Genomic DNA, 54,530 nt, shown 5'->3' with positions numbered 1-54,530 from the left:
GCCCGTCGACACCGCCCAGGCGCACGCCAACGACCAGCGCCGTGGCGAGGTCCGCGACTGGACGCTGTCGGGCCGCATCGCCGTCTCCAACGGCAAGCAGGGCGGCAGCGGTCGCATCGACTGGCAGGAGCAGCAGGGTCGGTACGACATTTCCCTGAGCGCCCCGGTCACGCGCCAGAGCTGGCGCCTCAGCGGCGATGGCGGCGGTGCGCGCCTGGAAGGCGTCGAAGGCGGAACCCGCGAGAGCGCGGACGTCGAGTCCATGCTGCAGGCAACCACCGGCTGGGACGTGCCCGTGCGCGCGCTTTCGGACTGGGTGCGCGGAATCGGCGCGACCTCGGCTGGATACGGTCCGGCGAGCATCGAATACGGCGCCGGCAACCTGCCGTCGCGCCTGCAGCAGGGCGGCTGGACGATCGAATACCAGCAGTGGCAGCCGGCTGCCGACGGCCCAGTCCTGCCGACCCGCCTGGTCGCCACGCGCGGCCAGGCGAAGGTCCGGCTGATCGTTGACCAGTGGTCGCTCGGCGCCGGCAAATGAGTTCCGGCGCGTCCGACGCGGGCCCTGTCCCGGGCCCCGGATCGAACTGGTCGCTGTGGCCGGCCCCGGCCAAGCTGAATCTCTTCCTGCGTATCACCGGCCGCCGCGACGACGGCTACCACCTGCTCCAGACCGTGTTCCGGCTGCTGGATTGGGGCGACTCGATCCGGCTGCGGACCCGCGAAGACGGCCAGATCCGTCGCCACGGCTCCAGCGCGCCCGGCGTCGCCGAGGCCGACGACCTCACCGTTCGCGCGGCTAAACTGCTGCAAAGTGAGTCTAACGTCGCGCTTGGTGTCGACATCATCGTCGAAAAGCGCATTCCGTCCGGCGGCGGTTTTGGCGGCGGTTCGTCGGATGCGGCGACCGTGCTCGTGGCGCTGGACGCGCTCTGGGGCGCCGGCCTGGGTGAAGAACGGCTCGCGGCACTGGCCCTGCGGCTGGGCGCCGACGTGCCGGTTTTCGTTCGCGGCCACAATGCCTGGGCCGAAGGGGTGGGGGAGCAGCTCGCCCCGATCGATTTGCCACCCGCCTGGTACGTCCTGGCCGACCCCGGCGTGCACGCGCCGACTGCCGCGTTATTCCGTGCCCCTGAATTGACGCGTGATGCCGCGCCCGCGACAATAGCGGACTTCGTTTCGGGTGTGCCGCTCGGGAATGCGTTCGAGCCGGTATTGCGCGTGCGCGAACCCGCCGTAGAGGCGGTGTTTGCAGCACTTTCGCAGATCGGTTCGCCGCGCCTGACCGGGTCTGGCAGCGGCTGTTTCGTCGAATTCGCATCACGCGATGACGCCGAGGCTGCCCTGGTGGCACTACCGCCGGGTCTTCGGGCCTGGCTGGCGACGGGAGCCTCGCGCTCGCCGCTGCTGGAAGCCCGAAGCAGGTGGGAAGGAGCGGGGAGCGAGTAACAGCCACACCAGGCTCCGGCTCATTCCTGCTTCTGTCCGCTGGTACCTCATGCAGGGGCGTCGCCAAGAGGCCCAAGGCACCAGGTTTTGATCCTGGCATTCGTAGGTTCGAATCCTACCGCCCCTGCCAATCATCGCGGCTCCGTTTCGGCGGATCGCAGCCCCATTACCGCCCACGGTCAGAGCGAAGCGGAGAGCACTGTGCAAAACGATCGGAACCTGCTGATTTTCAGCGGCAATGCCAACCGCCCGCTCGCCGACGCGGTGTGCAAGGAGCTCGGCATCCGTCTGGGCAAGGCCCTCGTCAGCCGTTTCTCGGACGGCGAGGTGCAGGTCGAGATCGAAGAGAACGTGCGCCGGCAGGAAGTGTTCGTGATCCAGCCGACGAACGCGCCGACGGCCGAGAACTTCATGGAACTGCTGGTGCTGGTGGACGCGCTCAAGCGCGCCTCGGTGACCAGCGTGACCGCAGTGGTGCCGTACTTCGGCTACGCCCGCCAGGATCGCCGCCCGCGTTCGTCGCGCGTGCCGATCACGGCCAAGGTGGCAGCCAAGATGTTCAGCGCGGTCGGTACCGATCGCGTGTTGACGGTCGACCTGCATGCCGACCAGATCCAGGGCTTTTTCGACATCCCGGTCGACAACGTCTACGCCTCGCCGCTGCTGCTCGCCGACATCTGGCGCGCGCACGGCACCGACAACATGGTGGTGGTATCGCCTGACGTCGGCGGCGTGGTCCGCGCCCGCGCGATCGCCAAGCGCCTCGACGACGCCGACCTGGCGATCATCGACAAGCGCCGCCCGCGCGCCAACGTGTCGACGGTGATGAACATCATCGGTGACGTCGAAGGCAAGACCTGCGTTCTCGTCGACGACATCGTCGATACCGCGGGCACGTTGTGCGCTGCCGCCGCTGCGTTGAAGCAGCGCGGCGCGGTCAAGGTCGCCGCCTACTGCACCCACCCGGTGCTGTCGGGCGCGGCGATCGACAACGTGACCAAGTCGCAGCTCGACGAGCTGGTGGTGACCGACACCATCCGTCTGTCGGAAGCGGCCAGGGCCTGCAACAAGATCCGCCAGCTCAGCGTTGCCGAGCTGCTGGCTGAAACGATCCGCCGCGTTGCATTCGGCGAATCGGTCAGCTCGTTGTACGTCGACTGAGCCGTCGACGAAGAATTCGCGGTGACGGCTCCGGTCGTTGCCGCAAACGCCGCTCACCTGGTCGCGGGTGAGCGTTCATCCCCGTCGCGAGACGGGTTCATTGCAGTAATAGTGAGTAATCCAAATGTCCGAACATATCCTCAAGGCCACTGGCCGCAGCGTCGAAGGGAAGGGTGCGAGCCGCCGTCTTCGTCATGCCGCCAGCATCCCGGCCATCGTCTACGGTGGCACTGCCGCGCCGCAGCCCATCCAGCTCGACCACGAGAAGACCTGGCTCGCCCAGCAGAACGAGTGGTTCTACTCCTCGATCCTGACCCTCGAGATCGACGGCAAGGCCGAGCCGGTCCTGCTGCGTGACATGCAGCGCCATCCGTTCAAGCAGATCATCATGCACCTGGACTTCCAGCGCGTTGACCTGAACCAGGCGCTGAAGGCTGCCGTGCCGCTGCACTTCCTCAACCAGGACAGCTCGCCGGCCGGCAAGGCCGCCGACGTGGTCATCACCCACGAGCTCAACGAAGTCACCGTCAGCTGCCTGCCCAAGGACCTGCCGGAGTTCATCGAAGTCGACCTGGCCAAGCTGGCCGTCGGCGACGTCGTGCACCTGTCGGACATCAAGCTGCCCAAGGGCGTCGAGCTGCCGGAACTGAAGCTGGGCAAGGAACACGACGTTGCCGTCGTGATGGCCAAGCACGGTCGCGTCGAAACCGAGGAAACCTCGGAAGAGGCACCGGCCGAAGTGCCGGCGACCAAGGCCGCCAAGAAGGACGAGAAGTAATCACGTCCCGTGCGCCTGCCCGCATCCGCGGGCAGGCCACTGCGTGAGACTCTCTGATGGCTGCCGGTTTGCGCCTCATTGTCGGCCTGGGAAATCCCGGCGCCGAACACCTCCGGACCCGGCACAACGCCGGGTTCTGGTTTGTGGACGCCCTCGCGATGCGCCTGGGCGCCCGCTTTGGTCTGGAATCCAAGCTGTTCGGCGAGACCTGCAAGGTCGACATCGCCGGCCAGCCGGTCTGGCTGCTGAAGCCAGCCACGTTCATGAACCTGTCCGGCAAGTCGGTCACCGCAGCCCTGCGCTACTGGAAGATCGAGCCGGAGCAGATGCTGGTCGCTCACGATGAGCTCGACCTGGACGCCGGCGTCGCCCGCATCAAGTTCGACGGCGGCCATGGCGGCCAGAACGGCCTGCGCGACATCAGCCAGCTGCTCGGCCACGGCAAGTACCATCGCCTGCGTGTCGGCATTGGCCACCCCGGCCATAAGGATCGCGTCACTTCCTGGGTGCTCGGCCGTCCCGGCAGCGCCGACGAGGCGATGATCCTGCGCGCCATCGAAGACGCCCAGGATGTGTTGCCGCTGGCGGTCAGCGGCGATTTCAACGAGGCCATGAAGCGGCTGCACACGCCGCGGGCCTGAGTTCCACCCCCATTCTTGATGCCGGCCGCGCCGGCATCGCAACAGAGCGAGTACAGCGTCATGGGCATCAAATGCGGCATCGTCGGCCTGCCTAACGTCGGCAAGTCGACCCTCTTCAATGCCCTGACCAAGGCCGGCATTGCGGCGGCAAACTTCCCGTTCTGCACCATCGAACCCAACGTCGGCGTGGTGCCGGTGCCCGATCCGCGCCTGATCGCGCTGTCGGACATCGTCAAGCCGCAGAAGTGCATCCCGACCGCGGTCGAGTTCGTCGACATTGCCGGCCTCGTTGCCGGCGCCGCCAGCGGCGAAGGCCTGGGCAACAAGTTCCTGGCCCACATCCGCGAGGTCGACGCGATCACCCACGTGGTGCGCTGCTTCGAGAACCCCGACGTCATCCACGTCAACAACAAGGTCGACCCGATCGCCGATATCGAAACGATCGATACCGAGCTGGCCCTGGCCGACCTGGAATCGGTGGAAAAGGCCCTGCAGCGCGCCGAGCGCACGGCCAAGACCGGGGACAAGGACGCCAAGATCCGCGTCGAAGTGCTCGGCCGCGTCCGCGCCGGTCTGGATTCGGGCAAGCCGGCGCGCGCGCTGGGCCTGTCGGAAGACGACCGCCTGCAGGTGCGCGACCTGTTCCTGCTGACGCTCAAGCCGGTCATGTACGTCGCCAACGTCCTCGAGGACGGTTTCCACGACAACCCGCACCTGGACGCGGTGCGCGAGCGCGCAGTGGGCGAGGGCGCCGAGGTGGTGCCGGTGTGCGCGGCCATCGAGGAAGAGCTCAGCCAGCTCGAGGACGCCGACCGCGACGCCTTCCTGACCGACCTCGGCCTCGACGAGCCGGGCCTGAACCGCGTCATCCGCGCCGCCTACAAGCTGCTGGGCCTGCAGACCTACTTCACCGCCGGTGTGAAGGAAGTCCGCGCGTGGACGGTCAAGGGCGGCTCGACCGCGCCGCAGGCCGCCGCGGTGATCCATACCGACTTCGAGAAGGGCTTCATCCGCGCCGAAACCATCGCCTATGACGACTACATCAAGTACAAGGGCGAATCCGGCGCCCGCGATGCCGGCCGCCTGCGCCTGGAAGGCAAGGAATACCGCGTCCAGGAAGGCGACGTGCTGCATTTCCGCTTCAACGTCTGAATCGACGCAGTACTCCGCCAGCGCGGGGTGACGCGCAAAAGAAAATGCCCCGCCGAAGCGGGGCATTTTTTTTCCGGTTTTTTCCGGCGCGGTACGGTCAGCCGCCGCCGAACTTGTACGTCATCTGCAGATAATAACTGCGACCCAGCGAATCGAACCACGACACGTCGTAGTAGGGATACGCGGTATAGGTCGGATCGACCGGCGGATTATCGTCGAGCAGATTGTCGATGGTCAGCGTGACGCTGAAACGATCGGTGGCGCGATAACCGACCGTGGCGTTGTACCACCAGGTCGAATCGACCCAGGCCGGGCCGGTCGAGTCCCCGCTCCACACGCCGTCGTAGTTGTCAGAGCTGGGCAGGCTGCCGATGTAGTTGCCGAACAGCGACGCCGACCACCGGCTCTTCTCCCACGCCAGGCCGACGTTGGCCTTGTTGCGCGGCACGTCGTAACCGGCGTTGAGCACGAACTCGTCGATGACCGGATCGCCCGGGAACTGCTGGATCGTGTGGTCGTTGACCCAGGTGTAGTTGGCCGAGGCCGTCCACGTGCCGATCGAGGTCTGCCAGCGGTAGTGGGCACTGGCGTCGACGCCGTCGGTGTCCTCGCGGGCGATGTTGATCGGGTTGACGTAGATGCCGTACAGATCGTCGTTGGACAGGCGGGTGACGCGCGAGATCGCATCCACGCAGGTCGGCGAGTTCTGGTCCACGGCGGCACCCGTGATCGTCGTGCCGATGCGGCAATCGGCTTCATCCGACAGGATCGCCTGCACCGACATGTCCTGGACCTGGTCGCGCATCTGGATGTTCCAGTAATCCAGTGTGAAATCCAGGCCCGCCAGCGGCGACCACACCATGCCCGCGGTCCAGGCCGTGCTGGTCTCGGGGTCGAGGTCGCGGTTGCCCTCGCGGGTGCGGATCAGGCCTTCGCTGTCGAAGCGGCAGTCGTCGATCCCGCCTTCCTCGGTGCGGCAGCGGTAGAAGTCGGTGCCGCTGGTCTCGTCGTTGCCGATCTGCGCGTAGACGTAGTGCAGGTCGGCGGCGCGGAACGCGGTGCCGTAGGAGCCGCGCACCAGCAGGCTGTCGACCGGTCGCCACTCCAGGCCGGCGCTATAGGTGAACTTGCCCGGGTCCTTGTCCGAATAGCGGTACTGGTCGTAACGGCCTGCCAGGCTGACGTTGAGGCTGTCGAGCACGGGCATGCGCAGTTCCGACGCCAGCGCCCAGCGGTTGCGCGTGCCTTCGCCACCGGAGTCCTTCCAGCTGAAGTAGTAGAACTCCTGCGCCAGCGGATCGGGATTGAGGTTGTAGCCCTGGTTGCCGAATTCCAGCACGCTGGCGAAGCCGGCCGCGCCGCCCTTCATGTCGAACAGGTCGGCATTGGTGACGGTGAATGCGAGCGTGTCGGTGCGCGATTCGGGGTGGTAGACCGAGCGCGCCGAGATGGCTTCGTACTGCTCGCGTGTCAGCGGCTTGTAGAAGTTGGCCGGGTCGGCATTGAAGATCGCGTAGCCGTAATCGTCATAGCCCTGCTGCGGCCCAAGGATCATCTCGTTGGCCTTGGCCGCGACGATCTGCTCCCAGCTGATCCGGGCCTTGTACTGCGAATGGCTCAGCGAGGCTTCCCAGTCCCAGTTCTGGGCGAAGGTGCCCTTGATGCCGGTCGTCACGCCGAGCGTCTTCTGCGTGGTCTCGACCATGCCGCTGCGCAGGCCGCCCATTTCTTCCGGCGTGAACTGGCGATACCAGTTCTCGTACTCGCCGGTGAAGGCGTTGTAGAAGCCGCCGGTTTCATTGCCGTCGACGTCCTGGAAGTTCCACTGGGTCACGTCGCGGAACAGCTTGACCTCGTGGTAGCCGGCCTGCACGTCGGCGAACCACTCCAGGCCGTCGCCGAACTGGTAGCTCATCGAGCCCCACAGGTTGACGCCCTTGCGCTCGCTGATGATCGTGCCGTAGCCGATCGACTCGGCGCTGCCGCAGTAGTAGCCGAAGCCGTAATCGTCGATGGCATCGTCGAAGGGGCCGTACTTGGGCCGCGCGCCGTACACGGTGGTGCCGCCATTGAGATGCGACAGGCTGTCGCAGGTGGCCTGGCCCGGATCGATGTACGGGTAACCGTTGAAGCCCGAGCGCAGGAAGGTTCGGCGCGGGATGCGCAGGTCCGGATCGGGGTTGTCCAGCGATGAGTCCTGGATCTTGCGGTCGTAGGCCCACAGCGGATCCTGGTCGGTCAGTTCGATGCTGCCGATCGCCGAGAAGCCGCCGCTTTCGAAACCGCTGGTGATGCTGAGCCGGTTCGAACGCGCGCCGCCGTCCTCGGTATCGCCGTAGCGATAATCGATGGTGGTCCCGTCGGCATGCTTCTTGAGGATGAAGTTGACCACGCCGGCGATGGCGTCGGAGCCGTACACCGCCGACGCACTGCCGGTCAGCACTTCGATGCGATCGATCATGCCCAGCGGAATGCCGGAGATGTCGGTGAAGTTGCTGCGGCCCTTGTAGGGCATCGGGAAGTCGGCGATGCGGCGGCCGTTGACCAGCACCAGCGTGTGATTGGGACCGAGGCCACGCAGGTCCACCTGCTGTGCGCCCGGGGAGAAATCGGCGCCGCTCGAAGACTGCTGGCTCTGCGTTTCGCCACCATTTTGCGTCAGCGACTTGAGCACGTCGGGCACGCTGGTGAATCCGGCGGCCTTGATCTCTTCGGCGGTGATCACCGAAATCGGCGCCGGTCCTTCAATCTGCGAACGCGCGATGCGCGAACCGGTGACGACGACGGTTTCGATATTCTGCGCATCATCCGTTGGCGATTGGCTCGCCTGGCTGGTGCTCGTCTGCGCCACTGCGCCCGTCGATGCAAGCGCCAGAATCAGCGCATTGATCGAACTGGCCAACATCTTCTTCTGCATCTGCCTCTCCCCATTGCGTGGTGGATATTCAGGTGCGACGCCCCCTGGCGGACCACGCGTGCAAGCGCAGCCAATGCCGAATCTGCTTGGTACTGGTATTTCGCCCCTGCCTGCATCCTATTATGTCGGGGGGGTATTTGCGCAGTGACTTTCGGGATAGCCTGAAACTGTCCGCATGCGCATTGCGCACAAACGGTCGCCTGCCACTTTTATAGCCATTTGATAATCAATGGAGCCTGGGATGCGCTTGAGCCTGCGTCTGATGTTTCTGTTTTGCGGCGTGCTGCTGATGGCGGCGCAGCCTTCCATCGCATGGAGTCCTAGCGCTCCCGCCAAACTCGGCAAAGGTTATGTCGTCTATGAAATCGGCGATGCCACGGCGGCCACGCCCGGCAAGGTGCAGCCCGGCCTGATGCTGGTCGGCGGTGGCGACTGGCCGGTCGATGCGTTCCGCTGGATGGCGCAGCGCGCAGGCAACGGCCATCTGGTGATCCTGCGTGCATCCGGCGATACCGAGGCGCAGGACGAGTGGTTCCACGACGTAGGCGGTATTGCTTCGGCGCGCACCTTCGTCTTCAGGGACCGCGCTGCAGCGAGCGACCCGGAAGTGCTGGCAGCGGTACGCAGCGCCGACGGTATATTCCTCGCCGGCGGCGACCAGTCCAATTACGTGCGCTACTGGAAGGGCACGCCTCTGAATGAAGCCATCGACGCCCACGTGCGCCAGGGCAAGCCGATCGGCGGCACCAGCGCCGGCCTGGCCATCCTGGGCGCCTACGCCTACGGGGCCATGGATGGCGGCAGCATCGACTCGGCCACGGCGATGGGCCAGCCGCTGGGGCCGGAAGTCACCCTGGTCGAGGGGTTCCTGCACATGCCCTACCTGGAGCGGGTGATCACCGACAGTCACTTCGGCAAGCGCGAGCGCCTGGGTCGCCTGATTGCCTTCGTCGCCAACCTGCGCCAGGGCGGACACGCCGATGTCGTCGGCCTGGGCGTGGACGAGCAGACCGCCGTCTGCATCGATGGCGAGGGCAGGGCGCGGGTGTTCAGCGCCAATGGCGGCAGCGCCTGGCTGGTCCAGCCCGAGGGGCCGCCAAAGCGCGCCCGGACCGGGAAATCGCTGGACTACCGCGCGGTCAAGGTCACCGGCGTGGGCGTCGACAGCACCCTGACGTTCCCCGCGCTGGCGGTCGAACGGCCCTCGTTCGAGCGGCTGGCGCAGGTCGTCGACGGCAAGCTCGACGTCCGCGATGTCGCCGGATCGGGCGTTGCCGGCAACCCGGGCGACCGCGCACGCTAGACCACCCACCCGGCGGCCTTTCGCTGTCGCCGGGACTTATCCGCAACGCAGCCGTCGCCCTGGCGGCGGCGCCTTCCACACTTCGAGGCTCGTCCATGTCCCTTCTGCGCCCTCTGTCCGCCGCCCTGGCAATTGCCCTTGGTTTTTGCGCGTTTTCTGCCGCGGCGGCCGGGACAACCGGCACCGTCCTGGTCATTCACGGTGGCGCCGGGGTCGAGCGCAGCGGCATGACCCCGGAGAGCGAGGCCAGGGCCCGCGCAGCCCTTGAGCGCGCCCTGCGCAAGGGTCACGAGGCGTTGAAGGCGGGCAAGCCGGCGCTCGACGCGGTCACCGCCGCGATCACCGTGCTGGAGGACGATCCCGAATTCAACGCAGGCAAGGGGGCGGTGTTCAACCATGACGGCAAGAACGAGCTCGATGCATCCCTGATGGACGGCAAGACCCTGGCCGCCGGCGCGGTGGCCGGCGTCCACCGCGTCCGCAACCCGATCCTGCTGGCCCGGGCCGTGATGGAGCATTCCGAGCACGTGATGATGGTTGGCGACGGGGCCGAAGCCTTTGCCGCCGAGCAGGGCATCGAACTGGTCGATCCGGCCTATTTCCGCACCGAAAAGCGCTGGCAACAGCTGCAGAAGGCCCTCCGCGAGGAGGCCGCCAAGCAGGCTTCAACCGACCTGGAGACGGCCAGGCACTTCGGCACGGTCGGCGCCCTGGCCCGCGATTCCCAGGGGTACCTGGCCGCGGGCACCTCCACCGGCGGCATGACCAACAAGCGCTACGGGCGGGTAGGCGACTCGCCGATCATCGGTGCCGGCACCTACGCCAACGCGCATTGCGCGGTATCAGGCACTGGCTGGGGCGAGTACTACATCCGCGTGTCCGCCGCCCGCGAGATCTGCGCGCGCATGGAATACCTGCACGAATCGGCGCAGCAGGCCGGCGCGGCCGTCATCAACAAGGAAATCCCGGCCATGGGCGGCGACGGCGGTGCGATCGTGCTGGGCGCCGACGGCGCGGTGGCCATGCCGTTCAACACCGAGGGCATGTTCCGGGGCTGGATCGGCGACGACGGTGTTGCGCACGTGGCGATCTATTCAGGCGACGCCCTGGAGATGCCCAAGGCCGCTCCGGCACGCTGAGCGATGGATTGCGCGCCAGATGGCACGGCGATTGCCGTCTTCTCACTTTGACGATCAATCCCCGTTGACATGCCGCGCAACCGTCGTCAAAATTGCTGGCTCTTCACCCCTCGCAGCGTACCTGCGGTGGGTGGCCGAACGGAGGGATACCCAAGCGGCCAACGGGGGCAGACTGTAAATCTGCTGGCTTACGCCTTCGGTGGTTCGAATCCACCTCCCTCCACCAGCTTCATCCGGTCGCAAGGTCGGCAGTAAACCCAGTTCCAACCGGTGGCGTTACCAACCGCCGGCGCAGTACCCAAGCAGGTAGGTTCCGGCGCGGGAGTAGTTCAACGGTAGAACCTCAGCCTTCCAAGCTGATGGTGCGGGTTCGATTCCCGTCTTTGAGCGCACCAAGCCGCACGTGAACGTGGGCACGATCGGTCACGTCGACCACGGCAAGACCACGCTGACGGCGGCACTGACGAAGGTGGGCGCGGAGCGTTTCGGTGGCGAGTTCAAGGCGTACGACGCGATCGACGCAGCGCCGGAAGAGAAGGCTCGCGGCATCACGATCTCGACCGCACACGTCGAGTACGAGAGCCCGAACCGTCACTACGCCCACGTCGACTGCCCGGGCCACGCCGACTACGTGAAGAACATGATCACGGGTGCGGCGCAGATGGACGGCGCGATCCTGGTGTGCTCGGCCGCTGACGGCCCGATGCCGCAGACGCGCGAGCACATCCTGCTGTCGCGYCAGGTCGGCGTGCCGTACATCGTCGTGTTCCTGAACAAGGCCGACATGGTCGACGACGCCGAGCTGCTCGAGCTGGTGGAGATGGAAGTCCGCGAGCTGCTGAGCAAGTACGACTTCCCGGGCGACGACACCCCGATCATCCACGGTTCGGCCCGTCTGGCGCTGGAAGGCGACCAGTCGGAGATCGGCGTGCCGTCGATCCTGAAGCTGGTCGAGGCGCTGGAYACGTTCATTCCGCAGCCGGAGCGTGACGTCGACAAGGCGTTCCTGATGCCGGTGGAAGACGTGTTCTCGATCTCGGGCCGCGGCACCGTGGTGACCGGTCGTATCGAGCGCGGCATCATCAAGGTGGGCGACGAAATCGAAATCGTCGGTATCCGTCCGACCCAGAAGACGACCGTCACCGGCGTCGAGATGTTCCGCAAGCTGCTCGACCAGGGCCAGGCAGGCGACAACGCCGGTCTGCTGCTGCGCGGCACCAAGGAAGGCGTCGAGATGGTCATGCCGGGCGACAACATCAAGATGGTCGTCTCGCTGATCAACCCGGTGGCAATGGACGAAGGCCTGCGTTTCGCAATCCGCGAAGGCGGCCGTACCGTCGGCGCCGGCGTGGTGGCGAAGATCATCAAGTAATACCGGCGTTCGTCGCCAGGGAGAGGGGGCAGTCGCCCCCTTGTCCCGATATCCCGGCCTGTGCTTGCACAAGCTGTGGATATCCGGTTAGAATGCACGACCACTGCGGTCCTTTCCTTCAAGAAGGGTCCCGCAACCAGCGAAATGAGGTGCAGGACGCGCCTCGTATTCGCCAGACATGGACATGTCGCACGGCAACGCTCCGTACGTTCTGGGCCTTCGGGCTTCCAAGGAACGCTAAACGGGGCGCTTCGTGCGTTCCACTCCACCGTCTGGGCGGATCGGGAAACCGGTCTGCCTTAGTTTTTTCAGGCAGGGAAGCTCCGGAGCGAGGGTGCAGCTTCGGGGTGTTTGCGTATTCCAGGGGTTCGGCACACCCAGAAGCCGGCCCGTCGCTCTTTTAACGTAAGGAATTCCGTCATGGCGGACCAAAAGATCCGAATCCGGCTCAAAGCGTACGATCATCGCCTGATCGACCGCTCGGCCAGCGAGATCGTCGAGACGGCCAAGCGGACCGGCGCGCAAGTGCGCGGCCCGATCCCGCTGCCGACCAAGATCGAGCGCTACACCATCCTCGTTTCGCCGCATGCCGACAAGGATGCGCGTGACCAGTACGAGACCCGCACGCACAAGCGCGTGCTGGACATCGTTGACCCCAACGACAAGACCGTGGACGCGCTGATGAAGCTCGAGCTCGCGGCTGGCGTTGACGTACAGATCAAGCTGACCTGAGGCCACCCACCATGACCGCGAAGAAATATTCGTTGGGCATCGTCGGTCGCAAGGCCGGCATGAGCCGCTTCTTCACCGAAGACGGCAAGTCGGTTCCCGTGACCCTCATCGAGGCCACGCCGAACCGGATCACCCAGATCAAGACCCAGGAAACCGACGGCTACAGCGCCGTGCAGGTGACTGTCGGTGTGCGCCGCGCTGCGCTCATCAACAAGCCCGAAGCCGGTCACCTCGCCAAGGCGAAGGTTGAAGCCGGTCGTGGCCTGTGGGAACTGCGTGTTGAAGACGGCCAGATCAACGGTTTCGAAATCGGCGGCGAGATCAAGGCCGACATCTTCGAAGCCGGCCAGCTGGTCGACGTCCAGGGCGTCACCAAGGGCAAGGGCTTCCAGGGCACGATCAAGCGCTGGAACTTCACCATGGGCGACGCGACGCACGGTAACTCGCTGTCGCACCGCTCGCCGGGCTCCATCGGCCAGCGCCAGACGCCGGGTCGTGTGTTCCCGGGCAAGAAGATGGCCGGCCACATGGGCGCGGTTACCCAGAGCACTCAGCGCCTGGAAGTGGTCAAGGTCGACGCAGAGCGTGGCCTGATCGCGATCAAGGGTGCGGTGCCGGGCGCGCCGGGCGGCGACGTCATCGTGCGTCCCTCGAGCAAGGCATAAGGAGAGATGACGATGGAACTCGCCATCAATAACAGCACCAAGACGCTGTCGGTCTCCGACGCGATCTTCGGCCGCGAATTCAGCGAAGACCTGGTCCACCAGGTGGTCGTTGCCTACCGCAATGCCGGTCGTGCCGGTACCAAGGCGCAGAAGACCCGTTCGGAAGTCAACGGCACCACCAAGAAGTCGAAGAAGCAGAAGGGCGGCGGTGCGCGTCATGGCGCGCTGACGGCTCCGATCTTCGTCGGCGGCGGCGTGACCTTCGCGGCCAAGCCGCGCAGCTTCGCGCAGAAGGTCAACCGCAAGATGTACCGCGCCGCGATGGCCGCGATCCTGTCCGAGCTCAACCGCCAGGGCCGCATCATGGTCGTGGAGTCGTTCGACCTCGACGCGCCGAAGACGCAGGGCCTGATTGCCAAGCTCAAGGGCCTGGAAGTCGGTCGTCGTCCGCTGATCGTCACCGAGGATGCTTCCGAGAACCTGTACCTCTCGGCTCGCAACCTGCCGTACGTCGAAGTGCGTGACGTCCAGGGCCTGGATCCGGTCAGCCTCGTCGGCGCCGATTCGGTCGTGGTCACCGCCGACGCCGTCAAGAAGATCGAGGAGTGGCTGGCATGAACGAGGCCAAGCTCTACAACATCATCCGTGCGCCGCGCGTGTCCGAAAAGACCGCACGTCTGCAGGAAGTTTCCAACCAATACGTCTTCGAAGTCGCGACGGACGCTACCAAGGCCGACATCAAGGTCGCCGTGGAAAAGCTGTTCGAAGTCAAGGTCGAGGCAGTCAACGTGGTCAACGTGAAGGGCAAGAACAAGTCCTTCAAGTTCCGCAGTGGCAGCCGCGGCGACTGGCGCAAGGCGTACGTGACGCTGGCCGCTGGCCAGTCGATCGACGTGATGGCCAAGGCCTGAGGAAAGACCCATGGCATTGATGACTTTCAAGCCCACCTCCCCCGGCCGCCGCAGCGCGGTTCGCGTGGTGACCCCGGGCCTGCACAAGGGCGCGCCGCACGCGGCGCTCGTCGAGAAGCAGGGCAAGACCGGCGGTCGTAACCACCACGGCCGGATCACCACCCGCCACGTCGGCGGTGGTCACAAGCAGCATTACCGCATCATCGACTTCAAGCGCGACAAGGAAGGCATTCCGGCGCGCGTCGAGCGCATCGAATACGACCCGAACCGCACCGCTCACATCGCGCTGCTGTGCTACGTCGACGGTGAGCGCCGTTACATCATCGCCCCCAAGGGCCTGAAGGACGGCGACCAGGTGATCGCGGGCCGTGACGCCCCGATCAAGGTCGGCAACACGCTGCCGCTGACCAACATCCCGGTCGGTTCCACCGTGCATTGCATCGAGATGAAGCCGGGCAAGGGCGCCCAGATCGCCCGCGCCGCAGGCGCTGGCGTGCAGCTGATCGCCCGCGAGCAGGGCTACGCCACGCTGCGTCTTCGCTCCGGCGAAATGCGCAAGGTGCCGGCCGAGTGCCGCGCCACCATCGGCGAAGTCGGCAACGACGAGCACAACCTCGAGAAGCTGGGCAAGGCTGGCGCCAAGCGTTGGCGCGGCGTTCGCCCGACCGTTCGCGGTGCGGCCATGAACCCGGTCGATCACCCGCACGGCGGTGGTGAGGCCAAGGCTGGTCAGGGCAACCCGCATCCGGTCACCCCGTGGGGTGTTCCGACCAAGGGTTACAAGACCCGCAAGAACAAGCGCACCCAGCAGTTCATCGTGCGCGATCGCAGGAGCTAATCGGCCATGGCACGTTCACTGAAGAAAGGCCCGTTCGTCGACCACCATCTGATCAAGAAGGTCGAGACCGCGGGTAACAACAAGAAGCCGATCAAGACCTGGTCGCGTCGTTCGATGATTCTGCCGGACATGGTGGGTTTCACCATTGCCGTGCACAACGGCAAGAACCATATTCCGGTGCTCGTCAACGAGAACATGGTTGGCCACAAGCTTGGCGAGTTCGCCCTGACCCGTACCTTCAAGGGTCACGGCGGCGACAAGAAGTCGGGCAAGTAAGGAGATGACCATGGAAGCGAAAGCCATCCTGCGCACCGCGCGCATCTCCCCGCAGAAGGCCCGTCTGGTCGCTGACCAGGTTCGTGGTCTCTCGGCCGAGCGCGCCGTCAACCTGCTGAAGTTCTCGGACAAGAAGGCTGCCCAGATGATCCGCAAGGTCGTCGAGTCCGCCATCGCCAATGCCGAGAACAACCAGGGCGCCGACATCGACGAGCTCAAGGTCAAGACCATCATGGTTGACGAAGGTCCCGCACTGAAGCGCTTCATGGCGCGTGCAAAGGGCCGCGGCACCCGCATCCTCAAGCGCACCAGCCACATCACTGTGGTTGTTGGCGCGGGCAAGTAAGGCGGAGTCAGACAATGGGTCATAAAGTACATCCGACTGGCATCCGCCTTGGCATCTCCAAGGACTGGAATTCCAAGTGGTTTGCCAACAAGAAGCAGTACGCCGAGTTCCTGGCGGCGGACCTGAAGGTCCGTGACCTGCTGCGCAAGAAGCTGGCCCAGGCCGGCATCTCCAAGATCTTCATCGAGCGTCCGGCGAACAACGCCCGCGTGACGATCCACACCGCCCGTCCGGGCGTGGTGATCGGCAAGCGTGGTGAGGACATCGAGAAGCTGCGCAAGGAAGTGAGCGCGGTGATGGGCGTCCCGGCGCATATCAACGTGACCGAGGTCCGCAAGCCGGAACTCGACGCGCAGCTGGTCGCCGAGTCGATCGCCCAGCAGCTGGAGCGCCGCATCATGTTCCGCCGCGCGATGAAGCGCGCTGTCGGCAACGCGATGCGCCTGGGTGCCCTGGGCATCAAGGTCAACGTCGCCGGCCGTCTGAATGGCGCCGAGATCGCGCGTTCGGAGTGGTACCGCGAAGGTCGCGTTCCGCTTCACACGCTGCGTGCCGACATCGACTATGGCTTCGCTGAAGCCAAGACGACCTACGGCATCATCGGCATCAAAGTATGGGTCTACAAGGGCGAGATCTTCGATTTCTCCCAGGTCGGCCAGGAAAAGCAGGACGATTCGCCGCGCAGCGATCGCGGTGACCGTGGTGACCGCGGTGATCGCAGCGACCGTCCGGGCCGTTCGGCCCGCGAACAGAGGTAATCCGCCATGTTGCAACCCAAGCGAACCAAGTACCGCAAGGTACACAAGGGCCGCAATGAGGGCCTGAGCTGGAACGGCAATGCCGTCAGCTTCGGCGAGTACGGCCTGAAGGCAACGGCGCATGGTCAGCTGACCGCGCGCCAGATCGAGGCTGCACGTCGTTCCATCAGCCGTTACGTCAAGCGTGGCGGCAAGATGTGGATCCGCGTGTTCCCCGACAAGCCGATCACCAAGAAGCCGATCGAAGTCCGAATGGGCTCCGGTAAGGGCAACGTCGAGTACTGGGTCGCACAGATCCAGCCTGGTCGCATGATTTACGAGATCGAAGGCGTGGCAGAGGACGTGGCGCGTGAAGCGTTCCGTCTGGCCGCCGCCAAGCTCTCGGTGACCACCACTTTCGTTACCCGGACGGTGCGCTAATGGAACTCAAGCAACTTCGCGAGAAGTCGGCCGACGAACTGAAGGCCCACCTGGTCGAGCTGCACAAGGAGGGCTTCGCCCTTCGCATGCAGAAGGCCACCGGCCAGCTCGCCAAAACCCACGATGCACGCCGTGTTCGCCGCGAGATCGCTCGCGTCAACATGCTGCTCGGCGAGAAGAAGTAAGGACCCTGCAATGACCGACAACAATACAGACAAGGCGCTGCGCACGGTTGAAGGCCGGGTCGTCAGCAACAAGATGGACAAGACCGTCACCGTGCTCGTCGAGCGCCAGGTCAAGCACGCGCTGTACGGCAAGTACATCCGTCGCTCGACCAAGCTCCACGCCCATGACGCCGATAACGCCTGCAAGGAAGGCGATATCGTGCGAGTGAAGGAGATTGCTCCGATGTCCAAGACCAAGAACTGGAGCGTGGTTGAAATCGTCAGCCGCGCGGCCGAATAAGAGGAGGCTGAACCATGATCCAGATGCAAAGCTACCTCGACGTCGCCGACAATTCCGGTGCCAAGGAAGTGATGTGCATTAAGGTGCTCGGCGGCTCCAAGCGCCGTTACGCCGGCATCGGCGACATCATCAAGGTCACCGTGAAGGACGCGATCCCGCGTGGCAAGGTCAAGAAGGGCGACGTCTATGACGCCGTCGTGGTCCGCACCCGCAAGGGCGTTCGTCGCCCGGACGGTTCGCTGATCCGCTTCGACGGCAATGCCGCCGTGCTCCTGAACAACAAGCAGGAACCGATCGGTACCCGCATCTTCGGGCCTGTGACCCGCGAGCTGCGTACCGAGAAGTTCATGAAGATCGTCTCGCTCGCTCCTGAAGTGCTCTGAGCGGAGGAATTTATATGAACCGTATCCGCAAGGGCGATCAGGTGATCGTCACCGCCGGCAAGGACAAGGGCAAGAAGGGCGACGTTGTGCGCGTACTCGGCGAGAAGGTCGTCGTGTCGAACATCAACATCGTCAAGCGCCACACCAAGCCGAACCCGCAGGCTGGCCAGCCTGGCGGCGTGGTCGAGCGCGAAGCGCCGATCCACATTTCCAACGTGATGCTTTTCAACCCTGCCACCGGCAAGGGCGAGCGCATCGGTTTCAAGGTGCTGGAGGATGGACGCAAACTGCGTGTGTTCCGCTCCAGCGGTGAGGCGGTTGACGCCTAAGGAATGCTGATATGACCACCCGGCTTGAAAAGTTCTACAAGGACGAAGTCGTCCCGTCGCTGACCCAGAAGTTCGGTTACAAGAACCCGATGGAAGTGCCGCGCCTTTCCAAGATCACGATCAACATGGGCGTCGGCGAAGCCGCGACCAACAAGAAGATCCTGGAAAACGCCGTTGCCGACCTGACCAAGATCGCTGGCCAGAAGCCGATCGTGACCAAGTCCCGCGTGTCGGTGGCTTCGTTCAAGATCCGCGACGGTTGGCCGATCGGTTGCAAGGTGACGCTGCGTCGCGCCCAGATGTTCGAGTTCCTGGACCGCCTGATCAACATCTCGCTGCCCCGCGTGCGTGACTTCCGCGGCGTGTCGGGTCGTTCGTTCGACGGCCGTGGCAACTACAACATGGGCGTGAAGGAACAGATCATCTTCCCGGAAATCGACTTCGACCAGGTCGACGCCCTGCGCGGCATGGACATCGCGATCACCACGACCGCGAAGACCGACGCTGAAGCCAAGGCACTGCTGGAAGCCTTCCGCTTCCCGTTCCGCAACTGATCCAATAGGACTGACACAATGGCTAAGACCTCCATGGTCAACCGCGAGATCAAGCGGGCCAAGCTTGCCAAGCAGCACGGCGGCAAGCGCGACGCACTGAAGAAGATCATCTCCAGCCAGACGGCCTCGTACGAGGACAAGATGGATGCAGTGGTCAAGCTGCAGAAGCTGCCGCGCGACTCCTCGCCGAGCCGCCAGCGCACCCGTTGCGTGCTCTCGGGCCGCCCGCGTGGTGTCTACCGCAAGTTCGGCCTCGGCCGCAACATGCTGCGCAAGGCCACCATGAACGGCGACGTTCCGGGCCTGCGCAAGGCCAGCTGGTAACAAAACGCGCCGGCAAGTCTGCTAGACTTGCCGGCTCGCTCGTTCCAAGGCACTCCGGCCGGAAGGGCGGGGTGCCGGTCGTTTGGGGGTTTGCCCCTTCCGGCCCGTTTTGCCGCCCTCACGGGCATACAACTGAATTCGCAATCCCGCGGATATCGGTGCTACTCATAGGTAATTAATCATGAGCATGACTGATCCCATCGCCGACATGCTGGTTCGCATCAAGAATGCGGCCGCTGTTCGCAAGCAGACGGTGAAGATGCCGTCGTCCAACATCAAGATCGCCATCGCCAAGGTCCTGAAGGACGAAGGCTACATTCTTGATTCGCGCGTGACCCCGGTCAGCGCCGGCAAGTCCGAGCTCGAAATCTCGCTGAAGTACTACGAAGGCAAGCCGGTGATCGAGCGCCTCGAGCGCTTCTCCCGTTCGGGCCTGCGCCAGTACCGCGGCAAGTCGGAGCTGCCCAAGGTCCTGGGCGGCCTCGGCATCGCCATCATCTCCACCTCGAAGGGCATCATGACCGATGCGCAGGCGCGCCAGCAGGGCGTCGGCGGTGAAGTCCTGTGCTTCGTGGCTTAAGGGAGGAATAGACCATGTCCCGAGTTGCCAAGAAGCCGGTTGCCCTCCCGAAGGGCGTCGAGCTGAACATCCAGGCTGATTCGATCAGCGCCACCGGCCCGAAGGGCACGCTGTCGGTCGCCAAGCCGGCCGCCATCGCGGTCAAGATCGAAGACGGCCACGCCGTGTTCTCGACCGAAGACGCCGCGCTGATCCCGCTGACCGGCACCCTGCGCGCCATCCTCGCCAATCTGGTGAAGGGCGTGTCGGAAGGCTTCGAGCGCAAGCTCGAGCTGGTCGGCGTCGGTTACCGCGCCGCCATGCAGGGCAAGGACCTGAGCCTGGCGCTCGGTTTCTCGCACCCGGTCCTGTTCAAGGCGCCGGAAGGCATCACCATCGCCACCCCGACCCAGACCGAGATCCTGGTCCAGGGCGCGGACAAGCAGCGCGTTGGTGAAGTGGCGGCCAAGATCCGCGGCTTCCGTCCGCCGGAGCCGTACAAGGGCAAGGGCGTCAAGTACGCCGGCGAAGTCATCATCCGCAAGGAAGCCAAGAAGGCCTGATCCTAGACAGGATCCCCGGCACTTCAGCTTTCGGAGACACAGAAATCATGAACAAGAACATCGCTCGCCTGCGTCGCGCCAAGTCCACCCGTTCGCACATCCGTGAGCTCGGCGTGCCGCGCCTGACGGTCCTGCGCACGGGCCAGCACCTGTACGCCCAGGTCTTCACCGCCGACGGTTCCAAGGTCCTGGCTGCCGCCTCGACCGTGCAGGCCGACGTCAAGGAAGGCCTGAAGAACGGCAAGAACTCCGACGCCGCCGTGAAGGTTGGCCGCGCCATCGCCGAGAAGGCCAAGGCAGCTGGCATCGAGAAGGTCGCATTCGACCGCTCGGGCTACCGCTACCACGGTCGCATCAAGGCCCTGGCCGATGCCGCTCGCGAGGGCGGCCTGCAGTTCTAAGGCTTGAATGGCTTGAATGCGTGGGGCTTCGGCCCCACGCAGAAGTTTCCTCCCGCCGACACGGGTCTGTGTCGGGCGCGTCCACGGGTTCCCGGGTTCGCGAAACACCCGCGGTAAATCACAACCATAAGCGGCCACGCCGCAAATCCTTCAACTAACGAGTATTCGAAATGGCAGAAGAACAACGTGCACCGCGGGGTCGTGATCGCGACCGCAACCGCGAAGAGATCGACGATGGCATGATCGAGAAGCTGATCGCGGTCAACCGCGTCAGCAAGACCGTCAAGGGCGGTCGCCAGTTCACCTTCACCGCACTGACGGTGGTGGGCGACGGCAACGGCAAGGTCGGCTTCGGTTACGGCAAGGCACGCGAAGTGCCGGTCGCCATCCAGAAGTCGATGGAATATGCCCGCAAGAGCATGAACAACGTCGACCTGAACAACGGCACCCTGTGGCACTCGGTCAAGGCCGGTCACGGCGCAGCCCGCGTGTTCATGCAGCCGGCTTCCGAAGGTACCGGCGTGATCGCCGGCGGCGCAATGCGCGCTGTCCTGGAAGCGGTTGGCGTGAAGAACGTGCTGGCCAAGGCCGTCGGTTCGCGTAACCCCATCAACCTCGTTCGCGCCACCCTCAAGGGCCTGGGCGACATGCACTCGCCGGCGAAGATTGCCGCCAAGCGTGGCAAGAAGGTGGAGGATCTGAACCATGGCTAAGACTGAAGCCACCACGAGCGGCACCGTCAAGGTGCGCCTGGTCAAGGGTCTGCGTGGCACCCAGTCGCGTCACCGCCTGTCGGTGCGTGCGCTGGGCCTGAACAAGCTCAACGATGTGCGTGTACTGAAGGACAGCCCGCAGGTTCGCGGTCTGATCAATCAGCTGCACTACCTCGTCAAAGTCGAGGAGTAATCGACATGCGTCTCAACACTCTGCAACCCGCTGACGGCGCCCGCCAGGAGCGCACCCGTGTCGGCCGTGGTATCGGTTCGGGCCTGGGCAAGACCTGCGGCCGCGGCCACAAGGGCTCGTTCGCACGCTCCGGCAAGGGCAAGATCAAGGCTGGCTTCGAAGGCGGCCAGATGCCCATGCAGCGTCGCCTGCCCAAGATCGGCTTCCGTTCGAAGCTGCTCAAGGACACCGCCGAAGTGATGCTGTACCAGCTGGAGAAGCTGGAAGCCGGCGAGATCGACTTCGCAGCGCTCAAGGCCGCCAAGCTGGTGCCCAGCACCGCCAAGCAGGCCCGGATCGTCAAGAAGGGCGAGATCAGCAAGAAGTTCGTACTCAAGGGCGTGGCCGCTACGGCCGGCGCCAAGGCCGCTATCGAAGCGGTCGGCGGCAAGGTCGGGGAGTAAGGACTAGATGGCGCGCAGCGGTAGCAATGCGGTTGCCGGTATCGGTGGCGGGCTCGGGAAGTTCACCGAGCTCCGTCAGCGCCTGCTGTTCGTCGTCGGTGCTCTGATTGTCTACCGCATCGGTTGCTACATCCCGGTGCCGGGCGTCAATCCGGAGGCGATGCTCCAGTTGATGGAGACCCAGAAGGGCACCATCGTGGACATGTTCAACATGTTCTCCGGTGGCGCCCTGCATCGCTTCAGCCTGTTCGCGCTGAACGTCATGCCGTACATCTCGGCGTCGATCATCGTGCAGCTGCTGGTGCAGATCGTGCCGAGCCTGAAGGCCATCCAGAAGGAAGGCGAGTCGGGCCGTCGCAAGATCAACCAGTGGTCGCGCATGGGTGCGATCCCGCTGGCCGTGTTCCAGGCCTGGGGTATCGCCACGGCCTTGCAGGCCGGCGGCGCGAGCCAGGGCATCGCGGTGGTCTACAACCCGGGTCCGGGCTTCATCCTGACCGCGGTGATCGCGTTGACCGCGGGCACCATGTTCCTGATGTGGCTGGGCGAGCAGGTGACCGAGCGCGGCATCGGCAACGGCGTCTCGCTGATCATCTTCTCGGGCATCGTCGCGGGCCTGCCCGCCGCCGTCATCGGCATGTTCGAGCAGATCCGCAACGGCGACATGAGCGCCCTGGTCGCGATCGCGGTCGTGGCCATCGTCATCGGCTTCACCTTCTTCGTGGTGTTCGTCGAGCGCGGCCAGCGCCGGATCACGGTCAACTACGCCCGTCGTAGTGGCGGTCGCAGCGCCTACCAGAACCAGTCCTCGTTCCTGCCTCTTAAGCTGAACATGTCGGGCGTGATCCCGGCCATCTTTGCCTCGAGCATCGTGATGTTCCCGGCGACGGCGGCGAACTGGTTCAGCCAGGGCAACACCGGTTCGACGCTCCACCGCGTCAGCCAGTGGCTGAACCCGGGCGAGCCGCTGCACATGATCCTGTACGCGGGTCTGATCGTCGGTTTTGCGTTCTTCTACACCGCGCTGGTGTTCAACTCGCAGGAAACGGCCGATAATCTCAAGAAGTCGGGTGCGTTGATCCCGGGCATCCGTCCCGGCAAGTCGACCGCTGACTATATCGACGGTGTGCTGACCCGCCTGACGGCGGCCGGCGCGATCTACCTGGTCCTCGTGTGCCTCCTCCCGGAGGTCATGCGTACCGAACTGGGCACCTCGTTCTACTTCGGCGGCACCTCGCTGCTGATCGTGGTCGTGGTTGTCATGGATTTCATCGCCCAGATCCAGGCTCATCTGATGTCGCATCAGTACGAGAGCCTGCTGAAGAAGGCGAACTTGAAGGGCGGCTCGCGCGGCGGTCTCGCGCGCGGGTGAATCCGGACCATTCCGCGCGCCAGAGTAGCGCGCGGGGAGGGGCAGGGCGGTTCGCCGCCTTGCCCGTCCAGTCCAGATTCGTCGCCGGAGCATGGGCACACTCCCCATGCCGGGCTTTGCTGCGCCCCCGGGCGCGGTAGGGCTTCCTATTAACCCGAGACCTTAGTATACTTTCCAGTTCACTCCGCCGGGATTAATCCGTCCTGGCCGCCAATCAGTTGGAGATCGCGTTATGGCGCGTATTGCGGGCGTCAATCTGCCTGCCCAGAAGCATGTCTGGGTTGGGCTCCAGAGCATTTACGGCATCGGCCGTACCCGTTCCAAGAAGGTCTGTGTCTCGGCTGGCGTCACCGCCACCACCAAGATCCGTGACCTTTCCGAGCCGGAAGTCGAGCGCTTGCGCGCCGAAGTCGGCAAGTTCGTTGTCGAAGGCGACCTCCGTCGCGAGATCGGCATCGCCATCAAGCGTCTGATGGACCTGGGCTGCTTCCGCGGCCTGCGTCACCGTCGCGGTTTGCCGCTTCGCGGCCAGCGCACCCGGACCAATGCACGTACCCGCAAGGGCCCGCGCAAGGCCATCAGGAAGTAAGGGACACAGACCATGGCTAAGCCGGCTGCTGCCAAAACCAAGAAGAAGATCAAGCGTGTCGTCACCGACGGCATCGCCCACGTCCACGCTTCTTTCAACAACACCATCATCACGATCACCGACCGCCAGGGCAACGCGCTCTCGTGGGCGACCTCGGGCGGCGCGGGTTTCCGCGGTTCCCGCAAGTCGACCCCGTTTGCCGCCCAGGTGGCTGCCGAAAAGGCAGGCCGTGCTGCGCTCGACTACGGCGTGAAGTCGCTGGAAGTGCGCATCAAGGGTCCGGGTCCGGGCCGTGAGTCCGCCGTTCGTTCGCTGAACAACGTCGGTTACAAGATCATGAACATCATCGACGTGACGCCTATCCCGCATAACGGGTGCCGTCCGCCGAAGAAGCGTCGCGTCTGAGGAGCTGAAGAAAAATGGCTCGTTATATTGGTCCCACCTGTAAGCTCGCTCGTCGCGAAGGCGCCGACCTCGGCTTGAAGTCGTCCGCTCGCGCACTTGATTCCAAGTGCAAGCTCGAGCAGAAGCCCGGCCAGCATGGCCCGACAGCCCGCAAGGGCAAGCTGTCCGATTACGCCACCCAGCTTCGCGAGAAGCAGAAGGTCAAGCGTATCTACGGTCTGCTGGAGCGTCAGTTCCGCAACTACTACAAGAAGGCCTCGACCAAGAAGGGCAACACGGGTGAAAACCTGCTGCAGCTCCTCGAGACCCGCCTGGACAACGTCGTCTACCGCATGGGTTTCGCGGTGACGCGTCCGGCCGCCCGCCAGCTGGTTTCGCACCGCGGCGTCACGGTCAATGGCAAGTCGGTCAACCTGCCTTCGTACCAGGTCAAGGCTGGCGACGCGATCGCGCTGGCCGAACGCGCCCAGAAGCAGCTCCGCGTGCAGGAATCCCTGACCGTGGCGCAGCAGATGGACCTCTCGCCGTCGTGGGTTGAAGTCGACAGCAAGAAGTTCGCGGGTGTGTTCAAGGCTGTTCCGGATCGTGCTGACCTGCCGCAAGACATCAATGAAGCGCTGATCGTCGAGCTGTACTCGAAGTAATCCAGGAGACGCCACAACATGACGGTTACCGCAAACCAGGTGCTGCGCCCGCGCGGCCCCCAGATCGAACGCCTTACGGGCAACCGTGCCAAGGTCGTGATCGAGCCGCTGGAGCGTGGCTATGGCCACACCCTCGGCAATGCGCTGCGCCGCGTGCTGCTGTCGTCGATCCCGGGCTTCGCAATCACGGAAGTCGAGATCGATGGCGTGCTGCACGAGTACACCACGGTCGAAGGCCTGCAGGAGGATGTCCTGGAGGTTCTGCTGAACCTCAAGGACGTCGCCATCCGCATGCACACCGGCGAGTCGGCGACCCTGTCGCTCGCCAAGCAGGGCCCCGGCATCGTCACCGCCGGTGACATCAAGACCGACCATAACGTCGAGATCCTCAACACCGAGCATGTGATCGCGCACCTGACCAAGGACACCGCGCTCAACATGCGTCTGAAGATCGAGCGTGGTTTCGGCTACCAGCCGGCCGCCGCTCGTCGTCGCCCGGACGAGGAAACCCGCGCCATTGGTCGCCTGATGCTGGACGCCAGCTTCTCGCCGGTCCGCCGCGTCGCGTATGCCGTTGAAGCGGCCCGCGTGGAGCAGCGCACCGACCTGGACAAGCTGGTTCTCGACATCGAGACCAACGGCACGATCGACGCCGAGGAAGCCGTCCGCACTGCGGCCGACATCCTCACCGACCAGCTGTCGGTGTTCGGCGACTTCACCCACCGCGATCGCGGTGCGGCGAAGCCGGCCACCAGCGGCATCGACCCGATCCTGCTGCGTCCGATCGACGACCTCGAGCTGACCGTGCGTTCGGCCAACTGCCTCAAGGCCGAGAGCATCTACTACGTCGGCGATCTGATCCAGAAGACCGAAGTCGAGCTGCTCAAGACCCCTAACCTCGGCAAGAAGTCGCTCACCGAGATCAAGGAAGTCCTCGCCCAGCGCGGTCTTTCGCTCGGCATGAAGCTGGAAAACTGGCCGCCCGCTGGCATCGCCCAGCACGGCATGATGGGCTGAGCCTAACCGCTCAGGTCAGCACAGGCCGCACCAACTGGTGCGGCCTGTGTGCTTGAAAGAAGCGCGCTCTAAAGAAGCAAGAAACCGACGAGCCTGAAGGCTCGCGGCAAGCCGGCCACGGAGGGTCGGTTCGGGCCACCCGCAGTCCACTGTGTCAGCGCCTGGATGGCGACAGCGAAGTTCAACGACTCAACATTCATCAGGAATCACGACCATGCGCCACCAGAAAGCCGGCCGTAAGTTCAGCCGCACCAGTGCTCACCGCGATGCCATGTTCACCAACATGGCGGCCTCGCTGATCAAGCACGGCCTCATCCGTACCACCCTGCCCAAGGCCAAGGAGCTGCGTCGCGTCGCCGAGCCGCTCATCACCCTGGGCAAGGTCGATGGCGTTGCCAACCGCCGCCTTGCCTTCTCGCGCCTGCGCGACAAGGAAGCCGTCGGCACGCTGTTCACCACCCTCGGCCCGCGTTACCAGTCCCGTCCGGGCGGCTACCTGCGCATCCTCAAGTGCGGTTTCCGCGCTGGCGACAATGCGCCGATGGCCTACGTCGAGCTGGTCGACCGTCCGGAAGCTGCCGCGGAGTAATTCCCGCGCGCAATGTGTTTCGCAGAACCCCGGCCCCGTGCCGGGGTTTTGTTTTTTCGGGCGTCGAGTGCGATGAACGGTTGCCGCGATGCGCCAGGGCGGGTGGATGCGCTTCGACATCGCCGTTAAGCTTGGCGGCATGACCAACGCCATCCTGCGCGGCTCGTTCCGCATCCAGTTCCTGCTCGGATTCCTCGCCTGCGCCGGCCTGTTGGGGTACGCGTTCTACCTCCAGCTCCACGATGGCCTCGAGCCGTGCCCGCTGTGCATCTTCCAGCGCGTGGCCTTCTTCGCGATGGGGCTGGTGTTCCTGGTTGGCGCGCTGCATGCGCCCAAGGGTGCCGGCGGTCGGCGTGGTTATGGCATCGCGGCGCTGATCGCCTCGCTGGCAGGCATTGCCGTGGCCGGCAACCACGTGCGCCTGCAACACCTGCCGCCCGACCAGGTGCCGTCCTGCGGCCCGGGCCTGGACTACATGCTCGAAGCGATGCCGATCACCGGCGTGATCCGCAAGGTCATGACCGGCTCGGGCGAATGTGCCAGCGTCGACTGGACCTTCCTCGGCCTGTCGATGCCGACCTGGAGCCTGGTCTGTTTCGTGCTGCTGGCGATCTGGGCCGCCCAGGCAGCGTTCCGTCGCCGCTAGGCCACTGTTGCCGCTGTAACGGTTGCAGGGCGCCTGACTAGCGCCCATAGTGATTCGCCGCATTGCAGCATTTCGTGTCATGCCCACGTCCGATCGCAACCTCCGTGCCGTCAACCTGCCCACCGACTGGAATCCGCAGTCGTGGCGCAACCGTACTGCGATGCAGTTGCCGCAGTATCCGGACGCGGATGCGCTGGAGTCGGCACTGGCCGAGCTGCGCGACCTGCCGCCACTGGTGACGTCGTGGGAGATCCTCTCGCTCAAGCAGCAGCTGGCCGAAGCCCAGGAAGGCAAGCGCTTCCTGCTGCAGGGCGGCGATTGCGCCGAGAGCTTTGCGGCCTGCAATTCGGGCGTGATCTCCAATCGCCTCAAGGTGCTGCTGCAGATGAGCCTGGTGCTCGTCCACGGCATGCGCAAGCCGGTGGTGCGCGTGGGCCGCTTCGCCGGTCAGTACGCCAAGCCGCGCTCGACTGACACCGAAACGATCGGTGACGTGACGCTGCCGAGCTTCCGCGGCGACATGGTCAACGCGCCGGAGTTCACTGCCGCCGCGCGAGCGCCCGATCCACGCCGCATGATCAAGGCGCATGCGCGCTCGGCGATGACGATGAACTTCGTCCGCGCCCTGATCGACGGCGGTTTCGCCGACCTGCACCACCCCGAATACTGGAACCTGAGCTGGGTCGGGCACTCCGAGCTGGCCGACGAATACCGGCGCATGGTCAATGCGATCGGCGATGCCGTGCGCTTCATGGAGACGCTGTCGGGTTCGGAGGTGCACAACCTCAACCGCGTCGACTTCTACACCTCGCACGAAGCGCTGCTGCTGCCCTACGAAGAATCGCTGACGCGCCAGGTGCCGCGCCATTGGGGCTGGTTCAACCTCAGCACGCATTACCCGTGGATCGGCATGCGCACCGCTGCGGTCGATGGCGCGCACGCCGAATACTTCCGCGGCATCCGCAATCCGATTGCGCTCAAGGTCGGGCCGTCGGTGACGCCGGAGCAACTGCTGCGCACGATCGACCTGCTCAATCCCGAGGACGAACCGGGCCGCCTGACCTTCATCCACCGCATGGGCGCGACCGGCATTGCCGAGAAGCTGCCGCCGCTGCTGGATGCGGTGCGTCGCGATGGCCGGCGCGTGCTGTGGGTGTGCGACCCGATGCACGGCAACACCGAGAGCACCAGCAACGGCTACAAGACCCGTCGCTTCCGCAACATCCGCAGCGAGCTGGAGCAGGCGTTCGAGCTGCACGCCGCGGCGGGTACGCGCCTGGGTGGCGTGCACCTGGAGCTCACCGGCGAAGATGTCACCGAATGCCTGGGTGGCGCGCGCGAGCTGACCGAGAGCGATCTGGAGCGGGCATACCTGTCGACGGTGGATCCGCGCCTGAACTACGAGCAGGCGCTGGAGATCGCGATGCTGATCGTGCGCAAGCAGGCGCAGATCGTGGCGCCGGCGTAAGGGCTGCAAGGGCCGGTGCGGCGCAATGCCCTTGTATGCGAAAGCGGCGTCCATGGATCCCCGCTTTCGCGGGGATGACGATCAAGATGGATCCCCGCTTTCACCGGGATGACGAGCCAGGCGAGGTTCGTCAGCCCTTATTGGTTGCGATGGCCACGGTCGCCAGGAACTGCGGCGCCTTGCGAACCTTGGTTTTCTGCTCGAAGGCATACGCCAGTTCGATCAGTCTGGGTTCGCTCCATGCCGCGCCCATGAAGACGATGCCGATCGGCAGACCGAAACTGTCGCCCATCGGCACGGTGATGCTGGGCGTGCCAGCGACCGCGGCCGCGCCGTAGCCCTCACCGAGGAAGTGGTCGCCGTTGACCGGGTCGATCAGCCATGCCGGTGCGGTGGCCGGCGCCACCACGGCGTCGAGGCGGTTGGCGGCCAGCGTCGCTTCCAGGCCTTCGGCGCCTGCCAGGCGCCGGGCCTTGCTGCGGGCTTCGATATAGCCGATCTCGTCGAGCGCGCCCTTGGCCTGTGCGCGTTCGAAAAGCTCCTGGCCGAAGTACGGCATTTCCTTGCCGGCGTTCTTCCGGTTGTATTCGATCAAGCCCGCCAGCGAGGTCACCTGCGCGCCGCTGCGCGACAGGTAACCGTCGATGCCGTGCTTGAACTCGTACAGCATCAGGTCCATTTCCGGCTCGCTCCACGATCCGTCGCCGGCGATCTCGACGTCGACGACTTCGGCCCCGGCCTTGCGCATCGCTTCGAGGCTGCGCTCGAGCGCGGCGTCGGCATCCGGGTGGAAACCCATCGCCTTGCGCAGTACACCGATGCGCGCGCCGCGCAGGCCGTCGGCGTTGAGTCGCGCGTGGTAGTCGAACATGGCCCGGCCGGTGCTTTCCGCAGTCGCTGGATCGGCGTCGTCGCGACCGACGATCGCCGACAGCAGCACCGCGGCGTCGGCGACGCTGCGCGCCATCGGGCCCGCCGTATCCTGACTGTGCGAGATCGTGATGATGCCGTTGCGGCTCACCAGGCCAACGGTCGGCTTGATGCCGACCAGGCCGGCGACCGACGACGGGCAGATGATGCTGCCGTCAGTCTCGGTGCCGATCGCGGCGGCGGCCAGGCTGGCGGCAATGGCGCTGCCACTGCCCGAGCTGGAGCCGCACGGCGAACGGTCGAGTGCGTACGGGTTGCGGGTCTGCCCGCCGCGCGCGCTCCAGCCGGAGCTCGAGCGCGAGGAGCGGAAGTTCGCCCATTCGCTGAGGTTGGTCTTGCCCAGGATCACCGCGCCGGCATCGCGCAGGCGCGCGACCAGGAAGGCATCGGTGCGCGGATGGTTGGAGGCCAGGGCAAGCGAGCCGGCCGAGTTCACCATCGGCGTGGCGTCGATGTTGTCTTTGAGCAGGATCGGCACGCCGTGCAGCGGGCCGCGCACGCGTCCGGCCTTGCGCTCGGCATCGCGCGCATCGGCTTCCTTGAGGGCGTCCGGGTTGGTCTCGATGACCGCGTTGAGGCGCGGGCCGGCATCGTCGATGGCGGCGATCTGGTCGAGGTAGGCCTGGGTCAGCGCATGGCTGCTGAGCTCGCCGCGCTCCATGCGCGCCTGCAGTTCGGCGATGCCGACCTCGGCGAACGCGAATCCCCCCTTGGCGGTTCGGGCGCCGGGCGCCGGGCTTGCGTTGGCAGAAGCGACAGCCGCCACCGGCTTCGGAGCAGGCTCCGTGGCGCGCTGGCAGGCAGGCAGCAAGGCGATCATCGTCGCCAGTGACAACGTCATCGGTACAGGCAAAGAGCGCATTGCGATTCCCCGGTCGCGGATGGCCGCCACCGAGCATACGCGAATCTGAATCGCCGCCAGCCCTTATTGGCGGCGCTTGACCAGGTCGCGTGCCAGCACTGCGACGACGATCAAATTGATGGCCAGGACGGCCACCGAGGTCCACCCGGGGTGGTGGTACACGGCGTAGACGTCCAGGGGCAGGTAGATCGCCGCGCTGATGCAGCCCAGCCAGGAGGCCCAGGCCTTTGCCCGCCACAGGCCCCAGGCCTCGAGCAGGCGTAGCAGGCCGTAGGCGAACACCACCGCCGCGGCCAGGTGCACGCCGTCCGGGTTGATGACCCGGTTCAACCAGGCCAGCGCACCTTCGTTGGGGTCAAGCTGGAATCGGGCGATCAGCTCGTGCAACCAGCGCAGCAGAGGTGCTGGTCCGAGAAGTTCGAGGCCGCTGGCTGCCAGCAATGCCAGCAGGCCCTTGGCGGCCTCGAAGATCGCGATCACATGCAATCCCGGATGCGCGTGCGGATCCGGGTTGTAGTGGTGCTGGGCGTCGGTCATGGTGGCGAGGCGAGGCCCGGCACTGGGTGCGACGTGGTGTGAGCGACGTGGATCAGGCAGCGCGCGATGCGCGCTTGCGATCCGACTCGCTCAGGTGCTTCTTGCGCAGGCGGATTTCCTTCGGGGTGACTTCAACCAGCTCGTCGTCCTCGATGAAGTCCAGGGCCTGCTCCAGCGAGTACTTGATCGCCGGGGTCAGCTTGATCGCATCGTCCTTGCCCGAGGCGCGCATGTTGGTCAGCGGCTTGGGCTTGATGGCATTGACCGTGAGGTCGTTGTCCTTGGAGTGGATGCCGATCAGCTGGCCCTCGTACACCTGGTCGCCTTCGGCGGCGAACAGGCGGCCGCGCTCTTCCAGCGGTCCGAGCGAGTAGGCCGGAGTGACGCCGGCGGCATTGGCGATCATCACGCCGTTCTGGCGCTTGGCGATCGCGCCGGTTTCCTTCGGACCGTAATGGTCGAACACGTGGAACAGCAGGCCCGAACCCTGGGTCAGGGTGCGGAACTCGTTCTGGAAACCGATCAGGCCACGGGCCGGGATCATGTAATCAAGGCGCACGCGACCCTTGCCGTCGGACTCCATGTTCTTCAGCTGGCCCTTGCGGACGCCCAGCTTCTCCATGACGCCGCCCTGGTGCTGCTCTTCGATGTCGACCACCAGCTGCTCGACCGGCTCCATCATCTGGCCGTCGATCTGCTTGATGATGACTTCCGGGCGCGACACGGCCAGCTCGAAGCCTTCGCGGCGCATGTTCTCGATCAGCACCGACAGGTGCAGCTCGCCACGGCCGGAGACCAGGAACTTGTCCGGGTCGGAACCTTCTTCAACCTTGAGGGCCACGTTGTGCAGCGTCTCGCGCTCGAGGCGCTCGCGCAGCTGGCGGCTGGTCAGGAACTTGCCACCGCTCAGGTCCTTGTTGCCGGCGAACGGCGAGTTGTTGACCTGGAACGTCATCGAGATGGTCGGCTCGTCGACGGTCAGCGCCGGCAGCGCTTCCGGGAAGTCGAGGGCGCAGACGGTGTCGGAGATCGACAGGTCGGCGACGCCGGAGATGGCGACGATGTCACCGGCCTCGGCTTCCTCGGTCTCCAGGCGCTCCAGGCCCATGAAGCCCAGCACCTGCAGGACCTTGCCCTGGCGCTTCTTGCCTTCGCGGTCGATCACGCTGACCGGCATGTTGCGGCGGACCTTGCCGCGCTGGATGCGGCCGATGCCGATCAGGCCGACGAAGTTGCTGTAGTCCAGCTGGCTGATGCGCATCTGGAACGGGCCGTCCATGTCGACCTGCGGCGGCGCGACGTGCTTCATGATCGCTTCGTACAGCGGGGTCATGTCGCCATCGCGGGCGCTGTCGTCGAGGCTGGCGTAGCCGTGCAGCGCCGAGGCGTAGACGATCGGGAAGTCGAGCTGCTCGTTGGTGGCGCCGAGCTTGTCGAACAGGTCGAAGACCTGGTCGATGACCCAGTCAGGGCGGGCGCCCGGACGGTCGATCTTGTTGACGACCACGATCGGCTTGAAGCCCATCGCGAACGCCTTCTGGGTGACGAAGCGGGTCTGCGGCATCGGGCCGTCCATCGCGTCGACGAGGATCAGCACCGAGTCGACCATCGACAGCACGCGCTCGACCTCACCGCCGAAGTCGGCGTGGCCTGGGGTGTCGACGATGTTGATGCGGTTGCCCTGCCAGGTGATGGCAGTGTTCTTGGCAAGGATCGTGATGCCACGTTCCTTTTCCTGGTCGTTGCTGTCCATCGCGCGCTCGGCCAGCACCGTGCGTTCAGACAGGGTGCCCGACTGCTTGAGCAGGCAGTCGACGAGGGTGGTCTTGCCATGGTCGACGTGGGCGACGATGGCGATATTGCGGAGGCGTTCGATGGACATGCGAAAAGGCCGGCAGACCGGCGCTCGGGCGAGGAGGTAGCCGGGCATTATACCTGTCAATGATGACGTCTGCCTGTTCAGCTGGAGACGCCGGCAGTACCCTTGTCAACGGCTCCGGGCGTCGCCATCTGAACGGCGAGCCTGAACGCTTTTGCCCCTGATTTCCCCGCAAACACCCCCCGACACGTCCCAGGAGACGGATTCATGAGCCTGATCGCCACCTTCGACACCGACCGCGGCCCGATCCGCATCGAACTCGCCGCCGACAAGGCGCCGCTGACGGTCGCCAACTTCGTCAACCTGGCCCAGCGCGGCTTCTATGACGGCCTGAGCTTCCACCGCGTCATCAATGACTTCATGGTCCAGGGCGGCTGCCCGCTGGGCACTGGCACCGGCGGCCCGGGCTACCGCTTCGAGGACGAGGCCCGCAACGGCCTGAGCCACGAGCGCGGCGTGCTGTCGATGGCCAATGCCGGCCCGGGCACCAACGGCAGCCAGTTCTTCATCACCCACGTTCCGTGCCCGTGGCTCGACGGCAAGCACACGGTCTTCGGCAAGGTCCTCGAGGGCCAGCAGATCGTCGACAGCGTCAAGCAGGGCGACACGATCAAGTCGGTCAAGATCGAGGGCGATACGGCAGCGGTGCTGGCGGCCAAGGCTGACCGCGTTGCGGAGTGGAACAAGACGCTCGATGCGAAGTAATCCGGCATGCCGGATTACTCCCCAAGGTTCGCTTAGCGAACCTTGGGCCCCACGCCACTTAGCGCCAATTCCCCGCGCTGCCGCGCAGCCCCTTTACTAAAGGGGCTTGTGGCCCGGAGGGCGGTTCAGTGCAGTCCAAGGCGCCCGCTCCGGCGTTGCCGGGCGGGCGGGGCAAGGGCCGGAACGAGTGTCCAGGGACGCTCCGACTCATTCGTGCAACGAGCCGGCAGGTGCCCCCGTGCTAACATTTCGCGGCTCGATGGCGGCTGGTTCCCGTGCCGCCCACAGCGACCCCACATCGACTCCAGAGGTTCCCGCGATGCCCCAGCTTGCCCGGCGCATCGGTCGCGCCAAGCCCAGCGCGATCATGCAGGTTGCCGACAAGGCCAAGCGGCTCAAAGCCGAAGGCCGCGACATCATCAGTTTCTCGATTGGTGTTCCCAACTTCCTCCCCGGTGACCATGTCTATGCCGCGGCGCGTGATGCGCTGAGCAAGGACAGCGGCCAGTACGGCAGCAATCGCGGTGCCGACGCGATGCTCGATGCGTTCATCGAGCACATGGCGAAGATCGGCCTGACCGGTTACGGCCGGGTCAACATCGCCACCGGCATCGGCGCCAAGCACGTCATCTACAACCTCGCCGAAGCGCTGCTCGACGAAGGCGACACGATCGTCTTCCCGACGCCGTACTGGACCAGCTACCTCGACATCGCCGACATCGTCAACGCGAAGATCGACCTGCTGCCGTGCCCGGCCTCGCAGGACTACAAGCTCACCCCGGCGCAGCTCGATGTCGCGCTGGCGAAGAAGCCCAAGGTGTTCCTGTTCAACAATCCCTCGAACCCGACCGGCATGGTCTATTCGAAGGAAGAGATCGACGCGCTGGCCGACGTCGTCGCCAAGTACCCGGACACCTGGGTCATCACCGACGACATCTACAACCGCATGGTCTTCGACGGCCTGGGCTACCACAACTTCGTGCACTCCCGTCCGGAGCTGCGTGAGCGCGTGATCTTCATCGACTCGCTGTCCAAGACCTACGGCATGCCCGGTTGGCGCGTGGGCTTCATGGCCGGTCCCGAAGCGGTCGCGCAGTCGATCGTGACGATGAACTCCAACCACATCACCAACATCCCGGAGATCGTCAGCGCCGCTGCGGTTGCCGCGCTGTCGGGTCCGCAGGACGTGCCGGTGGCCAAGTGCGCCGAGTTCCAGGCCAAGCGCGACCAGGTGATGGCGGTGATGGACTCGATCCCGGGCGTGATCTGCCCGCGTCCGCAGGGTGCGTTCTACGTGTTCCCGGACATCAGCGTCGCCTTCGGCAAGACCCACGGCCCGACGGGCACGAAGATCGGCAACGACGTCGACTTCTGCAACGCGCTGCTGGAAGCCAAGGGCGTGGCCTGCGTGCCGGGTTCGGCGTTCGGCGAGCCGCGCGCGCTGCGCATCAGCTACACCTGCCCGACGCCGCAGCTCGCTCCGGGCCTGCAGCGTTTCCAGGAATTCTTCGCAGAGCTTTCGTAATCCATGGCGGGGTGCGTGTCACCCCGCTTTTCATTTCAGGAGTTACCCATGAAGACCCCCGTCCGCGTTGCCGTTACCGGTGCTGCCGGCCAGATCGGCTATTCGCTGCTGTTCCGCATCGCTTCCGGCGAAATGCTCGGCAAGGACCAGCCCGTCATCCTGCAGATGCTCGAGCTGCCGATGGAGAAGGCCCAGGCCGCGCTCAAGGGCGTGATGATGGAGCTGGAAGATTGCGCGTTCCCGCTGCTGGCCGGCATGGTCGGCACCGATGACGCCGAAGTTGCGTTCAAGGACGCCGACATCGCCCTGCTGGTCGGCGCGCGTCCGCGCGGCCCGGGCATGGAGCGCAAGGACCTGCTGCTGGAGAACGCGAAGATCTTCACCGCGCAGGGCGCTGCTCTGAACAAGGTCGCGTCGCGCAACGTCAAGGTGCTCGTCGTCGGCAATCCGGCCAACACCAATGCCTACATCGCCATGAAGTCGGCGCCGGACCTGCCGGCGAAGAACTTCACCGCGATGCTGCGCCTGGACCACAACCGTGCGCTGTCGCAGCTTGCGTCCAAGGCCGGCGTGGCCGTGGCCGACATCGAGAAGCTGGTCGTGTGGGGCAACCACAGCCCGACGATGTATCCGGATTACCGCTTCGCGACCGTCAACGGTGCATCGCTGAAGGACAAGATCAACGACGCCGACTGGAACGCCAACACGTTCATCCCGCAGGTCGCCAAGCGCGGTGCGGCGATCATCGAGGCGCGTGGTCTGTCGTCGGCCGCTTCGGCCGCCAATGCCGCCATCGACCACATCCGTGACTGGGTGCTGGGCAGCAACGGCAAGTGGGTGACGATGGGCGTTCCGTCCGATGGCAGCTACGGCATTCCGGAAGGCGTGCTGTACGGTGTGCCGGTGACCACGGCCAATGGCGAGTACACGCGCATCGAAGGCCTGGCAGTCGACGAGTTCAGCCGTGCGGCGATGGACAAGACGCTGGCCGAGCTGGAAGAAGAGCGCGCTGGCGTGGCCCATCTGCTGGGTTGATCGACTGTTGCCGGCTTCGCGCCGGCGTCGAAGAAAGAGCGGCCTTCGGGCCGCTTTTTTTTGGTTTCGCAACAGAGGAGCCCACGCAAAGAATTGCCGGAGCGTTGTCCGCAGGGGCGGGGATTGCGGAGCAGCGGGACATGGATGTCCCGCGTCCCGCATAAAGACAGGATGTCGTCTGCGGGACGTAGCAATCCCCGCCCCTGCGGACAACGCAGCTCCGAAGCGGCCGGCGTTCGCCTGCCCTTAGCGACCAAGGTCGTAACGCTTCCTTCCGCCCGTGGGACTAGCCTCAACGGATAGCCGTTGGAGGGTGTCGCAATGGGTTACGAGGAGTTCTACCGCCGCTCGATCGAAGAGCCCGAAGGGTTCTGGGCGGAGCAGGCGAAGGCGATCCACTGGCACAAGCCGCCGCAGCAGATTCTCGATTATTCCAACCCGCCTTTCCGCAAGTGGTTTGCCGGGGGCGAGACCAACCTTTGCTACAACGCGATCGATCGACACCTCGACGAGCGCGGCGATCAGCTGGCGCTGGTCGCGATTTCGTCGGAAACCAATCTCACCCGCGAGATCAGTTATCGCGAACTGCACGCGGAAGTGAACACCTTCGCCGCGGTGCTCAAGTCGCTCGGCGTTGGCCGCGGCGACCGCGTCGTGATCTACATGCCGAACATGGCCGAGGCGGTGTTCGCGATGCTGGCCTGCGCGCGCATCGGGGCGGTGCATTCGGTGGTGTTCGGCGGGTTCGCGGCGCACAACCTGGCGCTGCGCATCGATGATGCAAAACCCAAGCTGCTGATCTGCGCCGATGCCGGCATGCGCGGTGGCAAGGTCATCGCCTACAAGCCGCTGGTCGATGCAGCCTGCGAGGAATGTGCTTCGCCGCCGCCGCACGTGCTGGTCGTGAGCCGCGACCTCGATCCGGGGCGCAGTAATGTTGAGGGTCGCGATGTCGATTACGCCACGCTGCGCGCCAGGCACGCGGGCGAGCTGGTCGAAGTCGAGTGGCTGGAGTCGAACGAACCCAGTTACCTGCTCTATACGTCCGGTACCACCGGGAAACCAAAGGGCGTGCAGCGCGATGTCGGCGGTTATGCGGTGGCGATGGCGCTGTCGATGTGGTCGATCTACGACGTGCGCGCCGGCCAGGTGATGTTCTCCACGTCCGATGTCGGCTGGGCAGTGGGGCATTCGTACAACGTCTATGGGCCGTTGATCGCCGGTGCGACGTCGGTGCTGTACGAGGGGCTTCCGACCCATCCGGATCCGGGCGTCTGGTGGCGCATATGCGAGCAGTACGGCGTGCGCACGATGTTCTCTTCGCCGACCGGCATCCGCGTCCTGAAGAAGCAGGACCCGTCGTGGCTGACGAAACATGATCTGTCGAAGCTGCACTGGTTGTTCCTCGCCGGTGAGCCGCTCGACGAGCCGACCGCGCACTGGATCACCGACGGCATCGGCAAGACCATCATCGACAACTACTGGCAGACCGAAACCGGCTGGCCGGTGCTGTCGCTGATGCCGGGGTTGGACATGAAGCCGGTGAAGTTCGGGTCGCCCGGGTTGCCCACTCCCGGTTACAAGCTGCGGGTGATCGACGACAACACCGGCCAGGACGTGGCGCCAGGGCAGAAGGGCGTGCTGGTGATCGAGCCGCCGTTGCCGCCGGGGTGCCTGACCACGGTATGGAACGACGATGCGCGGTTCCTGTCGAGCTACTTCAGTCATTTCAGGCAGCTGGTGTACAGCTCGCTCGACTGGGCGATTCGCGACGAGGACGGCTATACCTTCATCCTTGGCCGCACCGACGACGTCATCAACGTCGCCGGCCATCGACTGGGCACGCGCGAGATCGAGGAGTCGTGCTCGACCCATCCCAGCGTCGCCGAGGCGGCGGTGATCGGCGTGCACGACGAGCTCAAGGGGCAGGTGCCGGTGGTGTTCGCCACGCTCAAGCAGGCGCTGGCCGGCGAGTCGGCGGCGCAGGCGGCGGCGAGCATGCAGCAGCGGGTGGTCGAGCAGCTCGGTGGCGTCGCCAGGCCGGCGCGGGTGTATGTGGTCAATGCGCTGCCCAAGACGCGATCGGGAAAGCTGCTGCGGCGCTCGATCCAGGCGCTGGCGGAGAACCGGGACCCGGGCGACCTGTCGACGCTGGATGACCCGGGTGCGCTGGAAGAGGTGCGCCTGGCGCTGGAGCGGGGTGCAGATTCTGGCGGCTGATCCAGGCGGGTGAGCTGGCCGAGACCGTCATCCCCGCGAAGGCGGGGACCCGGTGATTCTGTTCCGGCTGCCGATGCAGAAAGCAACGTCCCTGGGTTCCCGCCTTCGCGGGAATGACGGGCAGGGGCACAGACGCTGGCGAACGGGGGGCCACCCGTCGCCACCATCGGCAAAGCCGACGCCGCTGCCCGAGGTGGCCTAAAATGCCCCTTCAACCAGGAGATGCCATGACTTCGCAAACCTCCGCCGGCGCACGTTTCCGCGCCGCCGTCTCGGAAGAATCCCCGCTGCAGGTGATGGGCGCCATCACCGCCTACGCCGGCCTGATGGCCAAGCGCGTGGGCTACAAGGCCCTGTACCTGTCCGGTGGCGGCGTGGCCGCCAACTCGCTCGGCGTGCCCGACCTGGGCATCAGCACGATGGAAGACGTCCTCACCGACGCGCGCCGCATTGTCGACGCGACCCAGATGCCGCTGCTGGTCGACATCGACACCGGCTGGGGCGGCGCCTTCAACATCGGCCGCACCATCAAGTCCTTCATCAACGTCGGCGTCGCCGCCGTGCACATGGAAGACCAGGTCGGCCAGAAGCGTTGCGGCCATCGTCCGGGCAAGGAAGTGGTGCCGTTGTCGGAGATGGTCGATCGCGTCAAGTCGGCCGTGGATGCGCGCACCGACCGCAGCTTCGTGATCATGGCCCGCACCGATGCGGCCGCGGTCGAGGGCATCGATTCGGCGATCGAGCGCGCCTGCGCGTACGTCGAAGCCGGCGCAGACATGATCTTCCCCGAGGCGATGAACACGCTCGAGGATTACCGCCGCTTCAAGGCCGCGGTGAAGGTGCCGATCCTGGCCAACCTGACCGAGTTCGGCTCGACACCGTTCTTCACCACCGACGAACTGCGCGAGGCCGGTGTCGACATCGCCCTGTACTGCTGCGGCGCCTACCGCGCCATGAACAAGGCGGCGCTGAACTTCTACGAGACGGTGCGTCGCGAAGGCACGCAGAAGAGCCTCGTGCCGACCCTGCAGACGCGCGCGGAGCTGTATGACTACCTGGGCTACCACGCCTACGAAGACAAGCTCGACGCGCTGTTCGCGAGCGAGAAGTGAGGAAGCGACACGGGATGGAAGTGGTCGGCCGACGGAGCGTACAGGGCCTCGACGTTGAGTCCCCCTGTCCCTATCTCCGCCGGCGCGTCCGTCCGCCCTGCGACCGCGACGAGCGCGATACTGGCCCGTCACGGTCGTCTGCGACCTGTCCGTCGCAACTGGCTTAACCCCCTGCTTTTAGCGGCACTTCCAGCATCAATCTGCAGCTAACCGCGTTATCCCTGAGAACGACGGCCCCTGGCGGGACCGGACAAACCATCCCCCGCCAGCACGGCCGAATGAGGAGACAAGCAATGAGTGACTCGGCACAGAACCTGCCCAAGGCCAAGAAATCCGTCGCCCTGAGCGGCACCGCCGCGGGCAATACCGCCCTGTGCACCGTCGGCCGCAGCGGCAACGACCTGCACTACCGCGGCTACGACATCCACGACCTGGCGACCAGGTCGACCTTCGAGGAAGTCGCGCACCTGCTCGTGCACGGCGCACTGCCGACGCAGTCGCAGCTCAACGCCTACAGGACCAAGCTCAAGCGCCTGCGCGGCCTGCCAGCGATCGTCACCGAAGCGCTGGAGCTGGTGCCGGCCAACGCCCATCCGATGGACGTGCTGCGCACCGGCTGCTCGGTGCTCGGCACGGTGCTGCCCGAGCGCGAAGGCCATCCGGCTTCGGAAGCGCGCGACATCGCCGACAAGCTGATCGCCAGCTTCGGTTCGATGCTGCTGTACTGGTGGCACTTCACCCGCAACGGCCGCCGCATCGAGGTCGAGACCGACGACGACAGCGTCGCCGCGCACTTCCTGCACCTGCTGCATGGTGAGCGGCCGAGCAGGCTGCACGCCGACTCGCTCGACAAGTCGCTGATCCTCTACGCCGAGCATGAGTTCAACGCGTCGACGTTCACTGCGCGCGTGATCGCCGGTACCGGTTCGGACCTGCACTCGTGCCTCACCGGCGCGATCGGCGCGCTGCGCGGTCCCAAGCACGGCGGCGCCAATGAAGTGGCGATGGACATCATCAGCCGCTACGGCAGCGCCGACGAGGCCGAGGCCGACATCCGCGCACGCATGGAGCGCAAGGAAATCATCATCGGCTTCGGCCACCCGGTGTACACCATCGGCGATCCGCGCAATCCGATCATCAAGGAAATCTCGCGCAAGCTGTGCGCCGAAGGCGGCAACCAGACGCTGTTCGACGTGTCCGAGCGCATCGAGAACCTGATGATGGACACCAAGAAGATGTTCCCGAACCTCGACTGGTACAGCGCATCGGCCTACCACATGATGGGAATCCCGACGCCGATGTTCACGCCGCTGTTCGTGGTCGCACGCACCACCGGCTGGAGCGCGCACGTGATCGAGCAGCGCGAGGACGGCAAGATCATCCGCCCGAGCGCGAACTACGTTGGCCCGGAAGATCGCGAGTATGTCTCGATCGACAAGCGCTGACTGCAGGTAGCTGCACTCACCCCAACCCCTCTCCCGCATGCGGGAGAGGGCTTCGACACTCCTTCTCCCGCGTGCGGGAGAAGGTGCCCGCAGGGCGGATGAGGGCAGGGCGGCACATACCCGCATACGCCTTTCGTCTGATACCCCTTGCCTGGCATCCTCCCGGCCCGCGGCCCGTGGCATAGTCGGTCCGCCTTTCGTGGCCGATGGTTTTAGGGGAAGCCATGCGCGATGACGAAGTGCCGAACAAGACCGACGCCGGGCGCGACGAGATCCAGCAGCGCTCGCGCAAACTGCCCAACGTGATGCGTTCGATCCTGCTGCTGGTCGATGGCCAGCGCAGCGTGGGGCAACTGCGCGATGTGATTGCCGGCTTGCGCGGTCCGCCCGATGCGCTCGAGCAACTGCAATCGATGGGGCTGCTTGAGGTTCCGCAGACGCTTGCGGCAGCGGCCGCCGCTTCGATCCATCCGGGGCGGATCACCGGGCAGGTCGTCAGCGCCGCAGTGGCGGTGGCCGTTGGCGCCAGGCCGTCGACTGGCGGTGGCGGCTATGCCCCGCTCTACACGCAGATGTCGGAGACGGTGCGCGAGCACCTGGGCCTGCGTGGCTATTTCCTGCAGCTGAAAATCGAGCGCTGCACCGACGTGGGTGAACTGCTGGCGTTGTTGCCCGACCTGAGCAATGCGCTCGCCAAGGCGCACACCGTGGGCTTCGCCGGAGAGATGGAGCGGCGCCTGCGCGCGTTGGCGACGGCCTAGGCCGTCGCCGCGGGGCACACGCCGCTGCCGGCGCCCTGGCTCAGGCCAGGCCTTCGTCCTTCAGTGCCTTCTGCACGCCCGGGTCGGCTTCCATGCGCTGCTTGAACGCCGCCAGGTTGTCCAGGCCACCCAGGTCGATGCCCAGGCCGTCGGCCCAGCGCAGGGTGATGTAGAGATAAGGGTCGGCGAAGCTGCGGAAGCCGGCCAGCCATTGCTTGCCCGCAAGCTGCCTGTCGGCGATTTCGAACTGGCTGCGGATGCGCGTGCGCGCGGTCGCCTTCACGGCGTCGAACTGCGACTCGTCGCCAATGAAGGCGCCCGGGCCGAACAGCGGCTTGAAGGCCGGATGCAGGTCGGAATTGACGAAGGCCAACCAGCGCGCGGCCTCACCGCGCTGACGCGCGCTGCCGTCGCCGGCCAGGCCGGCGGCCGGATAGGTGTCGGCGATGTAGCCCATGATCGCGGCGTTCTGGGTCAGCACGAAATCGCCATCGACCACTGCCGGCACGGCGCCGGTCGGATTGATCTTCAGATAGGCGGGGGCCTTCATCGAGTCCTTGTCGAGGACTTCGAACTCGTACGGCTGGCCGGTCCACTGCAGGGCAATGTGGTCAGCGGTCGAGCAGGCGCCGGGCTTGGTGTAGAGCTTCATGTTCGACTCCGCGGAGGCATGGAATCGAACACTATCGCCGACTCGCCGGGCGCGCTCAACGCCACGGATGCAACGCTGCGGGAGCGCATTCAGCGACTCCCGTGGTTCGGCGGCGTGCGGCCTTGTCAGGGCGACCGTTTCAAGTACGACGCGGCTTCAGCGACTGCACCTTGTAGAAGGTGTGGTCGCCGATCGTGGCCACCTGGTAGGCGGTGCGCCAGCTCGGGCTGGCGATCGCGTGCGCGGCGAAGTGGCTCGCCCCGGGCACGATCTCCTTGCGCTGGCCGGGCGGCAGGGCCCAGTTGCGCTCGGCATCGAGCGCCACGGTGACGGCTTCGCCCCACGCCTCGGTGTTGGTCAGGCGCGTTCCGGGCGCGACCAGGGTCGGCGCGAACTGCTTGCGGGCCGTGACAACGTCACAGACCGTGTTGCCCCACAGGCCGCTGTCGCGGCGGCGCAGGGCCACTTCCGCCACCGCCTTCTGGCCGCGCACCGACTGATCGCGGGCTTCCAGGTAAACGGTGGTGCTCAGGCAAAGCGAATCGGCGGTTTGCGGCGGCAGTACAGAGGCCAGCCACAGGATCCAGGCCAGTTTCATCTAATCAGACTCCTTGCTCCGTTGCGCCGTTCCGCAGCGCTATCGCCGTCCCTTTGGGGAAACACGGCAACCGCGGCACGAACCGGCATGGCGTACTGGGGAGGGCAGCGGGCTCTGCGGCACGCTTTTGCCCCTTCACCTAAACCGCGCAGAAGGCGCGGGCGGTGTGGGTCGCCACCAAGGGGGTGGCTGAAAAGTTGGCGCAAGGTAGCGGCGAAAGTATAAATGCCAGCTGAATGGCTATTTCGTAACCATCGGATTGTCTTGGGTTTTTTATCTGAACAGGCAGCTGAGAGGCCCGCCCCAGCAGGCTCTCAGCACTTCGACGGTCGTCACAGTCACAGCGTCGCGGCCAGGCGCGAGGCCTGTGCGATCGCGCGTTTTGCGTCGAGTTCGGCTGCCACATCGGCCCCGCCGATGACGTGGGGCGCCTTGCCGCTGCCCCCCAACTGCGCCGCCAGCGGCTTGAACGGTTCCTGACCCGCGCAGATCACCACGTGATCGACCGGCAAGGTCTGCTCGCTGCCGTCTACCCGGATGTGCAGGCCCTCGTCGTCGACGCCCAGGTACTCGACCCCACCCAGCATCCGTACCTTCCTGGCCTTGAGGGTGGCGCGGTGGATCCAGCCGGTGGTCTTGCCCAGGCGGGCGCCGGGACGGCCCGGGCTGCGCTGCAGCAGCCAGACCTCGCGGGCCGGTGGCTGCGGGCGCGCCGGCGACAGGCCGCCGCGGACCTCACCCTCATAGCCCAGGTCGACGCCCCACTCGGCGCGCCAGGCGGCGGCGTCGACGCCATCGGGGTCGCCGTCGCCGCTGTCGTGGCCGTGGTCATGGACCAGGAACTCGGCGACGTCGAAGCCGATGCCGCCGGCGCCGATCAGGGCAACCTTGCGCCCCGGCACGACGCGGCCGCTGAGGACATCCAGATAGCTGACGACCTTGGGATGGTCGGCGCCGACGAAGTCGACCTCGCGCGGGCGGATGCCGGTGGCCAGGACCACGTCGTCGAAGCCGGCCAGCGTGTCGGAATCGGCGCGGGTGTTCAGGCGCAGCTCGACGCCGGTCTGCTCGATGCGGCGGCTGTAGTAGCGCAGGGTTTCGTGGAACTCCTCCTTGCCCGGGATGCGCTTGGCCAGGTTGAACTGTCCGCCGATGGCGTCGCCGGCCTCGAACAGGGTGACGCGATGGCCGCGCTCTGCAGCGACCGTCGCGCAGGCCATGCCGGCAGGACCGGCGCCGACCACGGCAATGCGCCGGGGCGAGGCGGTCGGCGTGTAGTTGAGTTCGGTCTCGGCGCATGCGCGCGGATTGACCAGGCAACTGGCGGTCTTGTTCTCGAACACGTGGTCCAGGCACGCCTGGTTGCAGGCGATGCAGGTATTGATGTCGGCGGCGCGCTGTTCGCGTGCCTTGTTGACCCACTGCGGATCTGCCAATAGCGGCCGCGCCATCGACACCATGTCGGCATCGCCGCTGGCCAGTACGCGCTCGGCAACGTGCGGCATGTTGATGCGGTTGGTGGTGATCAGCGGCAGCGTCACGTGCGGCTTCAGGCGCGCGGTAATGCCGGTGAAAGCGGCGCGTGGCACCGACGTGGCGATGGTCGGGATGCGCGCTTCGTGCCAGCCGATGCCGGTGTTGATCAGCGTTGCGCCCGCGGCCTCGATGGCCTTGGCCTGCTGCACCACTTCATCCCAGGCCAGGCCTTCGTCGACCAGGTCGAGCATCGACAGGCGATAGACGATGATGAAGTCCGGTCCACAGGCTTCGCGGATGCGGCGGACGATTTCGATGGCGAAGCGCATGCGCTTGCCGGCATCGCCACCCCAGGCGTCATTGCGCTTGTTGGTGCGCGGCGCGGTGAACTGGTTGAGCAGATAGCCTTCCGAGCCCATCACCTCGACGCCGTCGTAGCCGCCCTCGCGGGCGAGCTGCGCGGTGCGGACGAAGGCGCGGATCTGGCGCTCGACGCCAGCGGCCGACAACGCCCGCGGTGTAAACGGATTGATCGGCGCCTTGAGCCTGCTCGGCGCCACCTGCAGCGGGCTGTAGCCGTAGCGGCCGGCGTGCAGGATCTGCAGGCAGATGCGCCCGCCGTGACCGTGGACCGCGGCGGTGACCTGGCGGTGGCGGCGGACCTCCCATGGCCAGCGCAGGGTGCCGCCGAACGGCTTGAGCCAGCCGGCCAGGTTCGGCGAAAAGCCACCGGTGACGATCAGGCCGACGCCGCCGGCGGCGCGCTCGCCGAAGTAGGCGGCCAGTTTGGGGAAATCGGCCGTCTTGTCCTCCAGGCCGGTGTGCATCGAACCCATCAGCACGCGGTTGCGCAGGGTGCAAAAGCCCAGGTCCAGGGGCTCGAACAGCCGCGGATAGAGCGGGTGAGGGGTGGCGGTGCTGTCGAAGCTGAGCGGGCTGGCGGCCGTCATGGGGCGAATACGCTGGCGTACGGAAGCGGCACGATGCCGGGAAAGCCGGCCGGCGGCAAGCTCCGCCGCCGGCCACCGCTCACCAGCCCGACAGCACCAGCTTGCCGACCGTGGTTCCCGATTCCAGGCGTCGATGCGCCTCGCGCAGGTTGGCCGCGTTGATCGGGCTCAGCGCATCGTGCTGCGTACCGCGCAGTTCGCCGCTGTCGATCAGGCTTGCCACGCGGTCGAGGATGCGACCCTGTTCGTCCATGTCGGCGGTGCGGAAGCGCGCACGGGCAAACATCATCTCCCAGTGGATGCCGATGCATTTGGCCTTGTACGGGTCGCCAATGCGCAGCGCCTCGGACGGTTCGACGATCAGCCCGACGTGACCGAGCGGCGCAAGCAATTCACCCAGCACGTCCCAGTAGCGCGAGGTGTCGGCGAGATTGATCGCGGCGTCGACCGTGTTGAAACCGAGCGCGGCCAGTTGCGGCGGCAAGGGTTGGCGATGGTCGATCACGTGGTGGGCGCCCATGGCCTTGCACCAGTCGATGGTCTGCGCGCGCGAGGCGGTGGCGATGACGGTGAATCCGGCGCGACGGGCGAGCTGCATCGCGATCGATCCGACGCCACCGGCGCCGGCAATGACCAGCAATGTCTTGCCTGCGCCGCCGTTGTCGCTGTCGTAAGGCATGCGCTGGAACAGCAGCTCCCACGCGGTCAGGGCGGTCAGCGGCAACGCCGCGGCCTGCGCGGCATCGAGCGATGCGGGGGCATGGCCGACGAGGCGTTCGTCGACCAGCTGCAGTTGCGCGTTGCTGCCGGGACGGGTGATGTCGCCGGCGTAGTAGACGCGGTCGCCTGGGCGGAAGCGGGTGACGCCGTCGCCGACGGCTTCGACAATGCCTGCCGCGTCATAACCGAGCACCTTCGGCTGCGCTTCCACGTGCGGCTTGGGCGAACGCACCTTGGTGTCGACCGGGTTCACCGAGACCGCCTCGACGCGCACGAGCAGGTCATGCCCCGTCGGCGCGGCGGGATCGGGCAGGTCTACATCGAGGAGCGATTGCGGGTCGTCGACGGGCAGGTAGCGGGTGAGCGCGACGGCTTTCATGCAGACACCGGCGACGGGTTGCGCTCGCCGAAACCGGCCTGGTGCCAGTACGGATACACCGGAGTCACCGCGCTGGCGGCATCGAGCGCGGCGACCTGTTCGGCGGTCAGGCTCCAGCCGACTGCGCCGAGGTTCTGTCGAAGCTGCTCCTCGGTGCGTGCACCGATCACCACGGTCGATACCGTCGGTCGCTGCAGCAGCCAGTTCAGGGCGATCTGCGGCACCGTCTTGCCGGTCTCGGCGGCGATGGCGTCGAGTGCGTCGACGACCTGGTACAGGCGCTCTTCGTCCACCGGCGGGCCGTAGTCGGCCGTCGCCGACAGACGCGTCACTTCCGGACGCGGCTGACCGCGGCGGATCTTGCCGGTGAGGCGGCCCCAGCCGAGCGGGCTCCACACCACCGCGCCGACGCCCTGGTCCAGGCCGAGCGGCATCAGCTCCCATTCGTAGTCGCGACCGATCAGCGAGTAATACGTCTGGTTGGCGACATAGCGCGACCAGCCGTAGCGGTCGGATGCCGACAACGACTTCATCAAGTGCCAGCCGGAGAAGTTCGAAACGCCCAGGTAGCGGATCTTGCCGGCGCGCACCAGGTTGTCGAGCGTGGAGAGCGTCTCCTCGACCGGCGTGTGCGCATCGAAGCCGTGCAGCTGGAACAGGTCGATGTAGTCGGTGCCCAGGCGCTTGAGCGCGGCGTCGACCGTGTTGATCAGGTGGAAGCGCGACGAGCCGACGTTGTTGGGGCCGTCGTCGAAGCGGAAGGTGGCCTTGGTCGAGATCAGCACTTCGTCGCGCCGGTTCTTGATGGCCGCGCCGAGGATGCTTTCGGCCATGCCGCCGGAGTAGACGTCGGCGCTGTCGAACAGGTTGAGGCCGGCGTCAAGGCAGATGTCGACCAGGCGCGTGGCGCCGGCGACATCGGTGTTGCCCCACGAGCCGAACAGGTCGCCCTTGCCGCCGAACGTGCCGGTGCCGAAGCTCAGTGCGGGGACGCGAAAACCGGAGTTGCCGAGAAAACGGTATTCCATTGCAGCGGTTCCTTGTGAGTGCGGGGGATGGGTCAGTCGGCGTGGCGGATTGCCACGGCGGGCGCGTCGCCGAGCAGTGCATCCAGATCGATCGAGTCGGCCATCGCCTGGTAGCCGGCGTCGCCCGGATGGAGATGGTCGCCCGAGTCGTAGGCAGGCAGGAAGCGCACGCGGTGCGCCGGGTCGCGGACCGCGGCGTCGAAATCGACCACCGCGTCGAACTCGCCGCTGTCGCGGATCCAGGCATTGATGGCCTGGCGCACGCGCTCCTTGTCGGTACGGTAATAGCCGCGCAACGGGGTGTCCTGCAAGGCGCCCTCGAACGGTGTCAGGGTCGCACCGATGATGCGCACGCCGCGTGTATTGGCGCGGGCGATCAGCTGGCGGTAGCCGGCAATGAGCTCGTCGGCGCGGGCCGCCGGGTCGGACGGTGCGAACGGCGTGCCGTTCCAGCCGATATCGTTGATGCCGATCAGCACCACCGCCGCCACCACGCCCGGTTGTGCCAGCACGTCGCGGTCGAAACGGGCCAGTGCATTGCTGCCCATCTTGTCCTGCAGCAGGCGCGCGCCGGAGATGCCGGCGTTGAGCACGGCGACGTTCTGGCCTGCCAGGCGGCGGGCCAGGAAATCGGGCCAGCGGCGGTTCTGGTCCACGGTCGAGCCATTGCCGTCGGTGATCGAGTCGCCCAGCGCCACCACGCTGCGCGCCGAGGCGACGGTTTCGACCTGGATCGCGGCAAGGAACACCCGCGTGCTCAGCGTCGAATCGGACTTGAAGGCGGTAGCGCCGGTCTGGTCGCCGGCGCCGACCCAGGTGGTCTGGCGCGCGTCCCAGTGGAACGTCGCCGGTGGCGTCGGCTCGGGCAGGTACAGACTCACCGACACGTCGCCGAGCGCGGCGACATCCAGCTCGACCGGGTCGCTGAGCATCGGCGCGCCCGGCGGAATCGTCACCGAGGGCTTGCCGCCAAAGGTGAGCACGCGATCGCTGGCAGACGCGATGCGGCCGTCACCTTCGCTGCGTGCGATGCGTGCGGCGCCGATCCGCAGCGGCTGCGTGCCGTACTCGTTCGACAGCAGCACGCGCATGCGATGTCCGCCGATGCTGACGCGCGCGCCCTGCCGCAGCGTCTGGTTCCACAGGTTATATGGGACGTTGGTCGGCAACACGAAGTCGCCGGCCCACAGCGGCTGCGGGCTGGCCGTCCAGGTTGTCGTCCAGGTCGTTGCGTCGCCACTGTGCGATGGCGGCGCGTCGGTCGCGGTCGCGGACGCGGCCATGAAAAGTGCGGCGAGCAGGGGGGAGGCGATGAGGCGGTTCATGGCACGCAGTTCCTTCGCGAATGCAGTGGGGGTTGGGGGATCGGGGATGTCACGAACGCTCGGGCACGCAGCCGGTGGGCAGCAGCGCCTGGCGTTCCTTCGCGCCTTCAAGGCGCACGCTCCACAGGGCAACGGCGAGACCGGCAACGGTGACGGTGGCCGCGGCCCACGTCACCGCTTCCAGGCCGGGGCCGCGCTCGATGACCACGCCGCCGAGCCATGCGCCCATCGCGTTGCCGAGATTGAAGGCGGCGATGTTGAAGCTCGACGCGAGGTTCTGGCCGGCGCCGGCGGCATGGCGCAGCACACGCAACTGCAGCGGCGCGACGGTCGCGAATGCGGCGATGCCGAGCGCGGCGATGAACGCGACGATTGCGATCGGGTTGTGCAGGGCGAAGCTCATCAGTGCCAGCACGATGGCCAGTGCGGCCAGCGTGCCCAGCAGCGCCGGCGTCGGCTTGCGGTCCGCAAGGTGGCCGCCGAGCAGGTTGCCCACGACCATGCCGGCACCGAACAGCAGCAGGATCGGCGACACGGCCGCTTCGGAGAATCCGGCCAGGCCGGTCAGCAGCGGCTGGATGTAGGTGATCACCACGAACACGCCGGCGAATCCGAGCATCGTCATCAGCAGGCCGAGCAGCACCTGCGGACGGGCGATGGTGCGCAGCTCGTCGCGCACCGCGACCGGCGCCTGCGTCTGGCGACTGCGCGGAACCAGCAGCGCGATCACCGCCAGCGACACCACGCCGACCACGCTCATCGCCCAGAAGGTCGAGCGCCAGCCAAGGTGCAGCCCCAGCCAGGCGCCGGCGGGCATGCCCAGCAGCGTCGCCAGGGTCAGGCCGGAGAACATGATCGAGATCGCCGAGGCCTTGCGGTCGGACGGGACCAGGCCGGTCGCCACGACCGCGCCGACGCCGAAGAAGGTTCCGTGGGTCAGCGAGGTCAGCACGCGCGCCGCCATCAGCGTGGCGTAGTCCGGCGCCAGGGCGCAGGCGGCGTTGCCGATGGTGTAGATCGCCATCAACGCCAGCAGCACCGCCTTGCGCGGCATGCGGCGGGTCAGCAGGGTCAGCACCGGGGCGCCGACGAACACACCCAGCGCATAGCCCGACACCAGCATTCCCGCTGCGGCGATCGTCACGTGCAGGTCGGCGGCCATCTGCAGCAGCAGACCCATGATCACGAACTCGGCGCAGCCGATGCCGAACGAGCCCGCGGTCAGCGCATACAGCGCGGCCGGCATCCGGCTGGAGGCGGTGCCGGGGACGGGGAGGGGGACGGGGACGGCGGCGAGGGCAGGGCCAGGGGTGGGAGCGGGGAGGGCCATCGGCGCGGCGTCCACTGATAAGGAAGGTGCGCAGGCTAGGCCGTTGCATATTCTGCGGAAACCGTCAGGATGGCTAATCAGTTTCAACAAATGATTGATAATCCATCGATGGACCGCATTGGCGACATCAGCCTGTTCCTGCGCGTGCTCGACCTGGGGTCGATCAGCGCCGCCGCGCGCAGCCTGGACCTGTCGGTCGCCGTGGCCAGCCAGCGCCTGAAGCGGCTCGAGCGCGACCTCGGCGTGCGCCTGCTGCACCGGACCACGCGCCGCCTGCACGCCACTCCCGAGGGGGCCGCGCTGGCCGAGCAGGGGCGGGCGCTGGTGGAGGACCTGGAGGCGCTGACCAGCGGTCTGGGCCGCGGCGGCAGCGAGATCGCCGGCACCCTGCGGGTGACGACCTCGGCCTCGTTCGGGCGCCTGTATGTGTCGCCACTGGTCCCGGAGTTCCTTGAGCGGCACCCGCGCGTGCGCCTGAGCCTGAACCTCAACGACCAGATGCTCGACCTGGTGAGTTCGGGTTTCGACCTGGCGATCCGCATAGGCGAGATGGCCGATTCCAACCTGGTCGCGCGCCGGCTCGCACCCAACCGCCGCGTCCTGTGCGCCTCGCCCGCGTACCTGCGCCGGCACGGCACGCCACGCACACCGCAGGACCTGGCCGGACACGACTGCGTGATGCTGGTGGGCAGCCAGGGGCGGCAGGACGTATGGCGGATGAGCGATGGCGCCGGCGGCGAAGTCGCCGTCCGCGTGCATGGCCGGATCGAGAGCAACTACGGTGAAGTGGTGCGCGACGCCGCGGTGGCGGGACTGGGCATTGCCCTGCATTCGACCTGGCACGCCTGGGGCGACCTGCGCACTGGCCGCCTGCAGGTCGTGCTGGCCGACCATCCGATCGCCGAGACCGGCATCTATGCGGTGATGCCGCAGCGTCGCCTGGTGCCACCGCGCGTGCGTGCGTTCGTCGACTTCATGGAAGAGCGCCTGGCGCAGGTGTTGCCGCGGGAGTAGCGGCTGCGCTGGCGTCAGTCAAACGCGAACGCGTCCAGCGACAGTGTTCCCAGCTGGTGCGAGCGATGGATCGCGCGCACGCTCGGCGCGTCGCCAGCGGCGCCAAGCGCAACGAACAACGGCATCAGGTGTTCGACCGTGGGATGGGCGTGGTGTGCGTGCGGCGCGCGCTCTTGCCAGTCCAGCAGCGCCGGCCAGTCGTGCGCGGCGAGCATGGTGTGCATCCAGTCGCCGAACTCCTGCGCCCACGGCGCAAGGGGCGCCTGCGGATGCTTCCAGTCGAGATCGCCCAGGTTGTGCACGAAGCCACCCGAGCCGATCACCAGCACGCCTTCGTCGCGCAGCGGCGCCAGTGCCTGGCCCAGCTGGAAGTGCTGCGCGGCGGTTGCATGCGGCATCACCGACAACGGCACCACCGGCACGTCGGCTTCCGGATACATGCGCAGCAACGGCACCCAGACGCCATGGTCGAGGCCATGGTTTTCGCGCACGCGCGGATTGAGCCCGGCATCGGCCAGGCGTTGCGCGATCTTCTCGGCCAGGTCGGGCGCACCCGGTGCCGGATAGCGGATCTGGTACAGCGGCTCGGGGAATCCGCCGAAGTCGTGCACCGTGTGCGGCTGGATGTGGCCGCCCAGCATGGGCCGGTCGGTCATGAAGTGCGCCGAGACCACCACGACCGCCTTCGGCCACGGCAACTGCTGGCCGAGGCCATCGAGGAAGTGGCCCGCGGGCGAATCCTCCACGGCCAGCATCGGCGAACCATGTGAGAGGAACAGTGTTGGCAGTCGGATGGGTGCGTCCATGCCCACAAGGGTGAGCCTGCGGCGCTGCTTTTCCAAGCGCCGTGATTGGGCCGGTGTGTTGTGCCGGTGTGTTGCGCCGGTGTGTTGCGCCGCTGTGTTCTGCAGCGGCGGCCAGTGCGGTTCGCCTCACGTCGGCACAACCCACGGCCCCCGACAATGCGCGCAGCCATTTCGCCGGAGCACGCCATGAGCCATGCCGATCCGCGTTCGGCCGTACGCCCGCCGCCCGATCCGGCGATGGCGGACATCGCCGACTACGTCATCGACTACCGGATCGACTCGGTCGAGGCATACGACACGGCGCGCTACATGCTGCTCGATTCGCTGGCCTGCGCCGCGCTGGCGATGGACCACCCCGGGTGTGTCCGGCATCTGGGCCCGGTGGTGCCCGGCGCGGTGCTGCCAGGCGGTGCGCGCGTGCCGTTCACCGGCCACGAGCTCGACCCGGTCCAGGCCGCCTACAACATCGGCGTGCAGATCCGCTGGCTCGACTTCAACGACACCTGGCTGGCCGCCGAGTGGGGGCATCCCTCCGACAACCTCGGCGCGATCCTGGCGGTGGCCGATTACCTGGGACGCCAGGCACAGTTGCGTGGCAAACCGGGTCCGAGCGTGCGCGACGTGCTCGGCCATGCGATCAAGGCGCATGAGATCCAGGGCTGCTATGCGCTGAAGAACTCCTTCAACCGGGTGGGCCTGGATCACGTGATCCTGGTGCGACTGGCATCGAGCGCCGTCGCAACGGCCATGCTCGGTGGAGACAAGGACCAGATCATCGCTGCGATATCGCACAGCTGGATCGACAACGGCGTGCTGCGCACTTACCGCCACGCGCCCAACACCGGTCCGCGCAAGAGCTGGGCGGCCGGCGATGCCTGTCGCCGCGCAGTCACCCATGCGCTCAACGCCATCAAGGGCGAGGTCGGCTATCCGAGCGCGATCAGCGCGCCCACCTGGGGCTTCCAGGAGGTTGCCTTCGAAGGACAGCCATTCGAGTTCGAGCGTGCGTTCGGCAGCTACGTGATGGAGAACATCCTCTTCAAGATCAGCTACCCGGCCGAATTCCATGCGCAGACCGCGGTGGAGTGCGCCATGCGGTTGCATGCCCAGGTCGGCGCGCGCATCGCCGCAGAGGGCGTCGATGCCGTCGAGCAGATCGTCATCCATACCCAGCAGGCGGCGATGCGCATCATCGACAAGACCGGGCCACTGGCCAACTACGCCGACCGCGATCATTGCATCCAGTACATGGTCGCCGTGCCGCTGCTGTTGGGCCGCCTGCGGGCCGAAGACTACGGCGACGCGGTCGCCGCCGACCCGCGCATCGATGCGCTGCGCGAGCGCATGCGGGTGGAGGAAGAACCACGCTTCACCACTGATTATTACGATCCCGACAAGCGGTACATCGGAAACGCCGTTCAGGTTTTCTTCAAGGACGGAACGCAAAGCGAAAGAATCTCGATCGATTATCCGGTCGGGCATCGCCGTCGCCGCGGCGAAGGTATTCCACTGCTGATGGCCAAGTTTGAAGGGGCCCTCGCGGCGAAACTGCCGGAAAAGCAGTTGTCGCAGTTGCGGGCCCTGGTCGCGGAACCGGAGCGATTGCTTGCCGAGCCCGCAAGCGGGCTGTTGGCGCTGCTTCGGGCCTGAATCCCGCCGCAATCGCTCTGTATTGGCATGGAACTTCCCGGTTTGTTAGATGACCGTTAACACGGCTTTCACATAGGCAAACTTAACCTCCGCCCCGATGGCGTCGTCTGGCGGCCGTCCTTAGTGGGAACCTCGCAGACGCTGTTTCCGTTTTTTGATCAAGGAGCTGGATATATGAATAAGAAACTCCTCTGCGCCGCCCTGCTGGGTGGTCTGAGCCTGGCCCAGGCTGCCAATGCGCAGGAATTCGACGATCGCTGGTATCTGACCGGTTCGGCCGGCATGAACATCCAGGACAACGATCGCGGCACGCGCAATGCGCCGTTCGGTGCCATTGGCGTCGGCAAGTTCCTCAATCAGAACTGGTCGATCGATGGTGAGCTGAACTACCAGAACCCCAACAACGACGCCAACCAGGATCTCAACTGGAGCCAGTACGGCATTTCGTTCGACGGTCGTTATCACTTCACCCAGGAAGGTCGCAACTGGGCCCCGTACGTCCTGATGGGCCTGGGCTACCAGCAGTCGGAAGAAGAGTTCGACAACTTCCCGAACCCGAACTCGCCCGGCCAGCGTGACGAAGGCAACTTCGCCGCCAAGGTTGGCGTCGGTGTACAGAGTGCCCTGTACGGCAAGCGCGCTGCGATCCGCACCGAGCTGGCCTATCGCGCAGACTTCGACAACGGCAGCGTCAATTCCCCGGACGAAGACTGGTTCGGCGACCTGCTGGCTTCGGTCGGCGTCGTGATCCCGCTGGGTCCGCCGGTGGTTGCCGCTCCGCCGGCTCCGGCCGCGCCGAGCTGCGCCGACCTGGATGACGACGGTGACGGCGTCAACAACTGCGACGACAAGTGCCCCGGTTCGCAGGCTGGCCAGACCATCGGTCCGGACGGTTGCCCGGTGCCGGTGTCGATCGACCTGAAGGGCGTGAACTTCGACTTCGACAAGGCCACGCTGCGTCCGGATGCTGTCTCGATCCTCTCCGAGGCCACCGAGATCCTGAAGCGTTATCCGGAGCTGAAGGTCGAAGTCGCCGGTCATACCGACCAGTGCGGCAAGGATGCGTACAACCAGAA

At 65.9% G+C, this 54,530-nt stretch carries 60 protein-coding genes and 3 tRNA genes (1 of these 63 running past the window's edge); 51 read left to right on the top strand and 12 right to left on the bottom strand.

Annotated features, from left to right (window positions below; all coding sequences use genetic code 11):
- The 7 genes from lolB to ychF all read left to right on the top strand — a co-directional run.
- Positions 1-541 carry the 3' portion of a lipoprotein insertase outer membrane protein LolB gene (gene lolB, locus AB4Y64_RS17300; protein WP_441817690.1) on the top strand. 116 nt of this gene lie to the left of the window's left edge, so the window shows 541 of its 657 coding nt (coding positions 117-657); its start codon lies off the left edge, out of view; the stop codon is at positions 539-541.
- The gene (gene ispE / locus AB4Y64_RS17295) at positions 538-1,449 is read left to right on the top strand and encodes a 4-(cytidine 5'-diphospho)-2-C-methyl-D-erythritol kinase (RefSeq protein WP_441817689.1); all 912 of its coding nucleotides are present in this window, start codon (positions 538-540) and stop codon (positions 1,447-1,449) included. The genes lolB and ispE overlap by 4 nt, the downstream gene beginning before the upstream one ends.
- Before the next feature lie 53 nt (positions 1,450-1,502).
- Positions 1,503-1,579: transfer RNA gene (locus AB4Y64_RS17290), tRNA-Gln, on the top strand.
- A 71-nt stretch (positions 1,580-1,650) separates the two neighbouring features.
- Positions 1,651-2,610, top strand: coding sequence for a ribose-phosphate diphosphokinase (locus AB4Y64_RS17285; protein WP_441817688.1), 960 nt, complete (start codon positions 1,651-1,653; stop codon positions 2,608-2,610).
- A 124-nt stretch (positions 2,611-2,734) separates the two neighbouring features.
- Positions 2,735-3,388 carry a 50S ribosomal protein L25/general stress protein Ctc gene (locus tag AB4Y64_RS17280; protein ID WP_441817687.1) on the top strand — a complete coding sequence of 218 codons (654 nt, stop codon included), beginning with the start codon at positions 2,735-2,737 and terminating at the stop codon, positions 3,386-3,388.
- A gap of 56 nt (positions 3,389-3,444) precedes the next feature.
- Positions 3,445-4,029 carry an aminoacyl-tRNA hydrolase gene (gene pth, locus AB4Y64_RS17275; protein WP_441817686.1) on the top strand — a complete coding sequence of 195 codons (585 nt, stop codon included), beginning with the start codon at positions 3,445-3,447 and terminating at the stop codon, positions 4,027-4,029.
- A gap of 60 nt (positions 4,030-4,089) precedes the next feature.
- Positions 4,090-5,181 carry a redox-regulated ATPase YchF gene (gene ychF, locus AB4Y64_RS17270; RefSeq protein WP_441817685.1) on the top strand — a complete coding sequence of 364 codons (1,092 nt, stop codon included), beginning with the start codon at positions 4,090-4,092 and terminating at the stop codon, positions 5,179-5,181.
- Positions 5,182-5,278: 97 nt separating this feature from the next.
- Here the strand turns inward: ychF and AB4Y64_RS17265 are convergent, their stop codons facing one another.
- On the bottom strand, positions 5,279-8,098 hold the full coding sequence (locus AB4Y64_RS17265; protein WP_441817684.1) for a TonB-dependent receptor plug domain-containing protein: 2,820 nt from the start codon (positions 8,096-8,098) through the stop codon (positions 5,279-5,281).
- A 247-nt stretch (positions 8,099-8,345) separates the two neighbouring features.
- On the opposite strand from AB4Y64_RS17265, the gene AB4Y64_RS17260 reads away from it, so the two are divergent.
- From AB4Y64_RS17260 to AB4Y64_RS17095, 34 genes are all read left to right on the top strand, one after another.
- Positions 8,346-9,401 carry a cyanophycinase gene (locus tag AB4Y64_RS17260; RefSeq protein ID WP_441817683.1) on the top strand — a complete coding sequence of 352 codons (1,056 nt, stop codon included), beginning with the start codon at positions 8,346-8,348 and terminating at the stop codon, positions 9,399-9,401.
- Between the two features lie 95 nt (positions 9,402-9,496).
- Positions 9,497-10,540 (top strand): isoaspartyl peptidase/L-asparaginase family protein, encoded by a 1,044-nt coding sequence (locus AB4Y64_RS17255; protein ID WP_441817682.1) that lies wholly within the window; start codon positions 9,497-9,499, stop codon positions 10,538-10,540.
- A 140-nt stretch (positions 10,541-10,680) separates the two neighbouring features.
- Positions 10,681-10,766: transfer RNA gene (locus tag AB4Y64_RS17250), tRNA-Tyr, on the top strand.
- 92 nt (positions 10,767-10,858) lie between these two features.
- Positions 10,859-10,935, top strand: a tRNA-Gly gene (locus AB4Y64_RS17245).
- The gene (locus tag AB4Y64_RS17240; RefSeq protein WP_441817715.1) at positions 10,914-11,912 is read left to right on the top strand and encodes an elongation factor Tu; all 999 of its coding nucleotides are present in this window, start codon (positions 10,914-10,916) and stop codon (positions 11,910-11,912) included. Before AB4Y64_RS17245 ends, AB4Y64_RS17240 begins: the two co-directional genes overlap by 22 nt.
- A 420-nt stretch (positions 11,913-12,332) precedes the next feature.
- Positions 12,333-12,644, top strand: a complete 312-nt coding sequence (gene rpsJ, locus AB4Y64_RS17235; RefSeq protein WP_014161383.1) for a 30S ribosomal protein S10 — start codon at positions 12,333-12,335, stop codon at positions 12,642-12,644.
- Between the two features lie 11 nt (positions 12,645-12,655).
- On the top strand, positions 12,656-13,309 hold the full coding sequence (gene rplC / locus AB4Y64_RS17230; RefSeq protein ID WP_441817681.1) for a 50S ribosomal protein L3: 654 nt from the start codon (positions 12,656-12,658) through the stop codon (positions 13,307-13,309).
- A gap of 12 nt (positions 13,310-13,321) precedes the next feature.
- Entirely contained in the window at positions 13,322-13,927 is a 606-nt protein-coding gene (rplD, locus tag AB4Y64_RS17225; protein WP_200606504.1) for a 50S ribosomal protein L4, read from the top strand.
- A complete protein-coding gene (rplW, locus tag AB4Y64_RS17220) occupies positions 13,924-14,220 on the top strand; it encodes a 50S ribosomal protein L23 (RefSeq protein ID WP_158982371.1) in 297 nt (98 codons plus the stop codon). Before rplD ends, rplW begins: the two co-directional genes overlap by 4 nt.
- A 10-nt stretch (positions 14,221-14,230) precedes the next feature.
- Positions 14,231-15,058 (top strand): 50S ribosomal protein L2, encoded by an 828-nt coding sequence (rplB, locus tag AB4Y64_RS17215; protein WP_441817680.1) that lies wholly within the window; start codon positions 14,231-14,233, stop codon positions 15,056-15,058.
- Positions 15,059-15,064: 6 nt separating this feature from the next.
- Positions 15,065-15,334 (top strand): 30S ribosomal protein S19, encoded by a 270-nt coding sequence (gene rpsS / locus AB4Y64_RS17210; RefSeq protein WP_441817679.1) that lies wholly within the window; start codon positions 15,065-15,067, stop codon positions 15,332-15,334.
- A gap of 10 nt (positions 15,335-15,344) precedes the next feature.
- A complete protein-coding gene (rplV, locus tag AB4Y64_RS17205; RefSeq protein WP_158982368.1) occupies positions 15,345-15,680 on the top strand; it encodes a 50S ribosomal protein L22 in 336 nt (111 codons plus the stop codon).
- Positions 15,681-15,694: 14 nt separating this feature from the next.
- Positions 15,695-16,438, top strand: a complete 744-nt coding sequence (gene rpsC / locus AB4Y64_RS17200; protein ID WP_158733589.1) for a 30S ribosomal protein S3 — start codon at positions 15,695-15,697, stop codon at positions 16,436-16,438.
- A gap of 6 nt (positions 16,439-16,444) precedes the next feature.
- Positions 16,445-16,858: a 50S ribosomal protein L16 gene (gene rplP / locus AB4Y64_RS17195; protein ID WP_055902334.1), complete on the top strand. Its 414-nt coding sequence runs from the start codon at positions 16,445-16,447 to the stop codon at positions 16,856-16,858.
- Positions 16,858-17,043, top strand: coding sequence for a 50S ribosomal protein L29 (rpmC, locus tag AB4Y64_RS17190; protein ID WP_057948548.1), 186 nt, complete (start codon positions 16,858-16,860; stop codon positions 17,041-17,043). Before rplP ends, rpmC begins: the two co-directional genes overlap by 1 nt.
- 10 nt (positions 17,044-17,053) lie before the next feature.
- Positions 17,054-17,323 carry a 30S ribosomal protein S17 gene (gene rpsQ, locus AB4Y64_RS17185; RefSeq protein WP_158733587.1) on the top strand — a complete coding sequence of 90 codons (270 nt, stop codon included), beginning with the start codon at positions 17,054-17,056 and terminating at the stop codon, positions 17,321-17,323.
- Positions 17,324-17,337: 14 nt separating this feature from the next.
- The gene (gene rplN, locus AB4Y64_RS17180) at positions 17,338-17,706 is read left to right on the top strand and encodes a 50S ribosomal protein L14 (protein WP_056136003.1); all 369 of its coding nucleotides are present in this window, start codon (positions 17,338-17,340) and stop codon (positions 17,704-17,706) included.
- A gap of 14 nt (positions 17,707-17,720) precedes the next feature.
- On the top strand, positions 17,721-18,035 hold the full coding sequence (rplX, locus tag AB4Y64_RS17175) for a 50S ribosomal protein L24 (RefSeq protein ID WP_158733586.1): 315 nt from the start codon (positions 17,721-17,723) through the stop codon (positions 18,033-18,035).
- Positions 18,036-18,046: 11 nt separating this feature from the next.
- On the top strand, positions 18,047-18,589 hold the full coding sequence (rplE, locus tag AB4Y64_RS17170; protein ID WP_158733585.1) for a 50S ribosomal protein L5: 543 nt from the start codon (positions 18,047-18,049) through the stop codon (positions 18,587-18,589).
- Between the two features lie 18 nt (positions 18,590-18,607).
- On the top strand, positions 18,608-18,913 hold the full coding sequence (gene rpsN, locus AB4Y64_RS17165; RefSeq protein ID WP_441817678.1) for a 30S ribosomal protein S14: 306 nt from the start codon (positions 18,608-18,610) through the stop codon (positions 18,911-18,913).
- Positions 18,914-19,094: 181 nt separating this feature from the next.
- Positions 19,095-19,493: a 30S ribosomal protein S8 gene (rpsH, locus tag AB4Y64_RS17160; RefSeq protein WP_200606499.1), complete on the top strand. Its 399-nt coding sequence runs from the start codon at positions 19,095-19,097 to the stop codon at positions 19,491-19,493.
- Between the two features lie 14 nt (positions 19,494-19,507).
- Entirely contained in the window at positions 19,508-20,035 is a 528-nt protein-coding gene (gene rplF, locus AB4Y64_RS17155) for a 50S ribosomal protein L6 (RefSeq protein WP_441817677.1), read from the top strand.
- A gap of 47 nt (positions 20,036-20,082) precedes the next feature.
- Positions 20,083-20,436 (top strand): 50S ribosomal protein L18, encoded by a 354-nt coding sequence (rplR, locus tag AB4Y64_RS17150; protein WP_441817676.1) that lies wholly within the window; start codon positions 20,083-20,085, stop codon positions 20,434-20,436.
- 170 nt (positions 20,437-20,606) lie between these two features.
- Complete coding sequence (rpsE, locus tag AB4Y64_RS17145) at positions 20,607-21,149, top strand: 30S ribosomal protein S5 (protein ID WP_441817675.1); 543 nt, start codon at positions 20,607-20,609, stop codon at positions 21,147-21,149.
- Positions 21,142-21,342, top strand: coding sequence for a 50S ribosomal protein L30 (gene rpmD, locus AB4Y64_RS17140; protein WP_241918682.1), 201 nt, complete (start codon positions 21,142-21,144; stop codon positions 21,340-21,342). The genes rpsE and rpmD overlap by 8 nt, the downstream gene beginning before the upstream one ends.
- Positions 21,342-21,785: a 50S ribosomal protein L15 gene (rplO, locus tag AB4Y64_RS17135; RefSeq protein ID WP_441817714.1), complete on the top strand. Its 444-nt coding sequence runs from the start codon at positions 21,342-21,344 to the stop codon at positions 21,783-21,785. The genes rpmD and rplO overlap by 1 nt, the downstream gene beginning before the upstream one ends.
- A 7-nt stretch (positions 21,786-21,792) precedes the next feature.
- The gene (gene secY / locus AB4Y64_RS17130) at positions 21,793-23,157 is read left to right on the top strand and encodes a preprotein translocase subunit SecY (protein ID WP_441817674.1); all 1,365 of its coding nucleotides are present in this window, start codon (positions 21,793-21,795) and stop codon (positions 23,155-23,157) included.
- A gap of 232 nt (positions 23,158-23,389) precedes the next feature.
- On the top strand, positions 23,390-23,746 hold the full coding sequence (gene rpsM / locus AB4Y64_RS17125; protein WP_441817673.1) for a 30S ribosomal protein S13: 357 nt from the start codon (positions 23,390-23,392) through the stop codon (positions 23,744-23,746).
- A gap of 12 nt (positions 23,747-23,758) precedes the next feature.
- Positions 23,759-24,151 carry a 30S ribosomal protein S11 gene (gene rpsK, locus AB4Y64_RS17120; RefSeq protein ID WP_055902370.1) on the top strand — a complete coding sequence of 131 codons (393 nt, stop codon included), beginning with the start codon at positions 23,759-23,761 and terminating at the stop codon, positions 24,149-24,151.
- A 14-nt stretch (positions 24,152-24,165) separates the two neighbouring features.
- Complete coding sequence (gene rpsD, locus AB4Y64_RS17115) at positions 24,166-24,795, top strand: 30S ribosomal protein S4 (RefSeq protein WP_200606492.1); 630 nt, start codon at positions 24,166-24,168, stop codon at positions 24,793-24,795.
- Between the two features lie 18 nt (positions 24,796-24,813).
- On the top strand, positions 24,814-25,812 hold the full coding sequence (locus AB4Y64_RS17110; RefSeq protein WP_158733575.1) for a DNA-directed RNA polymerase subunit alpha: 999 nt from the start codon (positions 24,814-24,816) through the stop codon (positions 25,810-25,812).
- 214 nt (positions 25,813-26,026) lie between these two features.
- Positions 26,027-26,401, top strand: coding sequence for a 50S ribosomal protein L17 (gene rplQ / locus AB4Y64_RS17105; RefSeq protein WP_441817672.1), 375 nt, complete (start codon positions 26,027-26,029; stop codon positions 26,399-26,401).
- A gap of 139 nt (positions 26,402-26,540) precedes the next feature.
- Positions 26,541-27,047 (top strand): disulfide bond formation protein B, encoded by a 507-nt coding sequence (locus AB4Y64_RS17100; RefSeq protein WP_441817713.1) that lies wholly within the window; start codon positions 26,541-26,543, stop codon positions 27,045-27,047.
- Positions 27,048-27,126: 79 nt separating this feature from the next.
- Positions 27,127-28,515, top strand: coding sequence for a class II 3-deoxy-7-phosphoheptulonate synthase (locus AB4Y64_RS17095; RefSeq protein ID WP_441817671.1), 1,389 nt, complete (start codon positions 27,127-27,129; stop codon positions 28,513-28,515).
- A gap of 130 nt (positions 28,516-28,645) precedes the next feature.
- Here the strand turns inward: AB4Y64_RS17095 and AB4Y64_RS17090 are convergent, their stop codons facing one another.
- The 3 genes from AB4Y64_RS17090 to typA all read right to left on the bottom strand — a co-directional run bounded on the left by AB4Y64_RS17090 (position 28,646) and on the right by typA (position 32,726).
- Positions 28,646-30,307, bottom strand: coding sequence for an amidase (locus tag AB4Y64_RS17090; RefSeq protein ID WP_441817670.1), 1,662 nt, complete (start codon positions 30,305-30,307; stop codon positions 28,646-28,648).
- A 63-nt stretch (positions 30,308-30,370) separates the two neighbouring features.
- On the bottom strand, positions 30,371-30,844 hold the full coding sequence (locus tag AB4Y64_RS17085) for a DUF2127 domain-containing protein (RefSeq protein ID WP_441817669.1): 474 nt from the start codon (positions 30,842-30,844) through the stop codon (positions 30,371-30,373).
- 52 nt (positions 30,845-30,896) lie between these two features.
- Positions 30,897-32,726: a translational GTPase TypA gene (typA, locus tag AB4Y64_RS17080; protein WP_441817668.1), complete on the bottom strand. Its 1,830-nt coding sequence runs from the start codon at positions 32,724-32,726 to the stop codon at positions 30,897-30,899.
- A 204-nt stretch (positions 32,727-32,930) separates the two neighbouring features.
- Between typA and AB4Y64_RS17075 the strand changes: the two genes are divergently transcribed.
- From AB4Y64_RS17075 to AB4Y64_RS17045, 7 genes are all read left to right on the top strand, one after another.
- Positions 32,931-33,428: a peptidylprolyl isomerase gene (locus AB4Y64_RS17075; RefSeq protein ID WP_441817667.1), complete on the top strand. Its 498-nt coding sequence runs from the start codon at positions 32,931-32,933 to the stop codon at positions 33,426-33,428.
- Positions 33,429-33,747: 319 nt separating this feature from the next.
- Complete coding sequence (locus tag AB4Y64_RS17070) at positions 33,748-34,953, top strand: pyridoxal phosphate-dependent aminotransferase (RefSeq protein WP_441817666.1); 1,206 nt, start codon at positions 33,748-33,750, stop codon at positions 34,951-34,953.
- A gap of 48 nt (positions 34,954-35,001) precedes the next feature.
- Entirely contained in the window at positions 35,002-35,988 is a 987-nt protein-coding gene (locus AB4Y64_RS17065) for a malate dehydrogenase (protein ID WP_441817665.1), read from the top strand.
- Positions 35,989-36,309: 321 nt separating this feature from the next.
- Entirely contained in the window at positions 36,310-38,208 is a 1,899-nt protein-coding gene (prpE, locus tag AB4Y64_RS17060) for a propionate--CoA ligase (RefSeq protein WP_441817664.1), read from the top strand.
- A gap of 227 nt (positions 38,209-38,435) precedes the next feature.
- The gene (prpB, locus tag AB4Y64_RS17055) at positions 38,436-39,320 is read left to right on the top strand and encodes a methylisocitrate lyase (protein ID WP_441817663.1); all 885 of its coding nucleotides are present in this window, start codon (positions 38,436-38,438) and stop codon (positions 39,318-39,320) included.
- Between the two features lie 293 nt (positions 39,321-39,613).
- Positions 39,614-40,765, top strand: a complete 1,152-nt coding sequence (prpC, locus tag AB4Y64_RS17050) for a bifunctional 2-methylcitrate synthase/citrate synthase (protein ID WP_441817662.1) — start codon at positions 39,614-39,616, stop codon at positions 40,763-40,765.
- Between the two features lie 224 nt (positions 40,766-40,989).
- On the top strand, positions 40,990-41,526 hold the full coding sequence (locus AB4Y64_RS17045) for a hypothetical protein (RefSeq protein WP_441817661.1): 537 nt from the start codon (positions 40,990-40,992) through the stop codon (positions 41,524-41,526).
- A gap of 40 nt (positions 41,527-41,566) precedes the next feature.
- Here the strand turns inward: AB4Y64_RS17045 and AB4Y64_RS17040 are convergent, their stop codons facing one another.
- From AB4Y64_RS17040 to AB4Y64_RS17010, 7 genes are all read right to left on the bottom strand, one after another.
- Positions 41,567-42,178 carry a glutathione S-transferase family protein gene (locus AB4Y64_RS17040; RefSeq protein ID WP_441817660.1) on the bottom strand — a complete coding sequence of 204 codons (612 nt, stop codon included), beginning with the start codon at positions 42,176-42,178 and terminating at the stop codon, positions 41,567-41,569.
- Positions 42,179-42,317: 139 nt separating this feature from the next.
- Entirely contained in the window at positions 42,318-42,776 is a 459-nt protein-coding gene (locus tag AB4Y64_RS17035; RefSeq protein ID WP_158733560.1) for a cell wall hydrolase, read from the bottom strand.
- A gap of 338 nt (positions 42,777-43,114) precedes the next feature.
- On the bottom strand, positions 43,115-45,202 hold the full coding sequence (locus tag AB4Y64_RS17030) for an oxidoreductase (RefSeq protein ID WP_441817659.1): 2,088 nt from the start codon (positions 45,200-45,202) through the stop codon (positions 43,115-43,117).
- A 79-nt stretch (positions 45,203-45,281) separates the two neighbouring features.
- Positions 45,282-46,301, bottom strand: a complete 1,020-nt coding sequence (locus AB4Y64_RS17025; protein WP_441817658.1) for a zinc-binding alcohol dehydrogenase family protein — start codon at positions 46,299-46,301, stop codon at positions 45,282-45,284.
- Positions 46,298-47,329, bottom strand: a complete 1,032-nt coding sequence (locus AB4Y64_RS17020; protein WP_441817657.1) for an aldo/keto reductase — start codon at positions 47,327-47,329, stop codon at positions 46,298-46,300. Before AB4Y64_RS17020 ends, AB4Y64_RS17025 begins: the two co-directional genes overlap by 4 nt.
- Positions 47,330-47,361: 32 nt before the next feature.
- The gene (locus tag AB4Y64_RS17015; RefSeq protein ID WP_441817656.1) at positions 47,362-48,654 is read right to left on the bottom strand and encodes an SGNH/GDSL hydrolase family protein; all 1,293 of its coding nucleotides are present in this window, start codon (positions 48,652-48,654) and stop codon (positions 47,362-47,364) included.
- 49 nt (positions 48,655-48,703) lie between these two features.
- Positions 48,704-49,900, bottom strand: coding sequence for an MFS transporter (locus tag AB4Y64_RS17010; RefSeq protein ID WP_441817655.1), 1,197 nt, complete (start codon positions 49,898-49,900; stop codon positions 48,704-48,706).
- Between the two features lie 192 nt (positions 49,901-50,092).
- Between AB4Y64_RS17010 and AB4Y64_RS17005 the strand changes: the two genes are divergently transcribed.
- Positions 50,093-50,998 carry a LysR family transcriptional regulator gene (locus AB4Y64_RS17005; protein ID WP_441817712.1) on the top strand — a complete coding sequence of 302 codons (906 nt, stop codon included), beginning with the start codon at positions 50,093-50,095 and terminating at the stop codon, positions 50,996-50,998.
- Positions 50,999-51,012: 14 nt separating this feature from the next.
- Here the strand turns inward: AB4Y64_RS17005 and AB4Y64_RS17000 are convergent, their stop codons facing one another.
- The gene (locus tag AB4Y64_RS17000) at positions 51,013-51,804 is read right to left on the bottom strand and encodes a DODA-type extradiol aromatic ring-opening family dioxygenase (RefSeq protein WP_441817654.1); all 792 of its coding nucleotides are present in this window, start codon (positions 51,802-51,804) and stop codon (positions 51,013-51,015) included.
- Positions 51,805-51,990: 186 nt separating this feature from the next.
- On the opposite strand from AB4Y64_RS17000, the gene AB4Y64_RS16995 reads away from it, so the two are divergent.
- Positions 51,991-53,454 (top strand): bifunctional 2-methylcitrate dehydratase/aconitate hydratase, encoded by a 1,464-nt coding sequence (locus AB4Y64_RS16995; RefSeq protein WP_441817653.1) that lies wholly within the window; start codon positions 51,991-51,993, stop codon positions 53,452-53,454.
- A 174-nt stretch (positions 53,455-53,628) separates the two neighbouring features.
- A partial coding sequence (locus AB4Y64_RS16990) for an OmpA family protein (RefSeq protein WP_441817652.1) occupies positions 53,629-54,530 on the top strand: 902 nt, incomplete at its 3' end.

The sequence above is a fragment of the Lysobacter sp. TAF61 genome (assembly GCF_052113485.1).
Classification (GTDB): domain Bacteria; phylum Pseudomonadota; class Gammaproteobacteria; order Xanthomonadales; family Xanthomonadaceae; genus Lysobacter_J.
The sequence above is the reverse complement of the archived record's forward strand: the minus strand, read 5'-3'. Positions and strand labels throughout refer to the sequence as shown.

Coding starts and splice junctions, on each gene's coding strand:
- ispE (WP_441817689.1), top strand. CDS start 538: ATGAGTTCCGGCGCGTCCGACGCGGGCCCTGTCCCGGGCCCCGGATCG.
- AB4Y64_RS17280 (WP_441817687.1), top strand. CDS start 2,735: ATGTCCGAACATATCCTCAAGGCCACTGGCCGCAGCGTCGAAGGGAAG.
- pth (WP_441817686.1), top strand. CDS start 3,445: ATGGCTGCCGGTTTGCGCCTCATTGTCGGCCTGGGAAATCCCGGCGCC.
- ychF (WP_441817685.1), top strand. CDS start 4,090: ATGGGCATCAAATGCGGCATCGTCGGCCTGCCTAACGTCGGCAAGTCG.
- AB4Y64_RS17265 (WP_441817684.1), bottom strand. CDS start 8,098: ATGCAGAAGAAGATGTTGGCCAGTTCGATCAATGCGCTGATTCTGGCG.
- AB4Y64_RS17255 (WP_441817682.1), top strand. CDS start 9,497: ATGTCCCTTCTGCGCCCTCTGTCCGCCGCCCTGGCAATTGCCCTTGGT.
- rpsJ (WP_014161383.1), top strand. CDS start 12,333: ATGGCGGACCAAAAGATCCGAATCCGGCTCAAAGCGTACGATCATCGC.
- rplC (WP_441817681.1), top strand. CDS start 12,656: ATGACCGCGAAGAAATATTCGTTGGGCATCGTCGGTCGCAAGGCCGGC.
- rplD (WP_200606504.1), top strand. CDS start 13,322: ATGGAACTCGCCATCAATAACAGCACCAAGACGCTGTCGGTCTCCGAC.
- rplW (WP_158982371.1), top strand. CDS start 13,924: ATGAACGAGGCCAAGCTCTACAACATCATCCGTGCGCCGCGCGTGTCC.
- rplB (WP_441817680.1), top strand. CDS start 14,231: ATGGCATTGATGACTTTCAAGCCCACCTCCCCCGGCCGCCGCAGCGCG.
- rpsS (WP_441817679.1), top strand. CDS start 15,065: ATGGCACGTTCACTGAAGAAAGGCCCGTTCGTCGACCACCATCTGATC.
- rplV (WP_158982368.1), top strand. CDS start 15,345: ATGGAAGCGAAAGCCATCCTGCGCACCGCGCGCATCTCCCCGCAGAAG.
- rpsC (WP_158733589.1), top strand. CDS start 15,695: ATGGGTCATAAAGTACATCCGACTGGCATCCGCCTTGGCATCTCCAAG.
- rplP (WP_055902334.1), top strand. CDS start 16,445: ATGTTGCAACCCAAGCGAACCAAGTACCGCAAGGTACACAAGGGCCGC.
- rpmC (WP_057948548.1), top strand. CDS start 16,858: ATGGAACTCAAGCAACTTCGCGAGAAGTCGGCCGACGAACTGAAGGCC.
- rpsQ (WP_158733587.1), top strand. CDS start 17,054: ATGACCGACAACAATACAGACAAGGCGCTGCGCACGGTTGAAGGCCGG.
- rplN (WP_056136003.1), top strand. CDS start 17,338: ATGATCCAGATGCAAAGCTACCTCGACGTCGCCGACAATTCCGGTGCC.
- rplX (WP_158733586.1), top strand. CDS start 17,721: ATGAACCGTATCCGCAAGGGCGATCAGGTGATCGTCACCGCCGGCAAG.
- rplE (WP_158733585.1), top strand. CDS start 18,047: ATGACCACCCGGCTTGAAAAGTTCTACAAGGACGAAGTCGTCCCGTCG.
- rpsN (WP_441817678.1), top strand. CDS start 18,608: ATGGCTAAGACCTCCATGGTCAACCGCGAGATCAAGCGGGCCAAGCTT.
- rpsH (WP_200606499.1), top strand. CDS start 19,095: ATGAGCATGACTGATCCCATCGCCGACATGCTGGTTCGCATCAAGAAT.
- rplF (WP_441817677.1), top strand. CDS start 19,508: ATGTCCCGAGTTGCCAAGAAGCCGGTTGCCCTCCCGAAGGGCGTCGAG.
- rplR (WP_441817676.1), top strand. CDS start 20,083: ATGAACAAGAACATCGCTCGCCTGCGTCGCGCCAAGTCCACCCGTTCG.
- rpsE (WP_441817675.1), top strand. CDS start 20,607: ATGGCAGAAGAACAACGTGCACCGCGGGGTCGTGATCGCGACCGCAAC.
- rpmD (WP_241918682.1), top strand. CDS start 21,142: ATGGCTAAGACTGAAGCCACCACGAGCGGCACCGTCAAGGTGCGCCTG.
- secY (WP_441817674.1), top strand. CDS start 21,793: ATGGCGCGCAGCGGTAGCAATGCGGTTGCCGGTATCGGTGGCGGGCTC.
- rpsM (WP_441817673.1), top strand. CDS start 23,390: ATGGCGCGTATTGCGGGCGTCAATCTGCCTGCCCAGAAGCATGTCTGG.
- rpsK (WP_055902370.1), top strand. CDS start 23,759: ATGGCTAAGCCGGCTGCTGCCAAAACCAAGAAGAAGATCAAGCGTGTC.
- rpsD (WP_200606492.1), top strand. CDS start 24,166: ATGGCTCGTTATATTGGTCCCACCTGTAAGCTCGCTCGTCGCGAAGGC.
- AB4Y64_RS17110 (WP_158733575.1), top strand. CDS start 24,814: ATGACGGTTACCGCAAACCAGGTGCTGCGCCCGCGCGGCCCCCAGATC.
- rplQ (WP_441817672.1), top strand. CDS start 26,027: ATGCGCCACCAGAAAGCCGGCCGTAAGTTCAGCCGCACCAGTGCTCAC.
- AB4Y64_RS17100 (WP_441817713.1), top strand. CDS start 26,541: ATGACCAACGCCATCCTGCGCGGCTCGTTCCGCATCCAGTTCCTGCTC.
- AB4Y64_RS17095 (WP_441817671.1), top strand. CDS start 27,127: ATGCCCACGTCCGATCGCAACCTCCGTGCCGTCAACCTGCCCACCGAC.
- AB4Y64_RS17090 (WP_441817670.1), bottom strand. CDS start 30,307: ATGCGCTCTTTGCCTGTACCGATGACGTTGTCACTGGCGACGATGATC.
- AB4Y64_RS17085 (WP_441817669.1), bottom strand. CDS start 30,844: ATGACCGACGCCCAGCACCACTACAACCCGGATCCGCACGCGCATCCG.
- typA (WP_441817668.1), bottom strand. CDS start 32,726: ATGTCCATCGAACGCCTCCGCAATATCGCCATCGTCGCCCACGTCGAC.
- AB4Y64_RS17075 (WP_441817667.1), top strand. CDS start 32,931: ATGAGCCTGATCGCCACCTTCGACACCGACCGCGGCCCGATCCGCATC.
- AB4Y64_RS17070 (WP_441817666.1), top strand. CDS start 33,748: ATGCCCCAGCTTGCCCGGCGCATCGGTCGCGCCAAGCCCAGCGCGATC.
- AB4Y64_RS17065 (WP_441817665.1), top strand. CDS start 35,002: ATGAAGACCCCCGTCCGCGTTGCCGTTACCGGTGCTGCCGGCCAGATC.
- prpE (WP_441817664.1), top strand. CDS start 36,310: ATGGGTTACGAGGAGTTCTACCGCCGCTCGATCGAAGAGCCCGAAGGG.
- prpB (WP_441817663.1), top strand. CDS start 38,436: ATGACTTCGCAAACCTCCGCCGGCGCACGTTTCCGCGCCGCCGTCTCG.
- prpC (WP_441817662.1), top strand. CDS start 39,614: ATGAGTGACTCGGCACAGAACCTGCCCAAGGCCAAGAAATCCGTCGCC.
- AB4Y64_RS17045 (WP_441817661.1), top strand. CDS start 40,990: ATGCGCGATGACGAAGTGCCGAACAAGACCGACGCCGGGCGCGACGAG.
- AB4Y64_RS17040 (WP_441817660.1), bottom strand. CDS start 42,178: ATGAAGCTCTACACCAAGCCCGGCGCCTGCTCGACCGCTGACCACATT.
- AB4Y64_RS17035 (WP_158733560.1), bottom strand. CDS start 42,776: ATGAAACTGGCCTGGATCCTGTGGCTGGCCTCTGTACTGCCGCCGCAA.
- AB4Y64_RS17030 (WP_441817659.1), bottom strand. CDS start 45,202: ATGACGGCCGCCAGCCCGCTCAGCTTCGACAGCACCGCCACCCCTCAC.
- AB4Y64_RS17025 (WP_441817658.1), bottom strand. CDS start 46,301: ATGAAAGCCGTCGCGCTCACCCGCTACCTGCCCGTCGACGACCCGCAA.
- AB4Y64_RS17020 (WP_441817657.1), bottom strand. CDS start 47,329: ATGGAATACCGTTTTCTCGGCAACTCCGGTTTTCGCGTCCCCGCACTG.
- AB4Y64_RS17015 (WP_441817656.1), bottom strand. CDS start 48,654: ATGAACCGCCTCATCGCCTCCCCCCTGCTCGCCGCACTTTTCATGGCC.
- AB4Y64_RS17010 (WP_441817655.1), bottom strand. CDS start 49,900: ATGCCGGCCGCGCTGTATGCGCTGACCGCGGGCTCGTTCGGCATCGGC.
- AB4Y64_RS17005 (WP_441817712.1), top strand. CDS start 50,093: ATGGACCGCATTGGCGACATCAGCCTGTTCCTGCGCGTGCTCGACCTG.
- AB4Y64_RS17000 (WP_441817654.1), bottom strand. CDS start 51,804: ATGGACGCACCCATCCGACTGCCAACACTGTTCCTCTCACATGGTTCG.
- AB4Y64_RS16995 (WP_441817653.1), top strand. CDS start 51,991: ATGAGCCATGCCGATCCGCGTTCGGCCGTACGCCCGCCGCCCGATCCG.